The sequence below is a fragment of the Haoranjiania flava genome, from assembly GCF_025631005.1.
Classification (GTDB): domain Bacteria; phylum Bacteroidota; class Bacteroidia; order Chitinophagales; family Chitinophagaceae; genus Haoranjiania; species Haoranjiania flava.
Genome location: NZ_JAOTPL010000001.1, coordinates 288,357 through 346,027 on the forward strand (window position 1 = coordinate 288,357; position 57,671 = coordinate 346,027).

The window sequence follows — 57,671 nt, forward strand, 5'->3', positions numbered from 1 at the left end:
GCAGATGGGCGGCAGCGACCAGTGGGGAAACATTACTACCGGTACGGAATTTATACGCAGGAAAGACGGTGGTGAAGCTTTTGCATTTACCTGCCCGCTGATAAAAAAAGCAGACGGCACCAAATTCGGCAAAACCGAATCCGGCAACGTTTGGCTGGATGCAGGCAGAACCACTCCCTATCAATTCTACCAGTTCTGGCTGAATGCTTCTGATGAGGACGCAGCAAACTGGATTAAGATATTTACTTTTCTGGACAGAGATACTGTAGAACAACTGATTCAGCTACACCAGCAGGATCCGGGGAGGAGGCTTTTACAAAAAAGGCTGGCTGAAGAAATTACCAGGTTCGTGCACAGTGAAGAGGAACTGCAAAACGCCATTGCAACAACAGAAAAATTGTTTGCCAATGCCAGCGCGCCCGTTGAAGGCCTCAGCGTAGACGATTTGGAAAACATGGAAGGCGTACAGAAAGTAAACATACCCAAAAGCGCTATTGACTCCGGAGCTGATGTAGTGAGCTTCCTGGCTGACAGCAAAATTTTACCCAGCAAAGGCGAAGCACGCAAGATGGTACAAAACGGCGGCATCAGCATCAACAGGCATAAAGTTGCTGATGTACAATTTAAAGTAGAGGCTTCACTTTTATTGCACGATCAATATCTTTTGGTACAGAAAGGAAAGAAAAATTATTACCTGGTCAAGGTTAACTGAGTATCAGGCTTAAAACAATTATCAAAAAGATTTCAACAAGCAATGCCCGATATCCGCACTGTTAACGTTACAAGATACGCCGCGCCATTGCGTGAAGGCGGCTCACTGCCTGCAATCGTAGAGGCGGATGACGGCTTTATGTACGTACTGAAATTCCGGGGAGCAGGCCAGGGCATTAAATCGCTGGTGGCAGAATTTATCGGCGGCGAAATTGCGAGGCTCCTGGGGCTGAAAGTTCCGGAACTTGTGTTTGCGCAACTGGATGAAGCCTTCGGCCGCACCGAACCCGACGAAGAGATACAGGACCTGCTGAAAGCCAGCCGTGGCCTTAATATCGGGTTGCATTACCTCAGCGGATCGGTGATGTACGATCCGGCACTGGCACACACAGATGCATTCACTGCCTCTAAAATAGTATGGCTCGATGCTTATTTAGCCAACATGGACCGCACGGCGAGGAATACGAACATGCTTCTCTGGCACAAAGAATTGTGGCTGATAGATCATGGTGCATGCCTGTATTATCACCACAACTGGAGCACATTCCCGGAGCAGGCAGGCAATACATTTGCCATGATCAAAGACCATGTACTTTTACCGGAGGCAACACAATTGGCAGAAGCAGGAGAGTTTGCACGGCAGGCTTTATCTGTGGAAAAAATAGCAGCTATTACAGATGCAATACCCGGCGACTGGCTTGGGGAGTATGATGGTGAAACGGTATCATCCACACGTAAAAAATACTTTGATTTTCTTGCACAGCGTTTTCACAATTCTTCCGGCTTTTTAAATCAGGCAATAAATGGCGGAAAATAAATTATTATACGAATACGCTGTAATCCGCGTGGTGCCACGTGTTGAGCGCGATGAGTTCATCAACGCCGGACTGATATTGTACTGCAAAAAACAAGATGTACTGCTTTGTAAAACTTTTCTTCATCAAACAAAACTGCTTTGTCTTGATGAGCAGGCCGACTGTGAAACCATTGCCCGGTACCTCGAGGCTTTTGAAAGAATAGCCTCAGGCAATTGCCCGGAAAATGTTTTATCCAAAGCAGACAAACCCGCGCGCTTCCGCTGGCTTACGGCGGCTAAGAGCACTATTATTCAATGTTCACCCGTTCATCCGGGATTGGCCGATGATGTGCAGCAGGTTTTTAAAGACCTTTGTAAAAAATTGGTACACTGATTGGCATCACCTTCTTAATTTCAGGTTTTTTTATTTTGTACACAGGACACTTCTATATTTGGCGGCGGCTAACGCATCGGGCACAAAGGTTATTTTTGTGCGCCTACTTTCAATTGTGTATAGTTACGTTTGCATGTGTGCTACCGTAAGTACTTTTCACAAAAAGATAAATAATTATATCAGTCATTAAATTCAATGATCCGGCTGGAATCGGCCGGATCGTTCTAACAACATGGTTGTATTTGTAATTGAATAATAATTTAAAACTCTAAAATAAGTACAATACCGACAACAAGTTAAATCTCATAACAACTTTCACACTCACCTTTGAGGATCATTTCTTTTTCACGAATATGATAGTTGCCGGGAAGTGATATCTGCGGTACAGAGACATCTTCAATACAGGTGGTAGTGCCGCATTTTTCACAGATAAAATGTACATGGTTATCATGATGGTGGCCCTGGCCGCATTCTTTGCATAGTGCATATTTTACAGAATTATCTACCGTAGGAATAGTATGTATAATGCCGCGTTCAACGAAAGCCTGCAAGGTTCTGTAGATCGTGACCCTATCAAGATTATCGGCGCCTTTTTCAATAGCTGCATGGTCCAGCGCCCCATTGGAACCGAGAAAAAGTTCCAGTATTTTTTTCCTTGGTTCAGTAACGCTTAATCCATTGCTTTTTAAAATATTGGTGAGGTGTTGTAACATAACTTTTTATTTAGCAATCAAAATTAATTGATGGGGTTATTGTCAAAAATATGATTTACCAACAGGCCAGTTTTATTCCTCTTTCAGCAGGGTTTCTATTTCTGCAACAATCTTATTCACATCTTTCTTTTTCAGCCCATCGAATATCTGTGACCTTACTTTGCCATTCTTATCTACCAGTGCCCAGAATTGTGTGTGGATGAACTCATCGTTTATACCTTTTACATTGTTTGCCGGATCGTCAAGCAGGTAGCTCGTTCTTGCCATCTGGTAGAGGCTGTCCTTTCTGCCCGTAAGAAAAACCCACTGCCTGGTATCTACACCCAGCGAATCTGCATAGCGCTTAAGCACAGGCACAGAATCGTTTTCAGGCATGCAGGTATGAGAAACAAATTGCACTTCAGGATTGCCTCTAAACCGCTCGTATACTTTTTTCATATTGGTATTGAGTTTGGGGCAAATACCCTGGCAGGTAGTAAAAAAGTATTCCACTACGGTTACTTTGTTTTTCATGTCATTGTCTGTAAATGCCTTTCCATCCTGGTTGGTAAAGCTAAAAGGTTGCACATAACTCAGCACCGGCGACTGTTTCTTCCAATTATCTGTACCCATAAAAGTCAGTAACCAAAAAACCAAGACCACAATGGCAAAAAAGCCAAGATATATCCAAAGTATTTTGTTTCTCATAAAGGATCATTAAGTTGTACAAAGGTAGCTACAATAATTTTAAAAAATTTTTATTCAAATTTCTTGCAACATTGTTGCAAAGGTAATATATTTGCATTGATTCAATAAAAAAAATGATTGTGGATATAGCTCAACTGGAACCAACTAAAAAGATAAACCCCAAAAAAAAGCTGATGAAAATAAATTGGGATGCATTAGGCGTTACTACGTCAGTGGCCTGCGCCATTCACTGCGCCGTGCTACCGTTGCTGATGACCAGCCTGCCGCTTTTCGGCATCAACATAATACACAACCATGCGTTTGAATATACCATGATAGGTCTGGCATTTTTAATTGGGGTGAGAGCTTTAACACATGGCTATAAAACGCATCATGGCAGCATGAAACCCGTGGTTATGTTTTCTGCCGGCATACTGTTGCTGGTGTTGAAAGAAGTGTTTCATGACAATGCTATTTACTTTCTTGTACCTGCTGTAACGCTCATCGTTGCGGCACACTATATCAACTACCGTCTTTGTAAAAAAACAGGCAGTTGTACTGACCATACCTGTGCGCATCAGCATTCATAAAGCCGTATATTTGCGGCGTGAAAAGATTTTTCAGAAAATTATTTAAATATTTTTTTCTACTGCTGCTACTCTCTGTAGCTTATGCATTCCTGTGTAAGTGGATAATGCCGCCGCTGACTATTACACAGATTACACACATTATAGACGGACAAGGGCTAAAAAGAAATTACGTACCGCTTGCAAAAATATCGCCAAATGTACGCCTGGCAGCCATTGCAGGCGAAGACCAGCTTTTTGCGCTGCATAATGGCTTTGACTGGGTATCGCTGGGTAACAGCCTTGAAGGCGCCAACCTTAAAAAAGGGCGAGCTAAGGGAACTGCGGCGAGCACCATATCACAACAAACGGCTAAGAATGTATTTCTCTGGCAGGGCGCAGGCTTTTGGAAATACCTTCGAAAGGCTCCTGAATTTTTCTACACCTGGCTGATAGAAGCCGTTTGGGACAAACGCCGTATCCTGGAAATTTACCTCAATGTGGCAGAGATGGGCAAAGGTGTTTTCGGTATTGAAGCTGCCGCACAAAAATATTTTGACAAACCAGCCAGCCAGCTTTCCAGGAGAGAAGCCGCTATGATCATCGCTTCTTTGCAAAACCCCAGGGTCTTTACTGTAGTACCTTTGAGCAAGCATGTAAGCTGGAAATCAAACTGGATATTGAAGCAAATGAGCAATATACAAAACGACAGGGATATACAGCCTTTATTAAAATAACTTTGGCTGAGATCCTTTACATAAAATACAACCTGCAATTAATAAATATACACATAGAATAACCATAAAGATTAAGAATCTATACCAACCGGGAATGATAATAAAGAATTAAGGTTTTGGTTATTCCGTGTGGCAAACAAAAAAAATTAAATATACACATGAAATAGCCATAACCAAAGTTGCATACCAACCGCGAATGAATAAAGGCTATTCCATGTAACCGTAAAGAAAAATAAATAAATTACACATGAAAAAAATAGCTGTAATCCCTGCAAGGTACGATGCATCAAGATTTCCGGGCAAGCTGATGAAACCTCTTGCCGGGCAGAGTGTCATCCGCAGGGTGTATGAAAACACACTGAACACCGGCTTGTTCGATGATGTTTTTGTAGTTACAGACAGTGCCATTATTTTTAATGAAATAACCGCACACGGCGGCAGAGCCATCTACTCCGTAAAAGAGCATGAATGCGGCAGTGACCGCATTGCAGAAGCAGTGGAGCCTATTGATGCAGATGTGATAATCAATGTGCAGGGCGATTCTCCTTTTGTAAAAAAGGAAGATCTTGCCCGCCTGCTCAATGTATTTGAAGATGAAACAGTACAGGTAGCCAGCCTGATGCACATACTGGATAAAGCGTTTGTAGACAATCCCAGCTTTGTAAAAGTGATTGTAGACAATAACAACAACTCGCTCTATTTTTCACGTTCGCCGATTCCTTATCCGCGCAGCGAAGACAACTTAACTTATTACAAACACATTGGCGTGTATGCATTCAGGAAAGCAACATTGCTGAACTTTACCCAATGGGAACAAACGCCTCTTGAGCTTGCAGAGAAGATAGAATGTATCCGCTACCTGGAACATGGCATTCCGCTAAAGATGGTGCTTACTGAAAACGTAACCATAGAAATAGACACCCCGGAAGACCTGGAAAGCGCAGAGCAGTTTATTTTACAAAACCAACACTAACCTATTGCCTTATGCAATGGAAGTGTAGAAGCAACTTTTTATTTCACGCAAGCCCGCAAATGTTTATATGCAAATATTGCAGCGATGCCAGGTTGCTGTACATTGTGGTTTCCTACTCTCTGCCCGTGGTGAGGTTAGAGTATGATAAGCAAAAACACTCAGGCTGTAAACTTATATCCCATTCCACGTACAGAGTGAAAGAAAATTGGGTTGCGGGTATCCTTTTCAAAATATTTCCTAAAGCTTAAAATGAAATTGTCAATCGTGCGTGTAGAGGGATAAACGCTGTAACCCCAAACTACCTGTAAAATTTTTTCACGGGTTACAACTTCATTCTTATTTTCAAACAACAATTTCAGCAGCATTGCTTCCTTCTTGCTCAGATCTATTTTCTGGCCTTCCCAGGTAATGGCTTCCTGGGAAGCAAAGTTTACTTTGTTATCACCAAACTCAAACTCATCGCCAACAGAAAAATCTCGGTCCTGTAGTTTTTTATTTTTCTCGATCAGCTTTGCCACGCGCAGCAACAGCTCTTCCAGGTCAAATGGCTTGGTAATATAATCGTCAGCGCCTTTTCTCAGTCCTAACACCTTATCTGATGTATGATTCCTTGCGCTCAACATTAAGATAGGCACTTCCGCATTCTGCAAACGGATGCTTTCCGTAACACTGATGCCATCCATTTCAGGCAGCATTATATCCATAATAATAACATCGAAATACTCTGCCTGTGAGGCTTTCAGCGCTGCCATGCCATCATAGGCGGAGGTAACAGAATAGCCTTCCATCTCTAAATTCAGCTTCAAAGCTTCATGCATATTTTCTTCGTCTTCCACCAGCAATACATTTGCTGAATACTCCTTGATCATTGGTTTTGGTTTTTAATCAGTGGAAAGTTAATGATAAAAAAGGAACCTTTGGGCTTATTGTCTTCTATGCGTATGTTTCCGCCAAAGTCTTTGACAATTTTTTTACAGAGATACAAACCAAGCCCGGTGCCTTTTGTTTTACGCACAGCTTCATTTCCAACACGATAAAACTTGTTGAATATCTTATTCTTCTCTTCTTCGCGAATGCCTTCGCCTTCATCAGCAATGCTAAGCACAGCACAGTTTTCTTTTTGTTTTAATCGTACTGATATCAGGGAATCCGCTGGTGAATATTTTATGGCGTTATCGATCAAATTGCTGATGACCAGCTGCAACAATAAATGCTCGCCTGTAATAAAAAGATTTTCTTCCACAACATGTTCAATCTGGCGCTGTATAAATCTTCTCCTGAAATCTTTTACAGCTTCCAGCACAATTTTACTGATGTCTACAGGTTGATATTGTACGCTGTACTGGCCGCTTTCCAGTTGAGAAGAAAACAGCACGTTGTTGGTAAGCGTATTCAGCCGGGAGGTTTCTATCAAAGTGTTTGCTATCAGTTTCTGTTGCATTTCTTCATTAAGCTTTCTTTTCTGCAATGTCTCCAGGTTTAGCTGAGCCACAGCAATGGGCGTTTTTAATTCATGGGTAATGGCCATCATAAAGTTTTGCTGCTGTGTGGCAAAACGAAATTGCTTGCGCGTGGCACGGTACAGGTAGCCGGCGCCAATTATGATCAAAGCCAGTGATACAACGCCTTCTCCTATGTACTGAAAAGATTTCCTGCGCCTGGCATCATCAAGTGCATAAACCTTATCGGTGTACAGCGGATCATCCTTAATGAGTTCTTCTATGCGGTACTGGTACATTTGGTGATTCTGTCTTTCAAGTGAAATAAACCACCACACCAATGCTGCAACAATGTACAACATCCATGTCCAGTAGATAGCAGTGAGAATACTTAATTTATGTTTTTTTACAACGTCAAACATTGGACACAAAATTCAGGATGGTTTCATTGACCTCATCAACCGCCTCAAACATGCCCATATGGCCTGTATCCTGCAATATAACCACTTCAGACCGCCGGGGGATTTTTGTTTGCGGCAGCACATTTTCAAGCCTTGCAGACTGGTCATCCGTACCCAATATAAACAATACCGGCACCTGGCTGTTTTTTAAAACATCTGTCCTGTCTTTGCGGCCGATCATGATCTCCTGAAACCTTATCAAGGCCTGTACATCCATCTTCCCCGCTTCCCGCAAAAGGCTTTCAATCACTCCGGGATGTTCCTGCTTAAACTTTTCACCGAACAAACCCGGCAGCATGGTTTGCAGCAATGGCATGGCGCCATAAGCCTGCATGCTTTTGATATTCTTTTGCCTGTTGGCAATACCTTCTTCACTGTCAGCCGAAGCGTGGGAATGCAACAATCCAAAACCATTGAGTTGAGTGGAATGCTTTTCTGCAAACGCCAGCGTAATGTAGCCGCCCATAGAGTGGCCGATCATGGTGCAGGCTTTCATATTTTCATTTTGTAAAATCTCATACACAGCTTCCGCAAAATCTTCCATTGTTGTAAGTGCATCATTGTAGGGCGATTTGCCTGCTCCGGGCAGATCAGGGATGATTACTGTAAAATGAGCTTCCAGTGCCGGCAACTGGTTGCGGAAGATATCACTGCTTTCGGGGAAGCCGTGCAATAAAACCAGCGTTTTACTACCGTTTCCTGAAAGCCTGTATGCCAGTTCCTGATTTTTGAATGTGATGTATCTATACATGTTTCAAAAGAATTATCTAAATGAATAACCTCAATTCCAAATCTCTGCTGTTTACTCCGGCACGGCCGCAATAGCTGCAACCTCTATGTGCCAGAGATTGCGAAATAGCCTCTTAAAAAACAGTACAGCTTTCTTAGCAGATTGAATTTCGGTTTAAATGTAACCTGTTTATTTTTTTATACAAAATAAAGTAGCGGTAAGACATCAGCAAAACAAACGGTATCAAAGCAAAATTCATTTCCTGCGGAAGAAGAAACCAGCCCGCAAGCAGGCAAAGATTTATAGCGAGCGCTGCAAGAAAATATATGCCAAGCGCCCTGCTTTTTTTGCTGACGATAAATGCAGCAACAACATTGGCAGGCAGCGCCCATAAAAGATTGTAATTGTCTTTACAGCTCTCGTGCTCTGTAGCAAACCACATGAACAAGATGAGAATGCCCAACAAACCTGTAGTAAATAAAAGAAAACTATCGAGCATATTTATCAGGAAAACCTGCCTTCTTTTGAAATGATAAAGCACCAACAACGCTGATGAAAATAAAGCCACCGCCATGAATGGCACGTAGTAATTGGACTGCCTGATATTTTCGCCCTCCACCAGCACATGCCTGGCGCTTACTATGGGCTTGCCGTTATATGTAGTATTTTCAAAGGCATTCATTAAAAACTCCGGCAGGAACATGCCTGTAAATTTATTCATGGCGGTATCAGTACCGCTGCCCAACAAAACATCAATACCCAGTTTCGACCATGCCTGTTTCCTGCCATTATCTAAATAATAATGAAATAAATCCCTGGCAGTAGTGCCTGCTTCCATGTAAGGCTTCTCAACCACATAGCCCGGAAACTGGCGCAGGATCACATCCCTGGCGCGTGTGGCACAATTATCATAAATAAAATCGTATCTGTAGGCACGGTTTTCAGGCAACAGGTTATTTTCCAGAAAACGGACAATATTCTGTTGCTGTTGCGCCGTAAGATTTATATCCTGTTCCCACACAGTGCGTTTAAAAAACTGGTATTCGTATAAAAATTCATCATAAGACTGTACGCCGAGAATATAATCCAGGCTGCCGCGTGTGAACTTTAGATAGAAGTTGGGCTCCTCAAAATTAAACAGTCCGTAATTATACACCTGATCTGTGCGGTTCGCGCTGTCATAAACCCTGATGGCAGTATGGCCAAACGTTGAATACAACTCTTCGCCGGGCGCGCAGGTAAGCAAACTGATCTTAAGACCTGAAGACTGGTGCTGCGCGTAGCCGGCAATGGAGCAAAGGAAAAAAATAATAAAGAAAAACTTCTTCATATGCATATTCATTGATTGGCTGCGGTTAACACAAGACTTGTTGCCATAGATCTTACGGATTACAGATCGGTGTAAACATACAGGCCATCAATCTCAGAATCGTGATTCATCTGGTAAATAGTCTTAATCAGTCCATTGTCCAGGCCATAAACCCAACCATGCAGTTGCGGCATCTGGTGATGTTTCCACGCACGTTGTATAATTGATGTCTTGGCCAGGTGTTTTACCTGTTCTACCACATTGAGTTCTACCAGCCGGTCTGAACGCTGTTTATCATCATCAATTTTATCAAGTTCATCGCTGTGCATCCTGTACACATCTTTGATATTGCGCAACCACATGTTCAATACAATATCAAAGTTGTTGTTTGACATGGCTGCATTCACACCGCCGCAACCGTAGTGGCCGCACACAATCACATGCTCTACTTTTAACTGCCTGACTGCATAGTCCAGCACGCTTAGCAAATTCACATCGGTGTGAATCACCAGGTTGGCTATGTTCCTGTGTACAAATATTTCTCCGGGCTTTGTATTGGTGATCTGGTCTGCAGGCACCCGGCTGTCGCTGCAGCCTATCCACAGAAACTTTGGAGACTGTAATTTTGCAAGCGTAGGGAAAAAATCCGGCTCTTCTTCGCTCACATATTTTGCCCAGTCTTTGTTGGACTGTAGTATTTTATCGATATCGTTCATATTAAATATTTAATCCTCCGCAAATGCTTATAGTTTGTCCGGTTACATAGGCGCTCATGTCAGAAGCCAGGTATAGCGCGGCGTTCGCAATATCTTCGCCCTTGCCAAATCGCCCGAGGGGTATGCTTTTCATATACGCTTCACTGGCGTTGCCTTCTTTAAGATACTGCGTCATATCTGTTTCTACAAAACCCGGTGCAATGGCGTTGCAGCGGATATTGCGGCTGCCCAGTTCCTTGGCTACAGACTTTGTAAAGCCAATGATGCCTGCTTTAGAAGCTGCATAGCTGGCCTGGCCGGCATTCCCGATGATGCCGATAATAGAACTCATGTTGATGATGCTGCCGCTTTTAGCTTTCATCATAGGACGGATTACCTGTTTAGTAATATTAAAAACACCGGTAAGGTTGGTGTTGATCACATCATTCCATTGCTCTGAACTCATCCGCATAAGCAGGTTGTCTTTACTGATTCCTGCATTGTTTACACAAATATCTATTTTGCCAAACTCTTTCAACACATCATTCACAAAGGTTTCTGCAGATGTATAATCGGCAGCGTTGCTTTGGTAAGACTTAGCTTTTACACCCATTTCGGCCAACTTCTTTTCTAAGGCTTCTGCCTTTTCCCTACTGCTGTCGCTCACGTATGTAAATGCAATATTGGCTCCCTGCTCAGCAAACTTTATAGCAATCGCTTCGCCTATACCACGGGCTGCACCGGTGATCACAGCCACTTTATCTTTTAAAAGAGTCATCGTGTCTTTGGTTTTATTTAGTCAAAAATAAATGATTTTGGCTGATAACCTGCATCTGCCTAAACAAATAACTTGGTTTTAATACATGCTCGCAGCATGATGATTAATATGTTTATATCACGGCTGAAAAAAATCAGCTCCACTGCCTGTCTTCCTCTTCCAGTTTTTTGTACACGCGTTTAGATACGATTATACCAAACTCGTACAAAGACATTAAGGGAATAAACACGATCAACTGGCTGATCATATCAGGGCTTGGAGTAATAAAAGCAGCAAGTATAAGTATGATCACAATGGCATACTTCCGGGATCTTTTTAAAAAACCCGGGGTAACAAGGCCTACCCTGGTGAGTACATAAGCCAGCACAGGAAGCTCAAAGGCAATGCCACAGCCCAATACAATGTTGGTAAGATTGTCAATATAGTCATTGAGCGTAGGAATGGTTTTCATCATCTCCTGCCCGCTGATCTGGAAGTTTGCAAGAAAACTGAATACGAACGGCCCTAAAATAAAGTAGCCGAAGGCGGCGCCGGTAAAGAAAAAGAAAGAAACCCAGAATATGGCAAAGCCGGAGCTTTTCAGTTCTTTCTCGTTCAACGCAGGCTTTACAAAACGCCAGAACTCCCAGAAAACATAAGGAAAGGCAACCACAAAAGCGCCGATAAAAGCTATAGAAAAACTTCCGAGGAACTGGCCTGCATAGGTTGTGGTTTGCATAGGCACCGTTACCGGTTCTACACACAAAGCGCTGATGTGCGTTACTTCCGCGAGTTTGCACAGCATGCGGTAGCTTACAAAGTTTTTGTTGATAGGCCCTGCGATTACATAATCGAAAAACCATTGAATATTGATGAAGATTACAACCGCCAGAATAATTACTACGATCAAAGAACGTATCACATGCCAGCGCAATGCCTCAAGGTGATCTATAAACGACATTTCATTATCGTCCTCTCCTGCCCTTCTATCAAATAATTTTTTTATCATCAATCAGAAAAACTTGCGGGCAAAGATAGAAAAAGAATACTATTAAATAATAAAATATCGTATAGTGCTTTAAGCTTTGAACAACTATACCACTCCCTGCGCAAGCATAGCATCGGCAACTTTCACAAAACCTGCTATGTTGGCGCCTTTTACATAATCAACATAGTCTTTGCTTTCATTAGCGCCATACAAAATGCATTCTGCATGCACATTGTTCATGATCTCGTGCAGCTTGCGGTCTACCTTCTCATGCGTCCATTTGTAACGCAAAGAGTTTTGCGACATCTCTAAACCTGAAGTGGCCACACCGCCCGCGTTAGATGCTTTACCCGGTGCATACAATATTTTATGTTTCTGGAAAGTATTGATAGCTTCCAGTGTGGATGGCATGTTAGCGCCTTCGGCTACGCACATTACTTTGCTCTTCACCAATGCCTGCGCATCTCCTACCAGTATCTCGTTTTGTGTGGCACAGGGCAGCGCAATGTCGCACTCAACACTCCAGGGCTTCTTATCCTTGTAAAATTTAGCCGACTTAAAATGGTCTGCATACTCGCTGATGCGGCCGCGGCGTACATTCTTCAGCTGCATTACCCAGTTGAGCTTCTCTTCATCAATGCCATCTTTATCATAAATAAAACCTTCTGAATCTGACAGTGTTACTACCTTCCCGCCGAGTGCGGTTGCTTTCTGCGCCGCATATTGCGATACGTTGCCCGAACCCGATATCACAATGGTTTTCCCGGATACAGACTCATATTTTGCTGCCAGCATATTTTCAACGAAATAGATCAGGCCATAGCCTGTAGCTTCGGGGCGAATGAAAGATCCGCCATAGCTCATGCCCTTGCCGGTAAGTACGCCGGTAAATTTATTGGTCAGTTTTTTATACATGCCAAACAGGTAGCCAACCTCGCGCTCGCCTACGCCAATGTCACCGGCAGGTACATCTGTATCTTCACCAATATAGCGGAAAAGTTCTGACATAAAACTTTGGCAAAAGCGCATCACTTCACCATCTGATTTTCCTTTGGGGTCAAAGTTAGCGCCACCCTTGCCTCCGCCCATAGGCAACGTTGTGAGGCTGTTCTTAAAAGTCTGTTCAAAGGCCAGGAATTTTAAAATGCTCAGGTTTACGGTCGGGTGAAAACGCAATCCGCCTTTGTAAGGCCCGATGGCAGAATTCATCTGCACACGATAACCCCTGTTTACCTGTATTATATTATTATCATCTACCCATGGAACACGAAAAATGATCACACGCTCAGGTTCTACAATCCTGTCCAGCAATTGCTTATCCCTGTACTTGTCATTTGCCCTGATAAAAGGAATAATAGATTCTGCCACTTCCGTCACTGCCTGTAAAAATTCTGTTTCTCCCGGGTTGTTTGCTGTAACTGTCTGCAAAAATTTTTTGATGATATTTTCCATAACTAATATTTAATAGGTAGCAAAAATATATGAGTTTTTACTAACACTCTTTTGTTTTATTAAATAAAATCTACATATTAAAACCAAATCTTAGAATTCATTAAATATAGCATTATAAAAATTCCAAGTATATTCGCTTAAATTTTAAGATAAACATGTTACAGGTAAGTGCACTCAGGCAGGATGCAGGTAAGGTAAGAGAAAAACTTGCAGTAAAAAATTTTAAGAACATGGCGCTGATCGACGAGATCATAGCTTTGGATGATGAAAGGAAAAAAATTCAAACAGATTTTGATAACAATCAATCTAAAATAAACAGCATATCAAAGTCTATCGGGCAACTGATGGCACAGGGCAAAAAACAAGAAGCAGAAGCTGCCAAAGCTGAAGTATCTGCATTGAAGCCTACACTTGAACCCCTGAAACAAAAGATGGCGGAAGCAGAAGAAAACCTTTACCGGATGCTGGTGCAACTGCCCAACCTGCCGCACGATAAAGTTCCCGCAGGCAACAACGCGGAAGACAATGTGGTAGTAAAAGAAGGCGGCAACATACCGGAACTATATGAAGGCGCCGTGCCGCATTGGGAGCTGATAAAAACCTACGATATTGTTGATTTCGAAACCGGAGCAAAGATTACCGGCAGCGGCTTTCCGCTATTCAAAGGCAAGGGTGCAAAGCTGCAACGCTCGCTGGTGCAGTATTTCCTGGACTTCAATACTGCTGCGGGCTACACAGAATACAACCCGCCATTTATGGTCAATGAAGCATCTGCTTATGCCACCGGGCAACTTCCTGATAAAGAAGGCCAGATGTATCATGTAACCGAGGACAACTTATACCTGATACCCACCTCCGAAGTACCCGTAACTAATATTTACCGCGATGAAATATTAAAAGAAGAAAAGCTTCCTCTGAAGATGACCGCCCACTCGCCGTGTTTCAGAAGGGAGGCCGGAAGCTTTGGTAAAGATGTACGCGGGCTCAACAGGGTGCACCAATTTGAAAAAGTAGAGATCGTACAGATAACTCATCCGGATGCCAGCAACCAGGCGCTGGATGATATGGTGGCGCATGTGGAGAGTTTATTGCAATCACTGGAACTGCCCTACCGCATACTGTTGCTTTGCGGCGGAGACATGAGCTTTACCAGCCACATCACTTACGACTTTGAAGTATATAGCGCTGCTCAGGGGCGCTGGCTGGAAGTGAGCAGTGTAAGCAATTTCCACAATTACCAGGCTAACCGCCTGAAGTGCCGTTTTAAAAACAACGAAGGCAAAACGCAACTGGTACATACGCTCAACGGCAGCTCAATGGCATTGCCGCGCATCATCGCAGCTATTTTGGAAAACAATCAACAGGCAGGTAGCATCAGAGTGCCGGAAGTATTGCAGCCTTACTTTGGCGCCGATAAGATTGAAAAATAAATTACTTGAACATTAACGCACTTAAAAAAAATTGACGTTGGAGTGCAAAGAATTTCACATAACATTTTAGTGTATTTTATTATCTTGCGGGCTATCATCAAACAACCTTTATCGCATGTCTGAATCTATAGTATCCGTAAAAAATGCCAATATTTACCAGGGAAATAATCTTATTCTCCAGGATGTAAATTTTGAGATAGGCCCTGAAGAGTTTGTTTACCTCGTGGGAAAAACGGGTACCGGAAAGAGCAGCCTGCTGAAAACATTGTATGGCGAACTGCCCTTGAAAGAAGGCACAGCAACGGTTGTGGGCCATGACATAAAAGGCATGACCTGGAAAACAGTCCCTTTTCTACGAAGAGACATCGGCATTGTGTTCCAGTCTTTCAACTTACTTACAGACAGGAACGTATCTGAAAACCTTAAGTTTGTAATGCGTGCCACCGGCTGGAAAGACAAGAAGCTGATGGATGAAAAGATCAAAGAAGTGCTGGAAAAAGTAGGCCTTTCTCATAAAGAATTCAAGATGCCTTTTGAAATGAGTGGCGGCGAACAGCAGCGGCTCGACATTGCACGCGCCCTGATCAACTCGCCGAAGCTTATACTGGCTGATGAGCCTACCGGCAACCTGGACCCGGAAACCAGCGACGACATTATGCAACTGCTGCGCCTGATCAGCTACGAGACCAAGACATCTATCCTGATGGCTACGCACGATTTTATCGTGATCAACAGGTACCCTTCCCGCATCCTGAAAACAGAGAACGGCCGTGTACTCGACAGCATGTCTGAAGAGTTTGAAGACAAACGTGAAATACAGGTAGATCAGCCTTTGTAAACCTGCCTGATATCTTCCTGCCGGGCTATACTACTGGCTTTCAGTGATTGCTCCATCCATGTGCATGCCGGCAACCGGTACAATGGATTGCGTACTCCATAAGATTTCTGCTGCATTAATTTTATTTATAAAAATATACTGGCAGTATAGATAGATTTTATCCATGCATAGTGCGCATTTCACAAATATTTTTTACTTTACATCCTGTCTTATAAAATACATCTCACTATGAAATTTTTAAAAATTCAGTTGGTTTTTGCTTCCTGCCTGCTGTTTATCAGCCTGTCTGCACAACCCCCGCGCGGCATAGCCTGGAGCAAAAACGGTAACAGCTATTATACCATTGCAGATAAAGGCATTGTAGAAATAACGCTTCCCGGAAGAACTACGCAAACACTGGCTTCCGCAGCGCAGCTTACTCCCAAGGGCGCCAAAGAGCCGGTTACCATACGCAATTTTTTCCTCAGCGATGACAAGCGTAAACTGCTTGTATATACCAACTCAAAACGGGTATGGCGCTACGACACACGCGGAGATTACTGGGTACTGGATTTATCGAACCATACATTGCGCCAGCTTGGGAAAGGCCTTCCCGAATCATCGCTGATGTTTGCCAAATTATCTCCTGATGGAAAAAAAGCAGCCTACGTAAGCAGGCACAATATTTATGCAGAAGATCTTACTACACATAAGATCACACAACTTACAACTGACGGCACAGACAGGATCATCAACGGCACGTTTGACTGGGTATACGAAGAAGAGTTCAGCACGCGCGACGGTTTTCGATGGTCGCCCGACAGTAAAAAGATTGCTTTCTGGAATATTGATGCACGTAAGATCAGGAACTTTTTAATGATCAATAATACAGATTCCATATATGCTTACAATGTGCCTGTAGAATACCCGAAAGTAGGCTACAAGCCATCTCCGGCAAAGATCGGCATAGTGGATGTAGCTTCTAAAAATAAAAAATGGATGAGCATACCGGGCGAGAGCGACAATAATTACCTGCCAAGAATGGAATGGGCAGACAACAACGCCATTGTGGTGCAACAACTTAACCGCAAACAAAACCAAAGCACTCTATACACGGTAAACGCTGCCAACGGCGTGGCCAAAGCATTTTACAAGGAAAAAAACAACGCATGGATAGACATAAAATCCAGGTGGCACGACAGCCCCGTAGGCTGGGACTGGATTGAAAACAACAAAGCTTTTCTATGGATGACGGAAAAAGACGGCTGGCAACATTTATACAGGATAGACCTTGCCGGCAATGAAAAACTGATAACCAAAGGCGCGTATGATGTCATAGATCTTCTGGCAGTAAACGAACAGGAAGGTTATGTGTACTTCCTGGCTTCTCCCGAAAATGCTACGCAACAATATTTATACAGAACCAGGCTTGACGGCAGCAGCGCACCCGAAAAACTTTCCCCGGCAACAGAGAAAGGCACCCACGATTATGATCTTTCACCTGACGGCAAGTTTGCACGGCATACATTTTCGAATGTAAATACATATCCCGTACGCGAATGGGTAACACTGCCAGGCCACACAACCATTGGCGACAAAGCCAATCAGAATGCGCTCCCCGCGGATATCCCCAGGGTAAACATGGTGCAGATCAAAACAGTCAAAGGCGCCACTATGGATGCTTCTGTGCTGCTGCCTAAGAACTTTGACTCTACAAAAAAATACCCGGTATTATTTTATGTGTACACCGAACCCGGCGGCGCCACTGTAAAAGATAAGTTTGGCAGCGGCAGGCCGAACTTATACAATGGTGATTTTTCGGGTGATGGTTACATCTACATCAGCGTAGACAGCCGCGGCACACCCGCACCGAAAGGCGCTGCATGGAGAAAATCTATTTATGAAAAAGTAGGCATCCTGAATATCCATGACCAGGCAGATGCTGCCAGAGAAATTATGAAATGGAGATTTGTAGACACCAGCCGCATAGCTGTGTGGGGCTGGAGCGGTGGCGGTTCCACCACTTTAAATTTACTGTTTCAATATCCGGAGATTTATAAAACAGGCATTGCGATCGCGGCAGTAGCGAACCGGCTTACCTACGACAATATTTATGAAGAAAGATACATGGGCCTGCCACAGGAAAATGCCGCAGCTTACAAGCAGGCGTCTGCCATCACACACGCTGCCGGGCTGAAAGGAAACCTTTTGCTGGTACATGGTACGGGCGACGACAACGTGCATTATCAGAATGCGGAAATGCTGATCAATGAACTGATACGGCATAATAAGCTCTTTAATTTAATGGTGTACCCCAACCGTTCACACAGTATTTCAGAAGGCGAAGGCACGGGCAAACATTTAAGCAACCTGTTCACCAAATTCCTGCGCGAGCATTGCCCGCCGGGCGCACGTTAGGCTGTATTGGTTACCGGAAGACAGAATAAATTTTTTTATCATTTGTAAATGGATTAAATTTATTCTGTCTTTTTTGTTTCGGTAACATTTAAAACTATACACTGATGAAAAAAGTAGCTCTATCCACACTCGCCTTTCTCGGCTCCATACCGGTATTTGCCAGCGAAGCAGATCTTAAAGTACCGGAATCCATCAAACAACATACAGAACTTTATTACGGATTTGCCGTAACGCTGCTGGGCATGCTGTTTGGCTTGTATCAGTATACCCGTGTGCGCAAGCTGCCTGCACATAAATCCATGCTGGAAATAGGCGATGTGATTTATAAAACCTGTAAAGCTTATTTAAAACAGCAGGGCAGGTTCCTGGCTATATTATTTGTTTTCATCGGGGCTGCGGTAGCTGCTTATTACGGCTTCCTGGCTAAAGATGAAGCGGGCAATAATTTATTCGGTACCGGGGGCGTACTGCTGATACTTACGTGGACTGTGGTTGGCATACTTGGTTCTTATGCTGTGGCTGCATTCGGCATCCGCATGAATACACTTGCCAACTCCCGCATGGCGTTTGCTTCATTGAAAAGGAAGCCGCTTGATCTTTTGAACATCCCGTTAAATGCCGGCATGAGCATTGGCGTATTGCTGATATGCGTAGAGTTAATGCTGATGCTGATCATCCTGCTGCTGATGCCCGGAGAGCTGGCAGGCGCCTGTTTTATAGGCTTTGCCATAGGTGAATCGCTGGGAGCATCTGCCCTGCGTATTGCAGGCGGCATTTTTACAAAGATTGCAGATATCGGCTCAGACCTTATGAAAGTTGTATTCAAGATCGGTGAAGATGATCCCCGCAACCCGGGCGTGATTGCAGACTGTACCGGCGACAATGCAGGAGACAGCGTTGGCCCTACGGCGGATGGGTTTGAAACCTACGGCGTTACAGGCGTGGCGCTGATCTCTTTTATTTTGCTGGCCATCACTTCAGGCCCCGAAATGCAGACATTACTGTTAGCCTGGATTTTTGTAATGCGCATATTGATGGTGATAACATCTGTGGTTGCATTCTGGATCAACAAAGCCATCAGCAATGCCATGTACAGCAACAAAGAAGACTTGGATTTTGAAGCGCCGCTCACACATCTTGTGTGGATCACGTCTATACTTTCTATTATTGTTACCTTTATTGTGAGCTACCTGATGCTGCCCAATGTAAACGGAAATTCCGATATGTGGTGGATACTGTCCGTGATCATTAGTTGTGGTACTTTAGGTGCAGCGCTGATACCGGAATTCACCAAAATATTTACTTCACCCAAATCATCGCATGTTCGTGAGATCGTAAATGCAGGCCAAGAAGGCGGTGCATCGCTTGTGATACTTTCAGGATTTGTTGCCGGCAATTTCAGCGCATTCTGGAAAGGACTGGTATTTTTTGTGCTGATGTTTGCGGGCTACTACACCAGCACCCTGGGGCTTGCAGATATTATGATCTATCCTTCCGTATTTGCTTTCGGGCTCATAGCTTTCGGCATGTTGGGCATGGGCCCCGTAACGATTGCAGTGGACAGCTACGGCCCTGTTACAGACAATGCACAGTCGGTGTATGAATTATCGCTGATAGAAGAGCAGCCCGGCATTGATGAAGAGATACAAAGAGATTTCGGTTTCAGGCCGGATTGGGAAAAATCAAAATATTACCTGGAAGCTAATGATGGCGCTGGTAACACATTCAAAGCCACAGCCAAACCGGTGCTGATAGGCACTGCAGTGGTAGGCGCGACCACCATGATCTTTTCACTGATATTGATGATTGAAAAAACACTCGGCGTTGATCCTGAAACTATTTTAAATGTACTGAACCCATACACCATACTCGGCTTCCTGCTGGGCGGATCTGTTATTTACTGGTTCACCGGCGCATCTACACAAGCGGTTACTACCGGCGCTTACAGGGCTGTAGAGTATATTAAACGCCACATTAACTTAGATCCCAACGCTCCCAAGAAGGCAGATCCTAAGGCGTCTGTGGAAGTGGTAAAAATATGTACACAGTATGCACAGAATGGTATGTTCAATATTTTCATAGCCATATTCTTCTTTGCGCTGGCATTTGCCTGCATTTCTTCACCTGCCGGCATCGGCGGAAACGATGCAGTAGCCTTGTTTGTAAGCTATCTTATAGGTATAGCTGTATTCGGTTTGTTCCAGGCGATCTTTATGGCCAATGCAGGCGGTGCGTGGGATAATGCCAAAAAAGTTGTAGAGGTAGATCTGAAAGCCAAAGGCACGCCGCTGCACGATGCTACGGTGGTTGGAGATACGGTTGGCGATCCGTTTAAAGACACTTCATCTGTATCCTTGAACCCCATTATTAAGTTCACAACCCTGTTTGGACTATTGGCCATGGAAATGGCCATCTCGGAATCGTTCAGGAATTCAGCGCCCTGGTTTGGCCTGGTATTCCTGGTGATAGCCCTGGTATTCTCCTGGCGCTCATTCTACAAAATGCGCATTGAGAAGTAAGCATTGCTGATTATGGAATCTGTACACCAGGTGGCATTTTTAGCCAGTAAAGTGTACAGATTTTTTTATGCCAATGAAGGAGCAACGAGGCGTAGCCCTTCCAGCTATACACTTGCCTGCAAAGACTAAACAGCTGATTGCCGGAATCAACTCCGCGGATAACTCCAGGCATGTCAAGCACTGCAATAGCATTTAGCGTTGACGCAAAATTCCGGATAAACGTTAATCAGATAAAATGCAAGCAAAAAAGGCAGCAAAAAGCGCATCATTGCTTAACTTGAGGCTTTTAAACATGGAATATGAAAAATTTTTTGTCTGTATTGTTATTTATAATATCCGTGCCCTCTTTAGCCCAGAAAAATGATGTAGAAATAAGATGTAAAGCTCCTGCCAGGCACTTTACAGAATCCTTGCCCCTGGGCAATGGCAGGCTGGGCGTGATGGTGTTTGGTGATACGGAAAAAGAACGACTGGCATTAAACGAAATATCACTCTGGTCGGGGGGCCCGCAGGAAGGAGACCGTGAAAATGCACATGAATACCTGGAAAACATACAGCAACTTTTGCTGGAAGAAAAGAACCGCGAAGCTCAAAGCCTGCTGATGCAACATTTTATAGCCAAAGGCGCAGGCACCGGACATGGCAATGGCGCTAATGTAAAATTTGGCTGCTACCAGACCATGGGCGATTTTTTTATAGATTGGAAAATAAACGGCGCTACAAAAAATTACCAGCGTGTAATGGACATGGAAACCGCTACAGCCGTTACTTCTTTTACCAGAAACGGCATTGCGGTCAAAGAAGAAGTTTTTACTGACTATGTCAATGATGTTGTTTGGATCAGGCTTAGCGCCGGTAAAAAAGGCGCTTTAAATTTTGACATGTCCTTATCCAGGAAAGAAAATCTTATCAGTAAATACACGGCAGGCAATGCACTAATCATGTACGGGCAGCTACCATCGGGCAATGATAAAGGTATGCAGTACGCAACCGTTGCGGCCCCTATTTTGCATGATGGCAGTATGCACAAAACCGACACTTCTTTACAGATAAGAAATGCTTCTTCCTGTGTAATTGTAATAGCAATGCAGACGAATTATGACTATAAAAACGGCGGGCTCAATGCAGCTAAAAATGTGGTAGCTACTGCACAAAAAGATATTCAAAAAATAAAATCGAATTTTGAAACAGCAAAAGCCGCATCAACAAAAAAGTATAAAACCTATTTCGACAGATGCCGTATATATTTCCCTTATACAACAAGCCATACAGACACTATGTCTACCTGGGAAAGAATGATCGGTTATCACAAAGGAAATACCGACATACAATTGCCTGCCCTGTACTTTAATTTCGGCAGGTACCTGCTGATCAGCTCCTCGCGGCCGGGCTTATTGCCTGCCAACCTGCAAGGTGTATGGGCAGAAGAATACCAGACGCCATGGAACGGTGATTACCACATCAACATTAACCTGCAAATGAATTACTGGCCGGCAGAGGTTACCAATCTTTCCGATCTTGCCCAGCCTTTATTCCAATTCACTAAAAACCTGGTATCCAACGGCAGAAAAACGGCACATCACTATTACCGGGCCAATGGCTGGACCGCGCATGTAGTCAGCAATCCATGGTTCTTTACTTCACCCGGAGAAGGCGCGCAATGGGGCTCTACTCTTACAGGCGGCGCATGGCTTACCACGCACCTGTGGGATCATTACCGCTTCACTAAAGACAAAAATTTCCTGAAAGAATACTACCCCGTGATCAGGGGATCGGCAGATTTCCTGTCTTCTATCCTTATCCAGGAAAAGCAAAACGGCTGGTATGTAACGGCGCCATCCAACTCACCGGAGAACACCTACATCATGCCTGACGGATTTAAAGGCAATACCTGCATGGGCCCGACTATGGACATGCAGATTTGCAGGAATATTTTTGAAGCCAACATCAGCGCTGCTGAAATTTTATCTATCGATAAATCATTTACACACAAACTAAAAAACATTACCAGGCAACTTGCTCCCAACCAGGTGAGTCCCACTGACAGTGGCATACAGGAATGGCTGCACGACTGGCTCGGCGCAGAACCGCAACACAGGCATGTATCGCACTTGTTTGGCTTGTACCCTTATGATGAAATAAACCCCTGGGACACGCCTGAACTTACGAAAGCTGCCAAAAAAACACTGGCTTTGCGCGGCGATGGCGGCACCGGGTGGTCCAAAGCGTGGAAGATCAATTTCCAGGCGCGCCTCGGTGACGGCGACCACGCCCTAAAGATGTTCAAAGGGCTGCTGCAACCGGTAGCGTACGGCGATACTACTTCCTATTACAACGGCGGCTCTTACGCCAACCTGTTTGACGCACACCCCCCCTTCCAGATCGACGGCAATTTCGGCGCTACTGCCGGCATAGCAGAAATGCTTTTGCAAAGCCACGGCAAAGACGAGGTAATACGCATGCTGCCGGCATTACCGGGCGACATGGCTTGGGCAAAAGGAGAGGTAAAAGGCCTGAAGGCAAGGGGCAACTTCACCGTTGATTTTTACTGGGAACATCATGCAGTAACGGAAGCCACGATCACCGCACAAACACCCGGTACCTGCAAAATATTACTGCCGCAGGGAAAACACCTTTTCAGTAAAACCGGCAAAAAATTACACTACACAACTGATGCTTTTAACATCGCTACCATCCGCATGAAAGCAGGTGAAAATATTGTGGTGCGGTGAAAAAGGCTGAAAACAACACCTAAGCAGTCTGAGCAAGATGTGATTTAATCAAAAAAATCTTCAAGAGAATTTTGGCGCTGTGTTGAATATTTCATTTAGCGCCACTGTTGAAAATTGTGGGTGATGAGAGTTGAACGATTGACGGAAGGATCTTATTAAACATTCTGATGAGGGCTATCTTTAATAAATACGCTTATGAATTTTCCCCTGCTAATTCGACCGATATATTTTTCTAACGTTTCTACCAAACCGTTTTTTATAATATAGCACTAATTCATATAAGTTCGGCATAAAAAGCGTATTTTGTCAAAGTTATATTTTGCGATTAGCAAGATTTGTTAATAGTTTTTATTGAAATAAAAAAGGAGATAACCAATAATATGGAATCTCCTTTAGTAGCCCCGCACGGAATCGAACCGCGACCAAGAGAACCGGAATCTCCTATTCTATCCATTAAACTACGGAGCCGCTTATTCAACCAATAAATCGTTGAATGTGTGCAAAGATAAAACTTATTTTGCCACATCCGGCTTAGCGTTGCCAAATATTTGCCAGCCTTACCAGCACTTCTACTGCCTTCTGCATATCGCTGATGCTTACCCACTCATGCTTGCTGTGTATGGCCTGCATGCCGGTGAATATATTCGGGCAGGGCAAGCCCATAAAGCTCAGACGGCTGCCATCGGTACCACCGCGGATGGGCTCGTTAACCAGCGAGAGGCCGGCTTCCACGTAAGCGGCCTGCGCGTACTGCGCTACCTGCGGATGGTTTACCAGCACTTCCTTCATGTTGCGGTATTGCTCCTTCACCTCAAACTCCATAGACGTACCCGGGTATCGGGAAACAACCTGCGCTGCTATCTGCCTCAGCCTTTCTTCGTGCTTTGTAAGATTTTCTGTAGTAAAATCGCGTACAATAAATTCGATGGTTGCTTTTTCTGCAATACCGATAACTCTTGTGGGATGTACAAATCCCTCACGCCCGGAGGTAGTTTCGGGGCTGAAGGAATCTTTAGGTAAAGCAGCCAGGATTTCACCTGCCAGCTTCAGCGCATTGATGAGCTTATCTTTGGCATATCCCGGATGAACGATCACGCCGTTTACCGTGATCTTTGCCGCATCGGCGCTGAAAGTCTCATCTTCAAAAGTTCCCAGTTCGCCACCGTCAAGTGTGTAGCCGAAATCGGCGCCCAGCTTTGCAAGGTCAACTTTCTCCGTACCTCTGCCTGTTTCTTCGTCAGGGGTAAAAAGTATTTTAATATCCCCATGTTTTACTTCGGGATGTGCAAGTAAATAATTAGCCATATCCATGATGATGGCAACGCCGCTTTTATCGTCTGCGCCAAGCAAAGTAGTGCCGCTTGCAGTAATGATGTCATTGCCGATCTGCTCTTTTAAATAAGGATATTTTTCAATGCTGATCACCTGCGTTTCATCATCGGGCAGTACAATATCTTTTCCATTATAATTCCTGTGAACAATAGGCTTTACGCCGGTTCCGGAGCAATCAGGCGCAGTATCCACATGCGCGCAGAAACAAATAACAGGCGCCTGCTTGTCTGTATTTGAAGGAATGGTAGCATACACGTAGCCATGCTCGTCCATATGAGCGTCGGCTAAACCCATTTGCAACAATTCTTCTGCCAGTATTTTGCTAAGGTCTTTTTGTTTTTCTGATGAAGGGAAAGTAGCGCTTTGAGGATCGCTTTGCGTATCTACCTGCACGTATCGCAGGAATCTGTCTGCAACCGTATAGTTATAATCTTTATGGAACATATCTGATAATTTGATGTGCAATTTACAACTATATGCTTAATAATTTTTTAGGGTATGGGAGAATCTGAAGCGCATCGAAGGTTCAGAAGCAAACTTTAATTTCAGATTATGCCGTGGCTAATGTTTTCACCTGACACAAATTGGAGACACCAAGCCACGAAAGATGTCCTTTGTAGTTTAACAGCAATGCAAATAAGGTTCACGCAAAGAGCGCAGAGTTTTAACGCAGAGACCGCAAAGTATGACCAGGCAATTGTTGAAGCATCATCACAGGATCACATCGTAACAACGGCACTTGATAACCTCATCACTAAACAAATCCACACCTGACACAAATTATTCTTTTATGCCATTGCCGCAAAAAGAAACAAAAAAATCTAGCCGCCTGAAGGTAACCCACGCACACAAGAAGCGGCTGCTCCATTCATGGAGCGGCCGTATAACTATACAAACGGAGCTTTCACAATTTTTGCTTTGATATTTTTATCGCGGATATTGATGAAAATCTCTGTGTCTAAAGCAGAATGATCTATAGCCACATAGCCCAGCCCGATAGCCCTGCCCAAGGTAGGAGATTGTGTGCCGCTGGTAACTACGCCTATCTCTTTGCCTGCTGCATCTGTGATCTTATAACCGTGGCGTGGTATGCCGCGGTCAATCATTTCGAAGCTAATAAGCTTGCGTGTAATGCCTGCCTCTTTTTGGGCAATCAATTTCTCCTGCTGGGTAAAAGGCGTTGTTTTCTTTAGTTTGGTTATCCAGCCCAAGCCTGCTTCCAGGGTAGATGTAGTATCGTCAATATCATTACCGTACAGGCAGTAGCCCATCTCCAGCCGAAGCGTATCGCGCGCGCCGAGGCCGCAGGGTTTTATGCCTGCTTCTTTGCCCGCCTCGAAAATGGCATTCCATATTTTTTCTGCATTATCGCCTTTATCTTCAAAGTATATTTCCACGCCACCGGAACCCGTATAGCCCGTTGCACTGATCAGCACATTATCCACGCCGGCGAATGTACTTTTCTGAAAAGTATAATACTTCATAAGCTGCAGGTCAACAGGTGTAAGCCCTTGCAATATTTTACAGGCATCAGGCCCCTGTATAGCAAGCAGGGCAGTCTCATCGCTGATGTTGTGCATCTCTACATGTTTATCATTGAATTGTTGCAGCCAGTTCCAGTCTTTCTCAATATTAGAAGCGTTTACAACCAGCATGTACACTTTGTCTTTTTCTATGCAGTATACAATCAGGTCATCTACAATGCCGTTCTCGTTGTTGGGGAGGCAACTGTATTGCGCCTGCCCGTCAGTGAGCTTGGAGGCGTCGTTGGAAGTGGTACGCTGAATAAGGTCCAGTGCATTTTCTCCTTTAAGAATAAATTCACCCATATGGCTTACATCAAACACGCCTACACTGTTTCTTACTGCAAAATGTTCATCATTAATTCCGGTGTAACTGATAGGCATATTATACCCTGCAAATTCTGCCATTCGTGCGCCCAATGCAATATGTTTCTCTGTAAAAGGAGTATTTTTCATGTGTATATTTTTTATTTTTCTTTATGGTCACATGGAATAGCCTTTATTCATCCGCGGTTGGTATGCAACTTGGCTTATGGCTATTTCATGTGTGTATATTTATTTGTTTTTCAGTTGCCACATGGAATTACCATTTTTTAGATTCAATACTCATTCCCGGTTGGTATAGATTATTAATCTTTATGGTTATTTCATGTATGTTAATATTTAATTTTTTTTATGGTCACATGCAATAGCCTTTATTCATCCGCGGTTGGTATGCACCTTTGCTTATGGCTATTTCATGTGTGTATATTTATTTGTTTTTTCAGTTGCCACACGGAATAACCAGCTTTTTAGATTCAATACTCATTCCCGGTTGGTATAGATTCCTAATCTTTATGGTTATTGCATGTATGTATTTTTATTGTTTTTTCAGTTGCCACATGGAATAACCTTTATTCATTCCCGGTTGGTTTAGATTATTAATCTTTATGGTTATTTCATGTCTATTTATTTTAATTTTTTTGTGAATTTTCATCCCTTCAATTCATCGTATAAAAGTAATCATTCATTTCAACAAAAAGAAGTTTTCTGAATGCAAGGTCAAAGGCAGCGTATGCAACATGGAAAAAAATTACCTATTTTTTATAGATATGGTATTGAAAATCAATTTACAAAGTGCATCACGGCTCGTAAAATAATCTATATTTGCAATATGCACACTCTCTTTAACCACCTGATTCTCAACTGTAAAAAATGGATTCATTCAGCGTAGACCTTACCAATTGTGACAAAGAGCCGATACATATCTTAGGCAAAATACAAGCCTATGGTTGCCTGCTCGGTATTCACACCAAAACCCGCACCGTGACCTATGTAAGCAAAAACTGCTACAAATTGTTTGGCGTACAGGCGGAAGATATGCTGAATAAGACCATCGAGGAATGCCTGGCCGCTGCCGGTGAATATATACAGCAAGAAATCGCCCGTTTTGTCAATGAGTTTTCTGTTGACCGGCATAAAGAAACCTACGAAATAAAACTACAGGATAAGCTGTATTACGCTATTATTTCACAGTCAGGAGAAACACTGGTAGCAGAATTTGAGCCAGCAGATAAAACAGTTATTATTAACGACAGGGTCTACGATGGTGTATCCAAAATCATAGCTTCCAATGCTGCCGATAAATTGCTCGACAGCGCTGTAAAAGAAATCAAAAGCATTATCAGTTATGATCGGGTGATGGTGTACCGGTTCCTGAACGACGGCTCGGGAAAAGTAGTGGCAGAAGTAAAAGAAGAACACCTGGAACCCTTCCTGGGACTACATTACCCGGAATCTGACATACCAAAGCAGGCACGTGAATTATACAAAATAAATAAGATCAGGCTGATTGCCGATGTAGACACGGAAGACGTGCCCGTGTTGCGAACTGAAAAAAGTATAACCCTGGATATGACGCATTGCGTGCAGCGCGCGGTATCTCCCATGCACATCCGGTACCTGAAAAATATGGGTGTGCATTCAAGCTTCAGCATTTCCATTATTATAAACGATAAGCTATGGGGGTTAATAGCCTGCCACAACTACACGCCGAAATTTATTGATTACAAAATAAGAGAAGCAGCCAAACTGCTCAGTGATATTGTCTCTTCTTTTTTATTTAATAAGAAAAGGGAATCTAACAATCTGATTGCTGCTAAATACAATGATATAGTCAGGAAGTTGCAGATAAATCTTTTAAAAGAAAACACACTAGTAAAAGCTTTAGTGCAGGAGAAAACCACACTGCTCAACGCTACGGAAGCGCACGGGGTGGCTTTATGCCTCGAAAATAATATACATACACTCGGCAGCACACCGGATACAGAACAGATAGATGCACTGAAAAGCTGGACAATAGAAAACATCAGCAAACCAATATTCTCTACTAATAAACTGATAGAATATTATGCCGGCACAGACGGCATGCTGCAATCTGCGGCAGGTGTACTAATCGTAAAAATAGGGCTCGATGCGCAGGATATGATCATATGGTTTAAGCCGGAATATATCCATACGGTGCAATGGGCCGGCAAGCCGGAGAAAAACATAGTTGCCCGCAAAGAAGGAAACATTACACTCCAGGATATTTCACCGAGAACATCTTTCGATGCATGGACAGAGGTAGTAAAACATACATCTGAAGCGTGGAGCGAGGAAGAGATAGAGTCTGCCTCCAATATTGTGCAGGTAATACTGGAAACCTCGCATAAGAAATCTAAGGAACTGCTTGAAATAAATCAAAAGCTACAGGCAGCGTATGACGAACTTGACACTTTTGCCTACACCGTTTCACACGACCTGAAAACACCGTTGACAGTGCTGAAAACCTATGCAGAGTTTCTGAAACATTCTCAGAAAGACCTGAAAGAAGATACGAAGCAGATCATCAACAACATTATCAAAGGTGCAGACAACATGAGCTTTATGATGAATGAAATACTGAGCCTGTCGCGTGTGGTAACCAAAAAACCTGATGAGAAGCCGGTGAATGCAGGCGAGATCATACAACAGATTGTGCACGACCTGAAAATTGTAAGCAATAATTACAATACAGATATCCTCATAAAAGATACGCCACCTGTAAAAGGCGACCATATACTCATATACCAGGCTTTTTTAAATATAATCGGCAATGCTATTAAGTACTCATCCAAAGCAGACAAGCCGGTGGTAGATATTACAGGCTATGAACACGAAGGTAAAATTTATTACCGCATCACAGACAATGGTATTGGCATTGACCCGAAAGATCATGGCCAGGTATTTGAATTGTTTAAGCGAATGGATAATGCATCTGCTTTTGAAGGCACCGGCGTTGGCCTTACCATAGTAAAACGCATTATGGATAAACACAAAGGCATCGTGTGGTTTTACAGCGCGCTCAACCAAGGCACTACATTTTATCTTATATTTAATAAATAATGATCACCACTGTTTTAAAAGAAGCTACAAGACCTATGCATGAGGCGCTTGAAGCATGCATGTTTTCTGAAAATATATTGGCAAAATCGCTCACACCTGATCAATACAGGTTGCTGATACAGGCAAACTACACCGTACACGCCTTGCTTGAAAACCGTGTATTTACGGCGCTTTCAGCAGATGTGAAGCATGCGCTGCAGGTAGAGGAAAGAGCCAAGCTCCCCGCACTGGAAGCCAACAGGCATATCTTATCAATACCCGGTGAAATAAATTTACCCGCACACATCTTCGTTCCTGGCATACATGATCAGCAACAGGCATTAGGCGCTATGTATGTAATGGAAGGCGCTACACTCGGAGGCAACATGATTGTAAGGCACCTGAAAAAGACAGCAGCTTTGGCAGCACTCAGCTTTCATTATTATGGTGTTTACGGAGAAACAACGGGAGAAAAATGGAAGCGCTTTCAAAATGTTCTCAACACCTATGTATCACCGGACAGCGAAGCTTGTGTAGCAAAAGCAACAGAAGTTTTTATTTTTATGCAGAGGGTAGCACAACATTTTCAGCAGCCCATTCCTGCTTAAGTATGCTATACACAATAAGATCCAGGAATTGGTTGTTGACCAGTTCAGCGCCACGCAGTATGCCTTCTGTAGTAAAGCCCAACCTTTGCGGCACAGACTGGCTGCGGTGGTTTTCCACTGCTGCTTTAATGGTTATCCTATGCAGGCCTAATTGCCGGAAAGCATAACTGATCAGCTCTTTGCAACATGCTGTCACAATCCCGTTGCCTTGTGCTTCTTCTGTAAGCCAATAGCCTATTTCTGCGTTTTTATGTTGCCGGCTGATGAGGTGCAACCCGATCCTGCCGCATAAAACCTGATCGTTCATGATTACAAAGCTTAACTCTTCACCTGCCTGGTTAAGCGACTGGCAACTTTGAATATATTTAGCCACATCATCAGCAGATTGCATATAATCTACCCAGCTTAAAAACTTGCGGAGATGCTGCCTGTTCCGGTCAATGGCGGCAAACAGCGGTTGAGCATGCGAAGGAGCAGTCTGCTCGAGCTTGATTGTATTGTTGATGATGAACTCCATAAAAAAAAGAATTTCCATAAAGATATATAGAAATTCTTTTCATGTGTATAAATTTTAGTTCGCCGCTTTGCGGCTGTTTTTAATGGTCACATGGAATTAGCTTATTCATCCGCGGTTGGTATGCAGCATTCTTATGGCTATTTCATGTGTATATTTTTAATTTTTCTTTATGGTCACATGGAATAACCATTTTTTAGATTCAATACTCATTCCCGGTTGGTATAGATTCTTAATCTTTATAGTTATTTCATGTATATAATTTTTAGTGCGCCGCTTTGCGGCTGTTTTTAATGGCCACATGGAATAGCCTTTATTCATTCGCGGTTGGTATGCAACTTTGCTTATGGCTATTTCATGTATATAATTTTTAGTGCGTCGTTTTGCGGCTGTTTTTAATGGCCACATGGAATAGCCTTTATTCATTCGCGGTTGGTATGCAGCATTCTTATGGCTATTTCAGTAATATTAAAGCTGTCTGTGCAATTATCCGTTACCTGCCTGCTTGGCGGCGCGCTTCCTGTCTTCTTCATTGAGCAATACTTTGCGTAAACGAATGCTTTTGGGCGTTACCTCAATGCACTCATCTTCCTGGATGTATTCCATGCATTCTTCCAGGCTCATCTGTATTTTAGGAGCAATGTTGGTAGCCGCATCCGAGCCGCTGGCGCGCATATTGGTCAGCTTTTTACCTTCGGTAGCATTAACTATCAGGTCGCCGGGTTTAATGTGCTCAGCAATGATCTGGCCCACATATACGTCTTCGCCGGGATCAACAAAGAACGATCCTCTGTCCTGCAATTTATCAATAGAGTAGCCGGTGGTAGGCGCCTGGTTTTTAGAGATCAGCACGCCGTTATTCCTGCCGGGGATCGGTCCTTTCCAGGGTTTATAATCAATAAAGTTGTGTGCCATGATAGCCTCACCAGCCGTATTGGTAAGCATTTGAGAGCGCAACCCGATTAAGCCGCGGGAAGGAATCTCAAATTCCAGGTGTTGCATATCGCCTTTGCTTTCCATGATCAGCATTTCACCTTTGCGTTGGGTAACCAGGTCAATCACTTTTCCGCTGAACTCTTCGGGCACGTCTACTACCAGGTTTTCGTACGGCTCGCATTTCTGTCCGTCAATTTCTTTCACCAGCACCTGCGGCTGGCCTACAGTAAGTTCATAACCTTCGCGGCGCATAGTTTCTACCAATACGCCTAAATGCAGAATACCTCTTCCATATACCATAAAGCTGTCAGCGCTGTCTGTATCCTCCACTCTCAGCGCTAAGTTTTTTTCTGTCTCTTTCATAAGGCGGTCGCGCAGGTGGCGTGAAGTAACGAACTTGCCGTCTTTACCGAAAAAAGGTGACGTGTTGATGCTGAACGTCATGCTCATGGTAGGTTCATCCACATGAATCACCGGCAAAGCTTCGGGCGTTTCCACATCGCAGATGGTATCGCCGATATTAAAATCTTCCAGGCCTACTACTGCACAAAGATCGCCTGCCAGCACTTCCTGTACTTTTCTTTTCCCCATGCCTTCAAACACGTACAGCTCTTTTACACGCGATCTTTTTATAGAGCCGTCTGCCTGCACCAAAGCTATGGGCTGGTTGTCCCTGATGCTGCCACGCGTAACTTTTCCTACAGCTATTCTGCCAAGGAAGGATGAGTAATCCAGGGAGGTGATCTGCATTTGCAATGCACCCTCTTTCACCTCGGGCTCCGGAACGTATTTTAAAATGCCGTCCATCAACGGAAGAATATCTTCCCGGGGCTCTAATGTGTCATTGAACCAGCCTTGCTTCCCGCTTCCGTAAAAAGTAGGAAAGTTCAATTGCTCTTCAGTCGCATCCAGGTTAAAGAATAATTCAAAAACCGCATCGTGTACCTCATCGGGCCGGCAATTGGGTTTATCCACTTTATTAATGACAACAATGGGTTTTAAGTTTAACTGCAATGCCTTTTGCAATACAAAACGTGTCTGCGGCATCGGGCCTTCAAATGCATCTACTAACAATATTACGCCATCGGCCATCTTCAGAACGCGTTCAACCTCACCGCCAAAATCAGAGTGGCCTGGCGTGTCGATCACGTTGATCTTGGTACCGTTGTAGGTTACCGCAGCGTTTTTACTGAAAATGGTAATGCCCCGTTCTCTTTCAAGGTCGTTGCTATCCATTAGCAACTCTCCGGTTTCCTGGTTGTCGCGAAATATTTTTGCTGTGTGTAAGATTCTGTCTACCAGAGTGGTTTTGCCGTGGTCAACGTGGGCAATAATAGCAATGTTGCGTATATTCATTCTTTTATTTTAGGATGGCAAAAGCAAACTTTTTTTGCTTTTAAGGGCGCAAAGGTAGCATTTTTCAAAGAAAAAAATTAAATTGGCGTAATTAAGCAATTGTTACGGCAAAAAAATAACAGGATTTTATTCCACACATTCCAGCGATATTTTATGCTTTTGAACCGTAAATTTATGCCTTAGTCCGCAACGTAGCGACACATTTTCTTCCGTATGGCCCACCGGGAACCCGAAACAATAGGGAAAAGTATACGGCTTTAAATGTTCTTTGATCACTTCTTCAACCGTTTTGCCGAAAGGATCGGTGGTGTCTTTCATATCAGAGAAGGAACCAACCACAAGCCCTGCTATTTTGTCGAGCCACCCGGCACGTTTTAGCTGTATCAGCATCCTGTCTACATTATAGATATATTCACCGATATCTTCAATAAATAAAATCTTATTTTTCACATCCGGTTCAGATTTACTGCCTACGCTATGCGCCAGCAATGCCAGGTTGCCGCCCACAAGCCGGCCCTCTGCCTTTCCTGCATGGTTAAAAGCATGCGGCGCTGCCTGGTAGTTTGTTTTCTGGCCGAGTAATGTTTTTCTCACAGACTGTATGTACAGTGAGTTTACATCATCATTGAAGGCCGCTGCCATAGGAGCATGTATAGTTGCGGTTTTCAGCGCTTTATTGATGTGTGTATGCAATAAAGTAATGTCGCTGTAGCCGCAGACCCACTTCGGGTTCTTTTTAAATTTTTTAAAATCGATATCGTCAATAATGCGGCTGATGCCATAGCCGCCGCGCCCGAAGAACACAGCTTTGATGTCATCATCATCCAGCATGTTCTGCAGGTCGTGCAGCCGCTCCACATCGGTACCGGAGAAATAGTTTACCTGTTCTTTGCCAAGCGTAGCGCCCACTTTTACCTTAAACCCCCATGCTTCAAAGGTATCAATACAAAGTTGCGCTTTTTCTAATTTCATATAGCCGGCCGGGCAGGTAATGCCTATGGTGTCGCCTTTTTTAAGATAGGGAGGTATTTTCATTTTTATTTTCAGATTGCAGATTGCAGATTACAGGTTACAGGTTACAAATTTTAGGTTACCGGCCATTTCAAATTTCATCCAACATCATCAGTATAAGTTCTCAACACCGCTTTGTTGTCTACTCTCATCTTTCATATCGCACACTTCTCACATTCACTTTCCTCTCTCCTCTCTCCACTTTCCTCTCTCTCCACTTTCCACTAATTTTCCATTATCAACTATCAATTAACCTCTCCTTATTATATCTCATTCAACATGGTTCCGCTGCTATTCACCTGCAGGCGATGTTTTACGCCGCATTTCAATGCAAAATTATCATATTGGTGGCCTACGGGAAAATCAAAACACACGGGATAGCTGTATTCACTTAGTTTTTCCAGCACCACATCGTAAATGGTCTTATTTAATTCATCAGCATAGTTGGCCTGCTGCTTTATTTTCATGCCGCCGATGATGAGCCCTTTCAGGTTTTTTAATTTGCCTGTACGCTTCAGGTTCCACAACATGCGGTCAATATTGTACAGGTATTCACCCGTCTCTTCCAGGAACAGGATTTTTCCATCCGTGATAATTTCAGATGAAGTGCCTGCCAGGTTTTCAATTGTCCGCAGGTTGCCGCCTATGAGTTCGGCTTCGGCCGTACCTGTTTTATTCATTTGATTGAATGGAGCGGAATAGGACATTTTTTTTAAGCCCATCAACGCATCACGAATGGAAAGAATTGTTTCCTGCTGTACGGGCAATGCTGTGAGAAAATTGTCGGGGAAGCTGTTGAGCATTTTGGAATGTATGCTGGCAATGTTGTATTTTGAATTGACGTGGGCATGAAATACAGTGGCATCGCTGAAGCCGATGATCCATTTCGGGTTTTTAATAAATGCAGAAAAGTCCAGCTTATCTATAAACCTTACTGCGCCATAACCGCCGCGGGCGCACATAATAGCTTTCACACCGGGGTTATCCAGCATTGACTGAAAATCCTGTGTACGCTCCTGGTCGGTGCCGCCAAAGGTGCCGTCTTTCTTATCCACAGTTTTACCAAGCATGACCCTGAAGCCCCAATCCTGTATCTGCTGCAAGGCAGGCAGCATTTCTTTCCTGGTCATAAATCCTGAGGGGCAGCTAACACCTATCGTATCGCCGGGACGAAGGCCTTTGGGAACAACAGATACTTTGGTGTGAATATTTTGCCGGGCAAATGAGGGTAAGGACAGGAGCCCGCCACCCAGCAAAACACCTGAAGACCTGATAAATAATTTCCTGTTCACCGGGTGAAATTAAATAAATTTACCAAAAAGTCAGAGGAACGGTTAAAATAATTTATCTTGTGTAGCGGAAAAAACTATGTTGCAGTAAATGCATAACAAAAACATCACAATAAAAGAAATAGCCAAAAAACTGAATGTATCTATTTCTACCGTTTCAAGAGCCTTAAATGATCATCCGGGTATTGGCAAAAAAAACCGTGAACGCATTAAACAGTTTGCACAGGAACACAATTATCAGAAAAATCTTACTGCACTATATTTTAAAACAGGCAAAAGCTTCACCATCGGTGTAATTGTGCCTGAGATTACAGAAACCTTTTTCTCAAGAGCCATCACAGGCATTGAAGATGTGGCCACGGAAAACGGCTACAATGTTTTTTTCAGCCAGAGCCACAACGATATTGAAAAGGAAAAAGAAATTATTTCGTTATACAGAAAAAGCGGCATCGACGGATTGCTGGTATCATTATCAAAATCTACCAGGAATATTGAACATTTCAAGGAGCTGCAGGAATCGGGGGTACCTGTAATATTTTTCGACAGGATACCCAAAGACAGCAGTATGTACACTGTATCCTGCGATCTTTTTAACAGCTCTAAGCTGCTGATAGATTTCCTGTGGGAAAAAGGCCACAAAACTATTGGGCTGATCAAAGGGCCAAGTTCGCTCAACGCCACTATGGAAAGGATGCGCGGCTTTATGGAAGGGCTGAATAAGAAACGGGTAAAGACAGACCCTGCCCTGTTTGCCACCTCTGACCTTACACGGGAGGGCACACGCAAAGCCATGGAGGATATATTGTCTCAAAAGAAAAAACCTACGGCCATAGTAGCTTTCAACGATTACGTAGCGCTGGACGCTATACAATATATACAGGAAAAAACCTCGATGAAAATCAATGAAGACATCTGCTTTGTAAGCTATGCCAACGTGCCGATCACGAACTACATTGATGTGGCCAAGCCCATTGCATCTATAGAACAATTTCCTTACGAGCAGGGCAAGCTTGCCACAGAATTATTACTCAAAATTCTGGGTGACCCACAAACCGAATTAACTGACAGGCATGTTGTACTGGAAGGGAAACTGATAGAGCATTTTTAATATCATTCGTTAAATTCTCCCAACCCCTGCCTGATAATCTCATATTCATCCGTTGTACAGTCTACAATAGTAGAAGGGATCATACCGCCCGTGCCGCCGTCTACCACAATATCTACCATATCTTTAAAATTCTCATACATTAGTTCCGGATTGGTATACTCCTCTACCATTTCACCGGGCAGCGATGTGGAAAGAATCGGTCTGCCCAATGCCTGTACAAGTGTCTGGGAAATTTTATTGTCGGGAACTCTTAAGCCAATGGTGTTTTTTTTGTTCTGTAAAAGCTTAGGCACTTCCTTGCTTGCAGGCAGTATAAAGGTATACGGGCCGGGCAGGTGCTCTTTTAAAATCCGGTATAGAGGCGTAGATATAGATTTCGTGTACTTGCTCAGATCGCTGAGATCGGCGCAGACAAACGACAGGTGTATTTTCTGAAAGTCTACTTTTTTAATGGCAGCCACCCGCTGGGTAGCTTTGTGATTAAAAATATCACAGCCGAGGCCATAGATGGTATCTGTGGGATATATGATCACACCGCCATCAAGCAGGCATTCTACAATTGTTTTTACATTTCTTGGGTTCGGGTTGTCTGGATGTAGTTGCAGGAACATATCAATAGGTTTTAGCTTTGGTTTTTAAAATATCAGCTTTTTGCCTGGGTGTAAGCCGGTAGTTGTAGTCGTAGATAGCGCTTTCCCAGTCGCCATAGTTGGGGTTGGGCAGCACAATGAATTTCCTGCCGAAAAGCGCTGCATTGTTCTTAACCTGCCGGGTTCTTTCTTCCTCGCTTTTTTTATCAAATACAGAGGTAAAGTCAGACAGGTTATCTCCGCAAAGCATGATGATCTCATGGTTTTGAGAGATTGTTTCCCTGCGCGGCTCTTTGCCGGCTGTGGTTGTGCGCAGCAACAGGTGCTGCTCATCGGCATAAGGAAAATTATATTTTTGCAGGTTGTTCAGCGTAGCTGCGCGCTCGTGGTGGTAGCGGTTGGTGACGTAGAAAATTTGCACGCCCCTGGAAGCCGCGTATTTAAAAAATGTGAGCGCCCCGGCAACGGTGTCAGCGCTGGCTTTAGCTGTCCATTCGTTCCAGGCTGCCTGCTCAAAATCTTTACCGAGGTGCGCCTGGTGCACCGAGTTGGGTGTATTGTCTAAAATGGTCTCGTCAATATCGGTAACAATAGCGGGCGGTTTGCCGGAGGTATTATTTTTCAGCGCTTCATCGAGGTAGAGTGCGGCCGAATTATAGGCCTGGAAGCAGAGCGCTTTGTACTCTGCCGCGCGCTGTATGTATAGAGCGGTGTACAATTTTGCATTGGGAAAAAACTGATCGGCGGCGGTCTGCTGCGCATGATAGTTGTAGGTTTTGCAACTGCCCAGCAGTACCAGCACGAAGAGTAAATATTTTTGCTTAAGCATAGGCCGGTTTTTACTTTCAAATGTACAAAGAGTTTTTTAGGCGTAGAAATTAGTATAGCACAGGTTCATAACACCTCAACAACTCAGCGCTCCCTTTCTTAACATAACCTTGCTAATATTTTTTTACAGCTATCATCGTTTGTGCCGATTAAAAAATCTACTTTTGCGCAGCTTAACCACACACCATGGATTTAATCGATTTTATACTGCATATAGATCAGCACCTCAATGATTTTATCATTGCTTACGACAGCTGGATCTACGTGATACTTTTCCTGATTATTTTTGTTGAAACCGGCGTGGTAGTAATGCCTTTTCTGCCCGGCGACTCCCTGCTGTTTGCCGTGGGCATGTTTGCGGCCCAGGGCTCGCTCAACATATGGATATGCCTGGTGCTGCTGCTGGCGGCAGCCATTCTTGGTGATGCGTCCAACTACCTTATCGGAAAATATTTAGGGCCCAAAATGCTGAAGCTACGGTGGAGGGGCAAACAGCTTATCAAGCCGCAATACCTGGACAAAACCCATGAATTTTACGAGAAGCATGGCGCCAAAACTATTGTAATCGCCCGCTTTGTGCCTATTGTGCGCACATTTGCACCGTTTGTGGCAGGCATCGGGAAAATGAATTACTGGCATTTTCTTTCCTACAATGTTATCGGCGGCGTACTGTGGATCGTAGGCCTTACGCTGGCGGGTTATTTCCTGGGAAGCATCCCTTTTATCAAAGATAATTTTGAGATTGTGGTGTTCGTGATCATTTTCCTGTCTCTGCTACCTATGCTTTTTGAATACCTTAAAACTAAAAGGCAGGCTAAGGCCAACAGAGAATTGGAAGCGGGTGATTAAATAAAATTGCAGGCTGCCCATTTCGCACCACTATATCCCTATTACTGCAGAAACCTGGTGTATAACTTCTTTCCAATGCAGCAATTTTTGTCATAGCAATATCCCTGATTGTACTGAATGCTTTCTTTTTGGTTTTTTTAGAATTTCTTTTCTTTAGGTGTAGGCCATCCGCAAAGGCTGCCTAATTACAATAAACGCTTGCTAAGCATTAGAAAACATTCAGCCATTTTGGCAAGAAAATGCATTAGCATTATTTTTGAATGTACATTTGCACATTCATTCAAACAAAACAAATAGCTGTTTTGTTTTAAAATATACATATAAATAATATGGCGAATTTTTTAAGTAGGCTGCTCGGCGGAAATAAATCTCAGAAAGATGTAAAGAAGATTGACCCGGTAGTTGCGAAAATAAATGAATTCTTCAATCAATATGCTTCTCTCTCCAACGATGAATTAAGAGGTAAGACCGAAGAGTTTAAAGGCAGGATAGCCGGCTACCTGCAGGAAATAAATACTGAAATTGATGCGTTGAAAAACGAAGCCGAAGCCCTCACTGAAGGCGATATTGCGGGAAGAGATGCGCTCTATCAGAAAGTGGATGAACGCAAGAAAGACAAGGATAAGAAAATAGAAGAGATACTGGAGCAGTTGCTGCCGGAGGCTTTCGCAGTAGTAAAGGAAACGGCACGCAGGTTTAAATCAAACGAACAGATCGTTGCCAGGGCAACTGATCTCGACAGGGAACTTGCCATCAGGAAAAAACACATAAACATTGATGGCGACAATGCCATTTACAAAAATTCCTGGGAAGCTGCAGGCAATACCATCACCTGGAACATGGTACACTACGACGTGCAGCTGATCGGTGGTATAGTTTTGCACCAGGGAAAAATCGCGGAGATGGCAACGGGTGAAGGTAAAACACTGGTGTCTACCCTGCCCGCTTACCTCAATGCACTTGCCGGAGAAGGCGTACACATTGTAACCGTGAACGATTACCTGGCACGAAGAGACGCTGAATGGAACGGTCCCATCTTTGAATGGCTCGGTTTAAAAGTGGATTGTATTGATAAGCACCAGCCGAACTCGCCTGAAAGAAGAAACGCTTACCTCGCAGATATTACTTACGGTACCAACAACGAATTTGGGTTCGACTACCTGCGCGATAATATGGTGCATAACATTGATGAAATGGTACAGCGCAAGCACCACTACGCCATGGTGGATGAGGTAGACAGCGTATTGATCGACGATGCGCGTACACCGCTGATCATCTCCGGGCCGGTAGGTAAAGACACTTCCACGCAACAATTCTTTGATCTGAAGCCAAGAATTGAAAAACTGGTAGCAGAGCAGAGAAGAATTACCAACCAGTTCCTGATCGAAGCTAAAAAGAAAATAGCCGAAAACAATACAGACCCTACGGACGGCGGCCTTGCCCTCTTCCGGTCACACCGCGGCATGCCCAAGAACACAGCCCTCATCAAATTCCTGAGCGAGCCGGGCATGAAACAGGTATTACAAAAAACAGAGAACTACTACCTGGCAGACCAGCAGAAAGAAATGCCGAAAGCTGATGCCGAATTATACTTTTACATTGAAGAGAAAAATAATTCCGTAGAGCTTACAGACAAAGGCATACAGGCATTGACAGGCGCCAGCGAAGACCCCAACTTCTTTGTGCTGCCGGACATAGCTGTAGACCTGGCAAAAATAGAAAATGATGAGAACCGCACGCCAGAACAGAAATACAACGATAAAGAAGCGCTGATAGATGAATACAGCACCAAGGCAGACCGCATACACACGGTACAGCAGTTGCTGAAAGCCTATACCTTGTTTGTGAAGGACGATGAGTACATTGTGGTTGACGGGCAGGTAAAGATCGTAGATGAACAGACAGGCCGTATCATGGAAGGCCGCCGCTATTCAGACGGCTTGCACCAGGCCATAGAAGCAAAGGAAAATGTAAAGATTGAAGCAACCACCCAAACCTACGCTACCGTTACCTTACAGAACTTTTTCCGCATGTATCACAAGCTGGCCGGTATGACCGGAACGGCAGAAACAGAAGCAGGCGAGTTCTGGGAAATATACAAGCTGGATGTGGTAACCATTCCTACCAACGTGCCCGTGATCCGTATAGACCACAACGATATTGTGTATAAGACCAAGCGCGAAAAATACGGCGCTGTCATCAATATGGTTGAAGACCTGCGTGCCAAAGGACGGCCGGTACTGGTGGGTACTACCTCCGTGGAAGTGAGTGAGCTGCTTTCCCGGATGCTGAAACAAAAACAGATCCCGCACAACGTACTCAACGCAAAGCAGCACGCACGCGAAGCACAGGTAGTAGCAGAAGCAGGCCTTTCAGGCGCTGTGACCATTGCTACCAACATGGCAGGCCGTGGTACGGACATTAAACTTACACCGGAGGTAAAAGCTGCGGGTGGCTTAGCCATCATCGGTACTGAAAGGCACGAATCGCGCCGTGTAGACAGGCAGTTGCGCGGGCGTGCCGGGCGCCAGGGCGACCCCGGGTCTTCCTTGTTCTACGTGTCGCTTGAAGATGACCTGATGCGCATGTTCGGAAGTGAACGTATTGCTAAGGTCATGGACTTTGCCGGCTTCAAAGAAGGTGAGGAGATCCAGAGCCAGATGATCACCAAATCTATTGAACGTGCCCAGAAAAAAGTAGAAGAGAACCACTTCGGCACGCGTAAAAGATTGCTGGAATACGATGATGTAATGAATAAACAGCGCACGGTAATCTATACCAAACGCAACCATGCATTGTTTGGAGAAAGGCTGGCGCTTGATATTGACAATGCATTCTACGATGTGGCATTAAGCGTAGCTTCTAATGCTGCCGACTATGAAACATTTAAACTGGATGCTATACGCAACCTGGGCATAGATACCAAAGTAACCGCTCAGGAACTCGGCAAGCTCGGCCCTGCCGCCATTGCCGAAAAATTATACAACGAAACTACCGAATCGTACCTGAGGCACAGGGAAGAAATTGCACAGAAAGCATTGCCTGTATTCAAAAATATCCGCCAGTTCCAGGGCCAGCACATCCAGAATGTGATTGTACCATTTACTGACGGGAAAAGAGGGCTGCAGGTACTGGCCAACCTGGACAAAACCATTGCCACCAACGGCAAGGACCTGGTAAACAGCCTTGAGAAAACCATTACACTTGCACTGATCGACGATGCATGGAAAGAGCATTTAAGATCAATGGATGATCTGAAACAAAGCGTACAGACCGCTTCTTACGAGCAGAAAGATCCTTTGGTGATCTACAAGCAGGAAGCTTTCGGCCTGTTTGCCCAAATGAATACGCAGGTGAGCAAGGATATCGTTTCATTCCTGTTGAATGCCATCATTCCTGTTGAAGAAGAAAATGCACATCTGCAGGAAGGCCATGAGCAAAAGACAGACATGAGCAACATGCATTCCAATAAAGCGCAGGTAGATGCTGCCGGAGATGATTATGGTGTAAATGGCAATGATCACTACGATCCCTCAGCAGAACAAAAACAAATGCCTGTAGTACGCAGCGAGCCTAAGATCGGCAGAAACGATCCTTGTCCCTGCGGCAGCGGTAAAAAGTTCAAAAACTGTCACGGAAAATAGTCAAACTTAATAATACGGCATCTCCAGTACAGATGCCGTATACTACTCTATTTTGTTTTCCATACAATATATAAAGCCACGTTGTCTGCGCTTCAGGAAATGGAGCCGTAAAGCCTATGCCGTATTCAGCAGCATCGGCAGGCACGTAACCATAGGCAGCTTAAAAAGCGTTGTGGCAGATAAGCTTTTAGGTAAACAACAAAACTCAAGCCTGCAGTTTGCTTCTGAAGAAAAACAGCAGGATAACAATACCGAACCCAGCTCAGCGCAAGACCCGCCTGATGAACTGCTGTTGCCGGCAATATTGCTTGCCGCAACCGTGAACTATACAAACAATTATGGCAGTAATGTAGCATACCATTGCTGTTGCAACAGTGTATTACATTTAGCTGAAAGAAAGTCTTTAACGACTGCTTTCAGCTTTTTTTATTTACAAATTAAACAGAATCAAATTTCATGAAGAAAAGGTGTTTTACAACATTAGCTTTTGCACAACTTCTATTCGCCGCACAGTTGGCGAGTGCACAAACCGTTAGCGAAGAAACCTCGTTAGACCCGGTAACCGTTACTTCGTCGCTTATTGAAAAAAGAAGCTCGGAAACAGGCAGGAACATAACCATTGTAAAAGGAGAGACATTTGCTGAGCTCCCGGTACATTCTGTAGATGAGCTGCTCAAATACGTCCCCGGCATTGAAATACAGGCGCGCGGCCCGCAGGGATTGCAAAGTGATATCACTATGCGCGGCGGCACATTTCAGCAGGTGCTGGTGATCATAGACGGCATAAGGGTCAATGACCCCAACACAGGCCACTTTTCTTCTTACATACCCATTGTGCCCGCCCAGATAGACAGGATAGAAGTGCTGAAAGGCGCATCATCAGCTATTTACGGGTCAGACGCAGTGGGCGGCGTTATCAACATCATTACTAAATCTTTCAGCGCTGCAAAGCAACATAAAAATACGTTGCAGGCACAGGTGAGCGCAGGCGAATACAATTACAAATCATTGCATGCAGGAGGCTTTTTTCAAAAAAACAACTTTAGCGTAGATGCCGGCGTGCTGACCAATCATTCAGACGGTGTAGCGCAGCGCGGTATACGCGGCTATTTCCACAACACCTCTGCTTCTGTTGGTCTGAATTACCTCATACATCCATACTTCCACATAGCCTACCGTGCGGCTTACGATAAAAGGGATTTTGCTGCACAGAATTTCTATACCACGTTTGCATCAGACACTGCGTCTGAAGTAGTAGATTCCTGGTGGCATCAATTGCGAGCAGGCTATGAAAAAGGCAGCTCCAAACTAACAATTGACGCGGGCTACAAATTTCTGCACGATGAATTTTTATTCACGCCCCATGCTACGCCAAACAACAACAAGTCTACATTGCTGCAGTCGCAGCTTACCTACCATCAACAGGTTGCTGACGGGTCTGCAATCGTTACAGGGCTTAGCTTTCAGCAAAAATCAATTAATTCAAATGACAGGGGCATGCATACCATTAACGTAGCGGCGCCTTTTATTTCGCTGGTACAACACATTGGTGCATACATGATGATACAACCTTCTGCACGCCTGGAGCTGATTGGCAAAAACAAACCGGAACTTATTCCCCAGCTCACATTTTCCTACAAACGAAATGGTCTGCAGTTAAGAGCCAGCGGCGGCAAAACCATTCGTGATGCCGACTTTACCGAACGATACAACAATTATAATAAAACACAGGTAAAAAGCGGGCGCATAGGCAACCCCGGCCTGCTACCGGAACATGCCTGGAACTACGAAGCTGGGGCAGACTGGTTTTATAAATCAAAGCTGAAAGTGTCGGGCACCTTCTTCCAGAGGTTTCACACAAAACTCATCGACTGGATCAACACACCGTACACCGACATGCCACGCAAAGACAACCTGGTAACAAACGGCGTTTATGCACTGGCTAAAAATATTTCGGAGGTAACCACTACCGGCATTGAATCTGACATTCAGTACAACAACCGCATCTCCGAAAAACAAAACATGCAGATCAACGCCGGGCTCATATGGCTGTACAGCAAGACCAGCGAGGCACAAACATCTTTTTACATTAATTCACATGCGCGTTTTATCGGCAACTTTATGGCGCTGTACAATTACGGCCCTGTGGCTTTAAGCCTTACCGGCATATACAAAACCCGGCAGCCACAGGAAGCTTCAGCCATCAACGCTTATGTAAGCAAAGATTATTTCCTGTTGAATGCACGCGCATCTTACAGCATATTGCAAAATAAGCTTGCCGCATTTGTACAGGCAGACAATGTGTTTGACCGTGCTTACAGCGACCTGCTGGGTACGCCCATGCCGGGCAGGTGGCTGCAGGGCGGCATTAGTTTTAAAATGTAATAAAGAATTTATAACCGGAAAAAATAATTATGGAGACATATTCCAAAGAACAGATATCAGCGATCTACTACCGCCCGTTACTGGAGCTGGTGTTTGATGCAGCCGCTGTACACAGAAGCAATAACGACCACAGGGAAGTGCAGATCAGCAACCTGATCTCGATAAAAACAGGCGGCTGCAAAGAAGACTGTGCTTACTGTCCCCAGGCTGCCAGGTACAACACCGGCGTAAACGTGCATGGATTAATGCCACTGGAAACAGTAGTAGCCACCGCTGTGAAAGCTAAACAGGCCGGGGCTTCCAGGCTGTGCATGGGCGCTGCCTGGCGCGAAGTGAGGAACAACAGGGACTTCGACAAAGTGCTGGAAATGGTAAAGGAAGTAAACAAGCTGGACATGGAAGTTTGCTGCACACTCGGCATGCTCACTTACGAGCAGGCCATGCGCCTGAAAGAAGCTGGCTTGTATGCCTACAACCACAACCTCGACACATCTGAAGAGCATTATGAAACCATCATCACCACCCGAACATACGAAGACAGGCTAAACACACTGCACAACGTGCGCAAAGCAAACATCACGGTTTGTTCCGGCGGCATTATTGGACTGGGAGAATCTGAGGATGACAGGATAAGCATGCTGCATGTACTGAGCAACCTGCCTCAACAGCCTGAGTCGGTACCGATCAATGCACTGGTGCCGGTAAAAGGAACACCACTGGAAAACCAGCCGCGTGTACCGGTATGGGATATGGTGCGCATGATCGCAACGGCACGCATCATTATGCCGAAGACAGTGATACGCCTCTCAGCAGGCAGGCATGAAATGTCTATGCCGGAACAGGCATTGTGTTTCCTGGCTGGCGCCAACTCTATATTTGCAGGAGATAAATTGTTAACCACACCCAACCCTGAGTTTGACCAGGACAGGATGATGCTGGATATTTTGGGCCTCACACCACGTAAACCTTTCAAAGAAACCAATCAATTAAAACCCGAAGTGTAATAACTGCCCGCTGCAAGGCGGGCCTTTCTATAATGGTGATAAGATGTAGTTGAAAAACCTTATTCCCTGCATTATTGCGACCTACAGCAGCAGGATATTGCAATAAAGTCCAATACGCTGACTGATAATTTTTAAACCCCGTGATTTGTTGTAAATTGTGCTTCTTTTTGAAGTATGATAAAGATTATAGCAATCCCCGTTTTATTATTGTGTACGCTTGTTGGCGTACAAGGCCGCCAGCCATTTGAAGTACGCAACGATACATTATATGTGGACGATGGCATCAGTACACAGGTTTTTTTATGGAAAGAAGGAAAGCTTTCCCTGGTTCAATCCGCATCTAAAAAAACTACACAAATATATAGTTCTTACAAAAACGACATTGGCGTATTGAAAGAAAAACCCGAAACGGTTTCTTATAATATAGTCAGGCTGCCGGCAACATTGCGATCAGCAGCTTCCACAAGAATTGACCTTACAGCAAAATACAAGGCCTTTGAAACGAGAAGAAGCCTTATTATCTACGACAATTCACCCGGTGTTGAATGGAGGCTTGCAGTAAAAGGAAAACATCCATTTAAATACAAAACAAATTATTCCGCAACAGGGTTAATAGAAAATCCTGAATTGCTCAGCGACAATCAACCGCATTATTTCTCACTTCCTGCGGCAGGCAGTTTCTGGACCACCAAAACCGTTCTGTTTAAGGAAGCCACAGATCACCACACCAATCTGCTTCAAAAAAAGCAGGAATTCCCTTACAAAAAAAGCCAATATTATAATGGCTCTGTTTTACAAATGCAGTATCCCGGCTTTGAGCATTTAATTGTAAAACTGTCTCCTTTGCAAAATGCCCAGGCTGTATATGCAGGCTTCGACTTCAGCACTGACCTGGATGGCGTAAAAGTACACTCCCCGGGACTTACAGCAGATTCTTCAAACCTTACAGAGTGGCAGGAAGCCTATCCGCTTTTTGTAGTTATGTATGCCGAAAACGAAGATGTTGCATTAGGTTATTATAAAAATTATGAGCTGAATGTCAATAAATATATTCCTGCTCTGGACAATACATTTACCATGAACACCTGGGGCGACAGGAATCAGGACAGCCGTATAAATGAAAAATTTATTTTGAATGAATTAGATGCTGCTGCAAGATTAGGCATTACGCATTTTCAGATCGATGACGGATGGCAACAGGGCCTCTCCTTAAACTCTGCCAGCAAGCATAAATTGCTTTGGGATGACTGGGGTGATGATGACTGGCAGATCAACAAAAGCCGCTTCCCTAATGGCTTTGAGGCTGTTTTGAAAAAATCCGCATCGCTTAATATGCATATTGGCTTATGGTTCAATCCTTCCAAGCAGCACAATCACCTAAAATGGGAAAGAGATAAAAATATCCTGGTTAACCTATACCAGCAATACGGCATTTCCTGGATCAAGATAGATGGTTTGCAGCTTGCCAACAAGCAAGCAGAACAAAGAGTAACAACCATGTTGGACCAGGCAAAAAAAGAAACCGCCGGTAAATTATCTTTCAACATGGATGTAACGGCAGGATTACGCGGAGGATATTTTTTCTTAAACAGAACAGGGAATATTTTTTTAGAAAACAGGTATACAGACTGGGGCAATTATTACCCGCATCTTACACTTAGAAATGCCTGGATGCTTTCTAAATATATACCTCTGCAACGCTTGCAGATAGAGTTTTTGAATAAATGGCGCAATACAAAGATGTATAAAGACAACGATCCTCTAAGCCCTGTAAACATTCCGTTTGACTATATGTTTGCCACCACTATGATGGCACAACCATTAGCCTGGATGGAAGCTAACGCCTTACCGCGTGAAGCGTTTGCCGTAAACGATCTGGTACAGGTATGGAAAAAACACAGAAGCGATATGCAGTCAGGTATCATCTATCCGATAGGTGATATGCCCAATGGCAGGAACTTTACAGGCTTTGCATCTTATACACGCGATAAAGTTTACGTTTTATTGTTCCGTGAATACACGACAGAAAACACAGGACATTTTAAATTGCCCGATACAAAGGAGCATAAGAGATTAAGAACATTTATGCCACTCGCCGGCAATGGCAAAGTGAGCAATGTAAAGCAGGATTCTTTCTCTGTAAATATGCCGCAACAATTCCAGTTTTTGTTTGGGTATTTTGTGCGATAGATGTTTTACGGTACCGGTTTTATATTAGCCTTATTCAGATCCATTACAGGCACCATGCCTTCGCTAGGCAGGTAAATGATCTGCGGCAGGTCGCCCTTCTCAGCGAGCTTTTCCAGGGTCCTGATAAAAAGGTATTGATTATAGGTAGGGTCTTTCCGAAAATCTGGAATAGTTATTCACAAAGGGTTTGGGAATGTTAGTAAGTGAAAAAGAGCCCCACAATGGCACAAAAAGTGATCAAAGTGAGGCATAGAAAAATTCACTTCAAATGTATTACAATCCTTTGTTTTTACAAACATCCGAGGTTCAGGAGGCTGTTTTTTTATCCACAGACCTGGGAGTTTTATATCAAAGTATTCCCTTTAAGCAGCTAGCCTGCAAAATACCGGCACCTTCATTTTATAAAAGTGGGCGTGGTCGTAAGCCATTTTTAAATGTAGAAGGAGGAATAGCCCTGATGTTTTTAAAGCATTATTTGGGTCTGAGTGATGAGTTGTTGATTGCGCGGTTGAACACAGACTGGAGCATGCAGTACTTTTGTGGTGTGCAATTAGGATTGCGTAAAATAAAAGACAAAAACCTGGTAAGCTGGTGGCGGGTATATCTTGGCGAGCATTTAGATATTGCAGCTTTACAATCTGAGTTTATTTCATACTGGCAGCCGCTGATGCAACAAAGGCATGTAACTATGATAGATGCTACCTGCGTGGAAAGCCACCTGCGTTATCCCACATCAGTAAAACTTTTATGGGAGAGTTGTACGAAGGTATATGAGCTGATGCAGGATATAAGAAAGCGTTTAAAATTGCGAGCCAGCCGTAGTAACTATAGTAAACATGAAGCTGCTTTTCTAAACTATCAGCGCATGCGCAAAAAAACAAATCGCAAGGAAAAGAAACTACGCAAACAACTGCTGAAATACCTGTTACGTTTATTACAAGGCTTTCATGAACTGGTGAGCTGCCGGGGCTGTAAGCTCAAAGTCAGACACCGCAAATTGCTCGCTACTATTGAAAAAGTGTATGAGCAGCAGCACGAACTCACCTACGGCAATGCGCAAAACGTAACGGATCGCATTGTTTCGCTGCACAAGCCTTACATCCGTCCCATTGTCAGAGGTAAGGAAACCAAAAGAGTCGAGTTCGGAGCAAAGCTTCACAAATTACAGGTAGATGGCATCAGCTTTATTGAGCACCTGAGCTATGAAAACTTTAATGAAGGCACGAGGCTGAAAAGCAGTGTGGCCTTTCATCATAAATATTTTGGCAAGCTATCCCAGCTGGGCGCTGACAGGATTTACGCCACCAATGAAAACCGCCGTTATTGCAATAAGCTGCGCATCGCTAACAGTTTTGTTGCCAAAGGCAATGAAGGAAAACTGGCCACTCAAAAACAGCAAATGCGCTCTGCACTCTCAGTTGTAAGAGCCACAGTACTGGAGGGTAGTTTTGGAAACGAAAAGAACCACTATCTTTTAAACAAAGTAAAAGCCCGTACACAAAATACCGAACGGGTGTGGATCTTCTTTGCTATGATGACGGCTAATGCATCCATCATCTCCGGGCGAATGCAGCAACTCTCAAAACGACGGTGCGCCTAAATTGAGCATCCCTTTGGCAGCAAATCTCTTTGCCAGGGATCGTTATGCGCGGTTAAGAAAAAAAAGTCGCAGTTATCCACACTCTCACATCAAACATCAAAAAATAACCCACGCTTATTAACAAAAAATCCATCTTCTGTTATTCGAAAATGGATCTTAAAGAATTATCGGGATGACCCTAGGTAGAATTCAATTGCCCGTTTTCTACACGCATAGCCTCTGCCATACCTTTTGCACGTGCCACTTCGGCCTGCGCGTTCAGCTTCTCTGCTTCCAGCCTGGCCTTAGCTTCTTCTACCAGTATCCTTCTGTTCTGCTCAGCTTTGGCCATTTCCGCCTTACCGGCCATTTCCTGTTGCCATACGTTGTAGACCGGCATGCCCCACATCATGACCACGATAGCACCAAGGATAATGGCAGCAACGATTAAAATAGATTTTGCGCTTATTTGCATAGCTGTAAATATTTACTTAAAGATACAAAAGTTTGTAGTAAGAGCGGGTAAGTTATCCGCAGTCTTTGTTGATGATACCATTGTTGCTGTATTTTTTACAGGCTTCCACAAACTTTACGAAGAGCGGCGCCGGGCTTTCCACCGTGCTCTTGAGCTCTGGGTGAAACTGCACGCCCACATAGAAAGGATGATCGGGGACCTCCACAATTTCTACCAGGCCTGTTTCCTGGTTAAAGCCCGTAGCTTTCATGCCGTGCTGCTCAAAAGTTTCCAGGAAATTACTGTTGAACTCATAGCGGTGCCTGTGCCTTTCAGAAATTTCTGTAGTGCCGTAAACTGAATGAGCGATGGAGCCTTCTACCACTTTACACGGATAAGCGCCCAGGCGCATGGTGCCGCCCATCTGGCTGATGCTTTTCTGCTCTTCCATCATACAGATCACATTATTTTCTCCATGCTGCTCCACTTCCGTAGAGTTGGCATCCTGGATGTTCATTACATTCCTGGCAAATTCTATTACCGACATCTGCATGCCCAGGCAAATACCGAAGAAAGGCATTTTATGCACCCTGGCATATTCTATGGCCAGTATCTTACCATCAATACCCCTGGTGCCAAAACCCGGAGCCACCAGTATACCATCCAGGTTGCACAGCTTGTCCTTTACATTTTCTTCTGTTATAAATTCACTGTGGATATTCTGCACCACTACCTTGCATTCGTTCATGGCGCCGGCATGTATAAAACTTTCCAGGATAGATTTATAAGCATCCTGCAACTCAACGTATTTGCCCACAAGCCCGATGGTGATCTTGCTTTTGGGATATTTTATCTGGTCTAAAAATGCTTTCCACTTGTCAAGTTGCGGCTCTTTGTATTCTGTGATGTTTAATTTCTTCAGGCAGATCACATCCAGCTTTTCACGCAGCATGGTTAATGGCACTTCGTAGATAGATGAGGCGTCCATTACTTCTATCACAGCTTCCTGCTTCACATTGCAGAAGAGTGCAATTTTTCTTTTAATGTCGTTGCTTAATGATTCTTCCGTGCGGCAGGCAATAATATCGGGGTGTACGCCCGCTTCACTCATCATTTTTACCGAATGCTGTGTAGGCTTTGTTTTTAGTTCCTTGGCAGCTTTCAGGTATGGCACTAACGTAAGGTGTACCACGCATACATCCTCGTCGGGAAGCTCCCATTGAAGCTGGCGTATAGACTCCACGAAAGGCAGGCTCTCAATGTCGCCGACCGTACCGCCGATCTCTGTTATTACAATGTCGTACCGTCCGTCCTGTCCAAGCAGCAGCATCCTGCGTTTGATCTCATCTGTGATGTGGGGGATCACCTGTACAGTTTTGCCGAGGTAAGCGCCTTCTCTTTCTTTGTTGATCACCGTTTGATAGATGCGGCCGGTAGTAACGTTGTTGGCCTGAGAAGTATGAATATTCAGGAACCGCTCGTAGTGGCCGAGATCCAGGTCTGTTTCTGCGCCGTCTTCCGTAACGTAGCATTCGCCATGCTCGTAGGGGTTCAGTGTGCCGGGGTCCACATTGATGTACGGATCAAATTTTTGAATAGTAACTCTGAAACCACGTGCCTGTAACAATTTAGCCAGCGATGCGGCTATAACTCCTTTTCCAAGACTGCTTGTTACGCCACCTGTAACAAAAATATACTTTGCCATAAAAATTTTCTTTTTTTGGTAGATGCTATTCAAATAAAAATGACCCGAAAGAAAGGCAAAACTCTATTGCCTTTTTTACAGAGAGGTCGTGCAAAAGTATTTGATTTTTTTTGCTAAAAAAAATTGAAATTCGCGGTGACAGGCATTGTTAATCCACTACTTCGAACTTTGCTATTTCATAAGCTATTCTCCGCAACAGGTATTGCGATTCTTTTTCAGGTAAAATAGCGTCGGCCTGTGCATTGAAATCGCTTGTTAGCACATCATTGGTTTTTTTATTGAGAAATTGCCAGTGCACAATGTTGTGGCTGATAAAATCCGACATAGTTTTATCGGTAAGCTGCACAAAATTGGCAAAATAGCTTGTGCCGTCTACCGGCACCATCTGGTGGGTAAAATCAAACAGCATCTTCTCGTCGTTGTCGAGTGAAATGCCGAATGCCAGGTTCTCATCGGGCATAAAATTTTCCGACATGGATATTACCTGCAAGGCACAGACATTTTCTTTTTTTACGAAGGTGAGCAATATGGCAGTATAGGTGCCACTGTTGTCAATGCCTGCAAGCACTACGCCTTCCATATCTTTTCTGCCGATGGTGCGCACAGCTACCAGGTCGTCTGAGTCTTTGTTTACATATACCTGATCCAGGAAAACTTTTCTTTCAGGGTCAATCCCCGGAATTGCTGTGTTGTTTTCAAATTCATCTAAGGCGTTCTGTAGTGTTGACATGATTGTGTTTTTAATTAGTTATGCTTTTACATGCAGCAAATATTTTTCTGCAAAAAAATCTTCGGGGAAAATAGCATGTATGTTCATAACATGCGGGCGTACATTGCTTTCAGAAATCTCCTGTGCCAGGTCGCCGCCCTTCAGGCACAGCAAGCCATTGGCAACTTCCCCGTTCATACCCTTTTTCAGCAAGGGTTTACTCCATCTCCACAAATCTTTCAGGGGGGCCACCGCCCGGGATACGGCAAAGTCGAATTTTCTGTTTTTGATCTCTTCCGCACGGGTATGCTGCGTAGTAATGTTCTTTAGCCCCGCTGCGGCAGCCACCTCTTTTAATACCGTTAATTTTTTATTGATGCTGTCCACCGCCAGGAACTCCGCTTCAGGAAAATAAACAGCCAGCGGCACGGAGGGAAACCCGCCGCCGCAACCAATATCAATCACCTTTGTGTCGGGCTGAAACTCAACGGCTGCAGCTATTGCCAGTGAATGCAACACATGGTGCTCGTAAAAGTTGTCCATGTCTTTTCGGGAGATCACGTTGATCTTTGCATTCCATTCCTGGTACAATGCTTTCAGCGCCTGCATCTGGCGCAACTGTTCTTCACTAAAATCAGAGAAATATTTCAGGATAATATCCATACGGGGCAAAGCTACTTGTAAAATTTTGTTTTAAAAAAATCAACAGTTTAAAATGGCTAAGATTTTGCAGTCAGGGTTATAAAATGTTTTATGATGAAAAAATTAATGATGGTTTTGGCAATAGCAGTTTCCGGCATTATGCTGTACGGCTGCGCAAACATTCAATCGGCAGGAACAAGCAGCCATCTTATGCAAAAGTGGCGGCTGCAAAGCATACAGGGCTTTTCCGATGCTGAAGTGCTGCAAACAAAAGGTTTTATAGATTTCACCGGCGCTGCCAAAGAACATAAAGCCTTCTCGGGTGTTGGTTGCAACCGGATATTTTTTGAATACAGGCTTTCCGGCAATAATCTCAGCTTCACCAATATCGGCAGGACCAAGATGATGTGTGAGAATATTGCCATGGAAGAAGCTTACATTGCGCTGTTGGAGAAAGTAACATCCTACCAGACGAAAGGCCATTACCTGATGCTGAAAGATGCCGGCGGCAATGTGTTGATCAAAGCAGTAGACCTTAACTGGCAATAATTGCCAGGCAAAAAACAAACAGGCCGCCGCTAAAATGCGACAGCCTGTTTAGTATAGTATTATTTTTTTACAATAAGATTCTCAAGGGCTCTTCCAGCAACTCTTTCAATGTCTGCAGGAAGGCAGCGCCGCTGGCGCCATCTACTACCCTGTGGTCGCAGCTAAGGGTTACTTTCATGATGTTGCCCACCACTATCTGGCCGTTCCTGACAACCGGCTCTTCGCTAATGCCGCCCACTGCCAGGATGCAGGCATCCGGTGAGTTGATAATGCCGGTAAATTGCTCTATACCAAACATGCCCAGGTTGGAAATCGTAAATGTACTTCCTTCCCAATCTGATGGTTGCAATTTTTTATCTTTGGCTTTCTGTGCAAATTCTTTCACTTCTGCTGAGAGCTCTGTGAGTGATTTTGTATCTGCAAATCTCACTACGGGCACCAGCAGCCCGTCAGGCACAGCTACGGCCACGCCGATGTTTACGTGATGGTTTACCCGGATGGTATCGCCTCTCCAGCTGCTGTTTACAGCAGGATGCTTTTTCAAAGCTACTGCCACAGCTTTTAACACAATGTCGTTAAAGCTGATCTTATAGTCTTTTGCTTTTTCGTTGAGTCTTGGGCGTGCAGCTACCACATTGTCCATATTAATAGACATAGTGAGGTAGAAGTGCGGCGCGGTGTATTTGCTTTCAGAAAGCCTGCGTGCAATGGTTTTACGCATCTGGCTTACCTGAACTTCTTCAAAAGATTCCTGCCCGGCAGGCGCTGCGGCAACAGCCGGCTGAGCCTGTGAAGCTGTTGCAGCTTGCTGAGCTGCAGGCTGTGCAGTTGGTGTGTAATTTTCAATATCGCTTTTTACAATACGGCCATTGTCCCCGCTGCCTTTTACATATTTCAGGTCTATGCCTCTTTCTTCTGCAATTTTTTTAGCCAGGGGAGAAGCAAAAATCCTTCCCTCGTTTACCACTTGCGGCTGTTGGGCTTGTTGCGGTTGTGCAGTTTCCGCCGCTGCTGCAGGCTGAGATGCTGACTGTGAAGCCGGTTGTTGGGCTGGCACTTCCGGCTGTGCAGCAGCTTCGCCACCGCCTTTGGATGCAGCTACTATAGCGTCTACATCAGTGCCTTCTTTTCCGATCACACAAAGCAGGTCATTTACTTTTATTGTTCCGCCTTCTTCTGCTCCCTGGTAGAGCAGTTTGCCATCTTTGTAGCTTTCCAGCTCCATAGTGGCCTTGTCTGTTTCTATGTCTGCCAGCACGTCGCCTTTCTTCACGTCTTCGCCAACATTTTTTCTCCATGCAGCAATAACGCCTTCTGTCATAGTATCGCTCAGGCGTGGCATCAGCACCACTTCGTCCATGGCAGCAATATCCAATCCGGATGTTGCCGGCGCTGTTTTTGTTTCGGGTTGTGGCTGTGCTGAAGTTTCCTGTTCAGGCGCTTCTGCCTTTTGCGCCGGAGCTGTTTTTGCGCCGCCTCCGCCTACTAATGCAGAAACATCTTCGCCTTCCTTGCCCACTATTGCCAAGAGATCATCTACCATAATTTTTGTACCGTCAGGGCCAGCCAGGTGAAGTATGGTTCCATCCTGGTAGCTTTCCAGTTCCATGGTAGCTTTATCGGTTTCTATTTCTGCCAAAAGGTCTCCTTTTTTAACCGGGTCTCCTACCTTTTTGTGCCACGCAGCAATAACGCCTTCAGTCATAGTATCACTCAGGCGGGGCATTTTTATCACTTCAGCCATAATAATTTTATTTTAGTTGCAAACCGTTAGTTTAATTCGAGGCGTGAAATTACATCAAAATATAGAAATAAAGAAAACTATGTGTTTAAAATTACGCCAAACGCCGGCAACGCGGCAGTGGTAATTACTTTATTTTACTATGGATATAATCTATCTGTTGCTGTATAGCCGCCGGGTCGGGAGCTGATGCTTTTTTTATCAGCTTCTGCTTTGCCATCTCTTTCAAAAAGTTGTAGACGGCTTCTTTGTAAGAAGGGTAATTGCCAGCTATTGTTTCCGTAAATTTCAATACCTCATCTAAAGCCGATTTGAATTTATCAGCATCTGTAAGGCTGAGCATGTAAGCCATAAAATCAAAAGTGTACTCTGCCTTATCGCTCATATTGCGCATCTCTTTATAGTCATTAAATACCTCATCAAAGTCTGCCTCTGTCCTGTTGAGCATATCTAACCTGTCAATAGCAACTTTAAGTTTTCCTTTGGCATCTTTCTTCAATTCCGGCAATAAGGATATAGCCTTTTCTTTGTTTACCATTGAAAGCGCCTGCAAGGCTGCACCCGAAACGCTGTAGGAAGAATCATTTACATTGGCAAGAAACACAGGTTCGTATTTCGGATTGCGTGTATAACTCAGTATATCAATTGCCGCAGCACGCGTAGGCCGATGCTTATCTGTACGCGCCATATTTTCTATTTTGGCATAGGCTGCTTCGTTGAGCATTTTGGGATCTATGCTGTAAAGAATGTACTTGCGGATCACATAACTTGGATCTGTCATGCCGCTGTTGACCAGAAAGTCCAGCGCTCCTGCCTGCCTGATGTTGTTGAGGGCGTATTCCACCGCCTCCCTCCTGTCCTGGAAATTGCCTGCATTTTTGTACTGGTAAATATACTGTTCCAAAGTTTTCTGATCATTGCTGGTGGCTACCAGTATTTTCTCTGCATCTACATTTACCAGTTGCGGCTTTTGGGTTACAGGAAAAGTAAATGCCTGGCGGGCTTTATCCATCCACACGCGATGCCTTGTTTTTTTACCGGGTTCGTGTATATCTATATCCAACGGGAGCCTGAAAACGGGTGCATTTTTTTGTTTTTGCTCAATAGTTACCGTAACTGTATTCGGCTGGTATGCATAGGAAATATCCAGTTGCGGATGACCGTTGCCATAATACCATTGATTGAAAAACCAGTTCATATCCTTTCCGGTAACTTCTTCTATTGCCAGCCGGAGATCGTGCGCTTCTACGCTGCCGAACTTATGTTTTACCAGCAGCCTGTTGAGCGAAGTAAAGAAGGCATCATCGCCAATGAGGTGGCGCAACATATGCAGGATATTGCCGCCCTTGTTGTAGCTGACGGCATCAAACATATCTTCGTTATTGCTGTAGTGAAAGCGTACAAGATTTTTTCTGAAGTTGCCGCCCATAAGGTAACCCTGGAAGTCTTCGTGCAAGTGAGCATCGGCAGATTCTTTTCCGTATTTGTACTCGCGCCATAGGTACTCGCTGTAATTGGCAAAGCTCTCATTCATGGTCAGGTTGCTCCAGCTCTCTGCAGTAACATAGTTGCCAAACCAATGATGAAATAGCTCATGTGCAATCACATCTTCCCACACGTTGCCATCTACCAGCTCCCGCGCATTCTGCTGTGCCGATTCGCGGTGCAGCGTGGCAGTAGTATTCTCCATGGCGCCGCTCACGAAATCTCTTCCCACCATTTGTGCATATTTTGGCCAGGGATATTCCACGCCTGTTTTTTTAGAGAAGAAAGCCATCATTTCAGGTGTAAGCCCGAAAATTTGTTTAGCGTATGGCGCGTATTCTTTTTCTACGTAGTAGTCTACCGGGATGTTTTTATATTTATCTTTTATCACGGCAAAATCACCCACGCCGATAAAAACAAGATACGGCGCATGTGGCAGGTCCATCTTCCAGGTATCTGTGCGGGTACCGTCTGTATTTTTTTTAGAAGCAGTCATTAACCCGTTGGATAAAGTTACGTATTTACCTGGCACTGTAAGCGTGATCTCCTGGGTTGTTTTCTGGTTAGGCTTATCAATGGTCGGGAACCAGGCGCTGTTGTGCTCGGTTTCGCCCTGCGTCCAGATCTGCGTAGGCTTATTTTTATCTTCCCCTTTGGGGTTGATGAAATACAAACCTTTATCATCTGTGATTGCAGAGCTGCCGCCACCTTTGGGAAGTTCATCCGGCTTGGCAATGTATTTTATGGCAATGGTATATGTCTGGTCGTTTTTATAAGTTCTTCCCAGGCTGATCCTCAGCTGTTTTTTATCGTAAGCATATTTCAAGGGTGTGTCTTTACCATTTGCGAAAAGGCTCACTTCCTGTATATCCATTCCTTTGGCATCCAGTGTAAGGCTGTCTGTAGGGTAGAAATAGGGCTTCAGCGTTAACCATGCTTTACCGATCACGTAT

At 44.2% G+C, this 57,671-nt stretch carries 48 protein-coding genes and 1 tRNA gene (2 of these 49 cut by a window edge); 22 read left to right on the forward strand and 27 right to left on the reverse strand.

The window, feature by feature from the left end; genetic code table 11:
- The 3 genes in view from tyrS to OD355_RS01300 are tightly spaced (at most 42 nt apart) and all read left to right on the forward strand, a layout consistent with a single transcriptional unit that may run on beyond the window.
- On the forward strand, positions 1–712 hold the 3' portion of the coding sequence (gene tyrS, locus OD355_RS01290; RefSeq protein ID WP_263036632.1) for a tyrosine--tRNA ligase. 566 nt of this gene lie to the left of the window's left edge; the window shows 712 of its 1,278 coding nt (coding positions 567–1,278); its start codon lies beyond the left edge, outside the window; it ends in the stop codon at positions 710–712.
- Between the two features lie 42 nt (positions 713–754).
- Entirely contained in the window at positions 755–1,528 is a 774-nt protein-coding gene (locus OD355_RS01295) for a HipA family kinase (protein ID WP_263036633.1), read from the forward strand.
- On the forward strand, positions 1,515–1,901 hold the full coding sequence (locus OD355_RS01300) for a DUF3037 domain-containing protein (protein WP_263036634.1): 387 nt from the start codon (positions 1,515–1,517) through the stop codon (positions 1,899–1,901). Before OD355_RS01295 ends, OD355_RS01300 begins: the two co-directional genes overlap by 14 nt.
- A gap of 296 nt (positions 1,902–2,197) precedes the next feature.
- Here OD355_RS01300 and OD355_RS01305 read toward each other — a convergent pair whose 3' ends face one another.
- Positions 2,198–2,614: a Fur family transcriptional regulator gene (locus OD355_RS01305; RefSeq protein ID WP_263036635.1), complete on the reverse strand. Its 417-nt coding sequence runs from the start codon at positions 2,612–2,614 to the stop codon at positions 2,198–2,200.
- A 72-nt stretch (positions 2,615–2,686) separates the two neighbouring features.
- Positions 2,687–3,301: an SCO family protein gene (locus tag OD355_RS01310; RefSeq protein ID WP_263036636.1), complete on the reverse strand. Its 615-nt coding sequence runs from the start codon at positions 3,299–3,301 to the stop codon at positions 2,687–2,689.
- Positions 3,302–3,474: 173 nt separating this feature from the next.
- On the opposite strand from OD355_RS01310, the gene OD355_RS01315 reads away from it, so the two are divergent.
- From OD355_RS01315 to kdsB, 3 genes are all read left to right on the forward strand, one after another.
- Entirely contained in the window at positions 3,475–3,870 is a 396-nt protein-coding gene (locus OD355_RS01315) for a MerC domain-containing protein (RefSeq protein ID WP_263036637.1), read from the forward strand.
- Between the two features lie 17 nt (positions 3,871–3,887).
- Positions 3,888–4,583 (forward strand): monofunctional biosynthetic peptidoglycan transglycosylase, encoded by a 696-nt coding sequence (gene mtgA, locus OD355_RS01320; protein ID WP_263036638.1) that lies wholly within the window; start codon positions 3,888–3,890, stop codon positions 4,581–4,583.
- A 247-nt stretch (positions 4,584–4,830) separates the two neighbouring features.
- Positions 4,831–5,556, forward strand: coding sequence for a 3-deoxy-manno-octulosonate cytidylyltransferase (gene kdsB, locus OD355_RS01325; RefSeq protein ID WP_263036639.1), 726 nt, complete (start codon positions 4,831–4,833; stop codon positions 5,554–5,556).
- Between the two features lie 158 nt (positions 5,557–5,714).
- Here the strand turns inward: kdsB and OD355_RS01330 are convergent, their stop codons facing one another.
- From OD355_RS01330 to gdhA, 8 genes are all read right to left on the reverse strand, one after another.
- Positions 5,715–6,425, reverse strand: coding sequence for a response regulator transcription factor (locus OD355_RS01330; protein ID WP_263036640.1), 711 nt, complete (start codon positions 6,423–6,425; stop codon positions 5,715–5,717).
- Positions 6,422–7,417: a sensor histidine kinase gene (locus OD355_RS01335; protein ID WP_263036641.1), complete on the reverse strand. Its 996-nt coding sequence runs from the start codon at positions 7,415–7,417 to the stop codon at positions 6,422–6,424. Before OD355_RS01335 ends, OD355_RS01330 begins: the two co-directional genes overlap by 4 nt.
- Positions 7,410–8,207: an alpha/beta fold hydrolase gene (locus OD355_RS01340; RefSeq protein WP_263036642.1), complete on the reverse strand. Its 798-nt coding sequence runs from the start codon at positions 8,205–8,207 to the stop codon at positions 7,410–7,412. Before OD355_RS01340 ends, OD355_RS01335 begins: the two co-directional genes overlap by 8 nt.
- A gap of 133 nt (positions 8,208–8,340) precedes the next feature.
- Positions 8,341–9,516: an Lnb N-terminal periplasmic domain-containing protein gene (locus OD355_RS01345; protein ID WP_263036643.1), complete on the reverse strand. Its 1,176-nt coding sequence runs from the start codon at positions 9,514–9,516 to the stop codon at positions 8,341–8,343.
- Between the two features lie 59 nt (positions 9,517–9,575).
- Complete coding sequence (can, locus tag OD355_RS01350; protein ID WP_263036644.1) at positions 9,576–10,211, reverse strand: carbonate dehydratase; 636 nt, start codon at positions 10,209–10,211, stop codon at positions 9,576–9,578.
- Between the two features lies 1 nt (position 10,212).
- Positions 10,213–10,968 (reverse strand): 3-oxoacyl-[acyl-carrier-protein] reductase, encoded by a 756-nt coding sequence (fabG, locus tag OD355_RS01355; RefSeq protein ID WP_263036645.1) that lies wholly within the window; start codon positions 10,966–10,968, stop codon positions 10,213–10,215.
- A 133-nt stretch (positions 10,969–11,101) separates the two neighbouring features.
- A complete protein-coding gene (tatC, locus tag OD355_RS01360; RefSeq protein ID WP_263036646.1) occupies positions 11,102–11,956 on the reverse strand; it encodes a twin-arginine translocase subunit TatC in 855 nt (284 codons plus the stop codon).
- Positions 11,957–12,040: 84 nt separating this feature from the next.
- On the reverse strand, positions 12,041–13,387 hold the full coding sequence (gene gdhA / locus OD355_RS01365) for an NADP-specific glutamate dehydrogenase (protein ID WP_263036647.1): 1,347 nt from the start codon (positions 13,385–13,387) through the stop codon (positions 12,041–12,043).
- Between the two features lie 155 nt (positions 13,388–13,542).
- Between gdhA and serS the strand changes: the two genes are divergently transcribed.
- Entirely contained in the window at positions 13,543–14,817 is a 1,275-nt protein-coding gene (gene serS, locus OD355_RS01370; RefSeq protein WP_263036648.1) for a serine--tRNA ligase, read from the forward strand.
- Between the two features lie 115 nt (positions 14,818–14,932).
- Positions 14,933–15,655 (forward strand): cell division ATP-binding protein FtsE, encoded by a 723-nt coding sequence (locus tag OD355_RS01375; RefSeq protein ID WP_263036649.1) that lies wholly within the window; start codon positions 14,933–14,935, stop codon positions 15,653–15,655.
- On the opposite strand, the gene OD355_RS01380 is transcribed toward OD355_RS01375, so the two are convergent.
- Positions 15,643–15,771, reverse strand: coding sequence for a hypothetical protein (locus tag OD355_RS01380; protein ID WP_263036650.1), 129 nt, complete (start codon positions 15,769–15,771; stop codon positions 15,643–15,645). The genes OD355_RS01375 and OD355_RS01380 overlap by 13 nt on opposite strands.
- A 112-nt stretch (positions 15,772–15,883) precedes the next feature.
- Here OD355_RS01380 and OD355_RS01385 point away from each other — a divergent pair, with 112 nt between their 5' ends.
- The 3 genes from OD355_RS01385 to OD355_RS01395 all read left to right on the forward strand — a co-directional run bounded on the left by OD355_RS01385 (position 15,884) and on the right by OD355_RS01395 (position 23,303).
- Positions 15,884–18,052 carry a S9 family peptidase gene (locus OD355_RS01385; RefSeq protein WP_263036651.1) on the forward strand — a complete coding sequence of 723 codons (2,169 nt, stop codon included), beginning with the start codon at positions 15,884–15,886 and terminating at the stop codon, positions 18,050–18,052.
- A gap of 104 nt (positions 18,053–18,156) precedes the next feature.
- The gene (locus OD355_RS01390) at positions 18,157–20,571 is read left to right on the forward strand and encodes a sodium-translocating pyrophosphatase (protein ID WP_263036652.1); all 2,415 of its coding nucleotides are present in this window, start codon (positions 18,157–18,159) and stop codon (positions 20,569–20,571) included.
- Between the two features lie 299 nt (positions 20,572–20,870).
- Complete coding sequence (locus OD355_RS01395; protein WP_263036653.1) at positions 20,871–23,303, forward strand: glycoside hydrolase family 95 protein; 2,433 nt, start codon at positions 20,871–20,873, stop codon at positions 23,301–23,303.
- A 396-nt stretch (positions 23,304–23,699) separates the two neighbouring features.
- Here OD355_RS01395 and OD355_RS01400 read toward each other — a convergent pair.
- The 3 genes from OD355_RS01400 to gcvT form a co-directional block, all read right to left on the reverse strand.
- Positions 23,700–23,771, reverse strand: a tRNA-Arg gene (locus OD355_RS01400).
- Positions 23,772–23,834: 63 nt separating this feature from the next.
- Positions 23,835–25,079 carry a peptidase T gene (gene pepT, locus OD355_RS01405; protein WP_263036654.1) on the reverse strand — a complete coding sequence of 415 codons (1,245 nt, stop codon included), beginning with the start codon at positions 25,077–25,079 and terminating at the stop codon, positions 23,835–23,837.
- Positions 25,080–25,522: 443 nt separating this feature from the next.
- The gene (gcvT, locus tag OD355_RS01410; RefSeq protein ID WP_263036655.1) at positions 25,523–26,614 is read right to left on the reverse strand and encodes a glycine cleavage system aminomethyltransferase GcvT; all 1,092 of its coding nucleotides are present in this window, start codon (positions 26,612–26,614) and stop codon (positions 25,523–25,525) included.
- A 738-nt stretch (positions 26,615–27,352) separates the two neighbouring features.
- Here gcvT and OD355_RS01415 point away from each other — a divergent pair.
- Positions 27,353–29,563, forward strand: a complete 2,211-nt coding sequence (locus OD355_RS01415) for an ATP-binding protein (RefSeq protein ID WP_263036656.1) — start codon at positions 27,353–27,355, stop codon at positions 29,561–29,563.
- Positions 29,563–30,150 carry a biliverdin-producing heme oxygenase gene (locus OD355_RS01420; RefSeq protein ID WP_263036657.1) on the forward strand — a complete coding sequence of 196 codons (588 nt, stop codon included), beginning with the start codon at positions 29,563–29,565 and terminating at the stop codon, positions 30,148–30,150. Before OD355_RS01415 ends, OD355_RS01420 begins: the two co-directional genes overlap by 1 nt.
- Here the strand turns inward: OD355_RS01420 and OD355_RS01425 are convergent.
- The 5 genes from OD355_RS01425 to OD355_RS01445 all read right to left on the reverse strand — a co-directional run bounded on the left by OD355_RS01425 (position 30,104) and on the right by OD355_RS01445 (position 35,259).
- Positions 30,104–30,685, reverse strand: coding sequence for a GNAT family N-acetyltransferase (locus OD355_RS01425; protein WP_263036658.1), 582 nt, complete (start codon positions 30,683–30,685; stop codon positions 30,104–30,106). The two genes, OD355_RS01420 and OD355_RS01425, sit on opposite strands and share 47 nt — an antisense overlap.
- A gap of 138 nt (positions 30,686–30,823) precedes the next feature.
- Positions 30,824–31,090 (reverse strand): hypothetical protein, encoded by a 267-nt coding sequence (locus tag OD355_RS01430; protein WP_263036659.1) that lies wholly within the window; start codon positions 31,088–31,090, stop codon positions 30,824–30,826.
- A 60-nt stretch (positions 31,091–31,150) separates the two neighbouring features.
- Positions 31,151–32,956: a translational GTPase TypA gene (gene typA, locus OD355_RS01435; protein WP_263036660.1), complete on the reverse strand. Its 1,806-nt coding sequence runs from the start codon at positions 32,954–32,956 to the stop codon at positions 31,151–31,153.
- A 126-nt stretch (positions 32,957–33,082) separates the two neighbouring features.
- A complete protein-coding gene (locus tag OD355_RS01440; RefSeq protein WP_263036661.1) occupies positions 33,083–33,991 on the reverse strand; it encodes a S66 peptidase family protein in 909 nt (302 codons plus the stop codon).
- A 239-nt stretch (positions 33,992–34,230) separates the two neighbouring features.
- Positions 34,231–35,259 carry a S66 peptidase family protein gene (locus OD355_RS01445; RefSeq protein WP_263036662.1) on the reverse strand — a complete coding sequence of 343 codons (1,029 nt, stop codon included), beginning with the start codon at positions 35,257–35,259 and terminating at the stop codon, positions 34,231–34,233.
- A gap of 88 nt (positions 35,260–35,347) precedes the next feature.
- On the opposite strand from OD355_RS01445, the gene OD355_RS01450 reads away from it, so the two are divergent.
- A complete protein-coding gene (locus OD355_RS01450; RefSeq protein ID WP_263036663.1) occupies positions 35,348–36,364 on the forward strand; it encodes a LacI family DNA-binding transcriptional regulator in 1,017 nt (338 codons plus the stop codon).
- 2 nt (positions 36,365–36,366) lie between these two features.
- Here the strand turns inward: OD355_RS01450 and OD355_RS01455 are convergent, their stop codons facing one another.
- The gene (locus OD355_RS01455; RefSeq protein ID WP_263036664.1) at positions 36,367–36,975 is read right to left on the reverse strand and encodes an L-threonylcarbamoyladenylate synthase; all 609 of its coding nucleotides are present in this window, start codon (positions 36,973–36,975) and stop codon (positions 36,367–36,369) included.
- A 1-nt stretch (position 36,976) separates the two neighbouring features.
- Entirely contained in the window at positions 36,977–37,783 is an 807-nt protein-coding gene (locus tag OD355_RS01460; RefSeq protein ID WP_263036665.1) for a 5'-nucleotidase, lipoprotein e(P4) family, read from the reverse strand.
- Between the two features lie 185 nt (positions 37,784–37,968).
- Here OD355_RS01460 and OD355_RS01465 point away from each other — a divergent pair, with 185 nt between their 5' ends.
- The 7 genes from OD355_RS01465 to OD355_RS01495 all read left to right on the forward strand — a co-directional run bounded on the left by OD355_RS01465 (position 37,969) and on the right by OD355_RS01495 (position 49,454).
- On the forward strand, positions 37,969–38,631 hold the full coding sequence (locus OD355_RS01465) for a DedA family protein (protein WP_263036666.1): 663 nt from the start codon (positions 37,969–37,971) through the stop codon (positions 38,629–38,631).
- Positions 38,632–38,960: 329 nt separating this feature from the next.
- On the forward strand, positions 38,961–42,275 hold the full coding sequence (gene secA / locus OD355_RS01470; protein WP_263036667.1) for a preprotein translocase subunit SecA: 3,315 nt from the start codon (positions 38,961–38,963) through the stop codon (positions 42,273–42,275).
- Between the two features lie 52 nt (positions 42,276–42,327).
- The gene (locus tag OD355_RS01475; protein ID WP_263036668.1) at positions 42,328–42,735 is read left to right on the forward strand and encodes a hypothetical protein; all 408 of its coding nucleotides are present in this window, start codon (positions 42,328–42,330) and stop codon (positions 42,733–42,735) included.
- The gene (locus OD355_RS01480; RefSeq protein ID WP_263036669.1) at positions 42,732–44,660 is read left to right on the forward strand and encodes a TonB-dependent receptor plug domain-containing protein; all 1,929 of its coding nucleotides are present in this window, start codon (positions 42,732–42,734) and stop codon (positions 44,658–44,660) included. The genes OD355_RS01475 and OD355_RS01480 overlap by 4 nt, the downstream gene beginning before the upstream one ends.
- Before the next feature lie 29 nt (positions 44,661–44,689).
- Positions 44,690–45,664, forward strand: coding sequence for a biotin synthase BioB (bioB, locus tag OD355_RS01485; RefSeq protein WP_263036670.1), 975 nt, complete (start codon positions 44,690–44,692; stop codon positions 45,662–45,664).
- Positions 45,665–45,838: 174 nt separating this feature from the next.
- A complete protein-coding gene (locus OD355_RS01490; RefSeq protein WP_263036671.1) occupies positions 45,839–47,854 on the forward strand; it encodes an alpha-galactosidase in 2,016 nt (671 codons plus the stop codon).
- Positions 47,855–48,122: 268 nt separating this feature from the next.
- Complete coding sequence (locus OD355_RS01495) at positions 48,123–49,454, forward strand: transposase (RefSeq protein WP_263036672.1); 1,332 nt, start codon at positions 48,123–48,125, stop codon at positions 49,452–49,454.
- A 178-nt stretch (positions 49,455–49,632) separates the two neighbouring features.
- Here OD355_RS01495 and OD355_RS01500 read toward each other — a convergent pair whose 3' ends face one another.
- From OD355_RS01500 to rsmG, 4 genes are all read right to left on the reverse strand, one after another.
- Positions 49,633–49,908: a hypothetical protein gene (locus tag OD355_RS01500; RefSeq protein ID WP_263036673.1), complete on the reverse strand. Its 276-nt coding sequence runs from the start codon at positions 49,906–49,908 to the stop codon at positions 49,633–49,635.
- 52 nt (positions 49,909–49,960) lie between these two features.
- Complete coding sequence (locus OD355_RS01505) at positions 49,961–51,592, reverse strand: CTP synthase (protein WP_263036674.1); 1,632 nt, start codon at positions 51,590–51,592, stop codon at positions 49,961–49,963.
- Between the two features lie 148 nt (positions 51,593–51,740).
- A complete protein-coding gene (locus OD355_RS01510) occupies positions 51,741–52,322 on the reverse strand; it encodes a hypothetical protein (RefSeq protein WP_263036675.1) in 582 nt (193 codons plus the stop codon).
- Between the two features lie 18 nt (positions 52,323–52,340).
- Complete coding sequence (gene rsmG / locus OD355_RS01515) at positions 52,341–52,964, reverse strand: 16S rRNA (guanine(527)-N(7))-methyltransferase RsmG (RefSeq protein ID WP_263036676.1); 624 nt, start codon at positions 52,962–52,964, stop codon at positions 52,341–52,343.
- Between the two features lie 90 nt (positions 52,965–53,054).
- On the opposite strand from rsmG, the gene OD355_RS01520 reads away from it, so the two are divergent.
- The gene (locus OD355_RS01520) at positions 53,055–53,492 is read left to right on the forward strand and encodes an META domain-containing protein (RefSeq protein ID WP_263036677.1); all 438 of its coding nucleotides are present in this window, start codon (positions 53,055–53,057) and stop codon (positions 53,490–53,492) included.
- 67 nt (positions 53,493–53,559) lie between these two features.
- Here the strand turns inward: OD355_RS01520 and OD355_RS01525 are convergent, their stop codons facing one another.
- Complete coding sequence (locus tag OD355_RS01525) at positions 53,560–55,236, reverse strand: pyruvate dehydrogenase complex dihydrolipoamide acetyltransferase (protein ID WP_263036678.1); 1,677 nt, start codon at positions 55,234–55,236, stop codon at positions 53,560–53,562.
- A gap of 124 nt (positions 55,237–55,360) precedes the next feature.
- Positions 55,361–57,671 carry the 3' portion of a M1 family metallopeptidase gene (locus OD355_RS01530; protein ID WP_263036679.1) on the reverse strand. The gene runs 194 nt beyond the window's last position, so 2,311 of the gene's 2,505 nt are visible here — the last part of the coding sequence; its start codon lies beyond the right edge, outside the window; its stop codon occupies positions 55,361–55,363.

What these genes read in the sequence shown, in the direction of transcription:
- OD355_RS01340 (WP_263036642.1), bottom strand. Translation starts at nt 8,207, where the DNA reads ATGTATAGATACATCACATTCAAAAATCAGGAACTGGCATACAGGCTT.
- OD355_RS01465 (WP_263036666.1), top strand. Translation starts at nt 37,969, where the DNA reads ATGGATTTAATCGATTTTATACTGCATATAGATCAGCACCTCAATGAT.
- OD355_RS01430 (WP_263036659.1), bottom strand. Translation starts at nt 31,090, where the DNA reads ATGAATAAAGGCTATTCCATGTGGCCATTAAAAACAGCCGCAAAACGA.
- OD355_RS01520 (WP_263036677.1), top strand. Translation starts at nt 53,055, where the DNA reads ATGATGAAAAAATTAATGATGGTTTTGGCAATAGCAGTTTCCGGCATT.
- gdhA (WP_263036647.1), bottom strand. Translation starts at nt 13,387, where the DNA reads ATGGAAAATATCATCAAAAAATTTTTGCAGACAGTTACAGCAAACAAC.
- OD355_RS01495 (WP_263036672.1), top strand. Translation starts at nt 48,123, where the DNA reads ATGTATTACAATCCTTTGTTTTTACAAACATCCGAGGTTCAGGAGGCT.
- rsmG (WP_263036676.1), bottom strand. Translation starts at nt 52,964, where the DNA reads ATGGATATTATCCTGAAATATTTCTCTGATTTTAGTGAAGAACAGTTG.
- OD355_RS01480 (WP_263036669.1), top strand. Translation starts at nt 42,732, where the DNA reads ATGAAGAAAAGGTGTTTTACAACATTAGCTTTTGCACAACTTCTATTC.
- OD355_RS01310 (WP_263036636.1), bottom strand. Translation starts at nt 3,301, where the DNA reads ATGAGAAACAAAATACTTTGGATATATCTTGGCTTTTTTGCCATTGTG.
- OD355_RS01375 (WP_263036649.1), top strand. Translation starts at nt 14,933, where the DNA reads ATGTCTGAATCTATAGTATCCGTAAAAAATGCCAATATTTACCAGGGA.
- serS (WP_263036648.1), top strand. Translation starts at nt 13,543, where the DNA reads ATGTTACAGGTAAGTGCACTCAGGCAGGATGCAGGTAAGGTAAGAGAA.
- OD355_RS01525 (WP_263036678.1), bottom strand. Translation starts at nt 55,236, where the DNA reads ATGGCTGAAGTGATAAAAATGCCCCGCCTGAGTGATACTATGACTGAA.
- OD355_RS01305 (WP_263036635.1), bottom strand. Translation starts at nt 2,614, where the DNA reads ATGTTACAACACCTCACCAATATTTTAAAAAGCAATGGATTAAGCGTT.
- OD355_RS01295 (WP_263036633.1), top strand. Translation starts at nt 755, where the DNA reads ATGCCCGATATCCGCACTGTTAACGTTACAAGATACGCCGCGCCATTG.
- OD355_RS01460 (WP_263036665.1), bottom strand. Translation starts at nt 37,783, where the DNA reads ATGCTTAAGCAAAAATATTTACTCTTCGTGCTGGTACTGCTGGGCAGT.
- OD355_RS01335 (WP_263036641.1), bottom strand. Translation starts at nt 7,417, where the DNA reads ATGTTTGACGTTGTAAAAAAACATAAATTAAGTATTCTCACTGCTATC.
- OD355_RS01300 (WP_263036634.1), top strand. Translation starts at nt 1,515, where the DNA reads ATGGCGGAAAATAAATTATTATACGAATACGCTGTAATCCGCGTGGTG.
- OD355_RS01380 (WP_263036650.1), bottom strand. Translation starts at nt 15,771, where the DNA reads ATGCAGCAGAAATCTTATGGAGTACGCAATCCATTGTACCGGTTGCCG.
- OD355_RS01315 (WP_263036637.1), top strand. Translation starts at nt 3,475, where the DNA reads ATGAAAATAAATTGGGATGCATTAGGCGTTACTACGTCAGTGGCCTGC.
- tatC (WP_263036646.1), bottom strand. Translation starts at nt 11,956, where the DNA reads ATGATAAAAAAATTATTTGATAGAAGGGCAGGAGAGGACGATAATGAA.
- OD355_RS01395 (WP_263036653.1), top strand. Translation starts at nt 20,871, where the DNA reads ATGAAAAATTTTTTGTCTGTATTGTTATTTATAATATCCGTGCCCTCT.
- secA (WP_263036667.1), top strand. Translation starts at nt 38,961, where the DNA reads ATGGCGAATTTTTTAAGTAGGCTGCTCGGCGGAAATAAATCTCAGAAA.
- OD355_RS01450 (WP_263036663.1), top strand. Translation starts at nt 35,348, where the DNA reads ATGCATAACAAAAACATCACAATAAAAGAAATAGCCAAAAAACTGAAT.
- OD355_RS01420 (WP_263036657.1), top strand. Translation starts at nt 29,563, where the DNA reads ATGATCACCACTGTTTTAAAAGAAGCTACAAGACCTATGCATGAGGCG.
- OD355_RS01510 (WP_263036675.1), bottom strand. Translation starts at nt 52,322, where the DNA reads ATGTCAACACTACAGAACGCCTTAGATGAATTTGAAAACAACACAGCA.
- can (WP_263036644.1), bottom strand. Translation starts at nt 10,211, where the DNA reads ATGAACGATATCGATAAAATACTACAGTCCAACAAAGACTGGGCAAAA.
- fabG (WP_263036645.1), bottom strand. Translation starts at nt 10,968, where the DNA reads ATGACTCTTTTAAAAGATAAAGTGGCTGTGATCACCGGTGCAGCCCGT.
- typA (WP_263036660.1), bottom strand. Translation starts at nt 32,956, where the DNA reads ATGAATATACGCAACATTGCTATTATTGCCCACGTTGACCACGGCAAA.
- OD355_RS01345 (WP_263036643.1), bottom strand. Translation starts at nt 9,516, where the DNA reads ATGAAGAAGTTTTTCTTTATTATTTTTTTCCTTTGCTCCATTGCCGGC.
- OD355_RS01385 (WP_263036651.1), top strand. Translation starts at nt 15,884, where the DNA reads ATGAAATTTTTAAAAATTCAGTTGGTTTTTGCTTCCTGCCTGCTGTTT.
- OD355_RS01455 (WP_263036664.1), bottom strand. Translation starts at nt 36,975, where the DNA reads ATGTTCCTGCAACTACATCCAGACAACCCGAACCCAAGAAATGTAAAA.
- OD355_RS01425 (WP_263036658.1), bottom strand. Translation starts at nt 30,685, where the DNA reads ATGGAAATTCTTTTTTTTATGGAGTTCATCATCAACAATACAATCAAG.
- OD355_RS01390 (WP_263036652.1), top strand. Translation starts at nt 18,157, where the DNA reads ATGAAAAAAGTAGCTCTATCCACACTCGCCTTTCTCGGCTCCATACCG.
- gcvT (WP_263036655.1), bottom strand. Translation starts at nt 26,614, where the DNA reads ATGAAAAATACTCCTTTTACAGAGAAACATATTGCATTGGGCGCACGA.
- kdsB (WP_263036639.1), top strand. Translation starts at nt 4,831, where the DNA reads ATGAAAAAAATAGCTGTAATCCCTGCAAGGTACGATGCATCAAGATTT.
- OD355_RS01490 (WP_263036671.1), top strand. Translation starts at nt 45,839, where the DNA reads ATGATAAAGATTATAGCAATCCCCGTTTTATTATTGTGTACGCTTGTT.
- OD355_RS01415 (WP_263036656.1), top strand. Translation starts at nt 27,353, where the DNA reads ATGGATTCATTCAGCGTAGACCTTACCAATTGTGACAAAGAGCCGATA.
- bioB (WP_263036670.1), top strand. Translation starts at nt 44,690, where the DNA reads ATGGAGACATATTCCAAAGAACAGATATCAGCGATCTACTACCGCCCG.
- OD355_RS01330 (WP_263036640.1), bottom strand. Translation starts at nt 6,425, where the DNA reads ATGATCAAGGAGTATTCAGCAAATGTATTGCTGGTGGAAGACGAAGAA.
- OD355_RS01440 (WP_263036661.1), bottom strand. Translation starts at nt 33,991, where the DNA reads ATGAAAATACCTCCCTATCTTAAAAAAGGCGACACCATAGGCATTACC.
- OD355_RS01505 (WP_263036674.1), bottom strand. Translation starts at nt 51,592, where the DNA reads ATGGCAAAGTATATTTTTGTTACAGGTGGCGTAACAAGCAGTCTTGGA.
- OD355_RS01500 (WP_263036673.1), bottom strand. Translation starts at nt 49,908, where the DNA reads ATGCAAATAAGCGCAAAATCTATTTTAATCGTTGCTGCCATTATCCTT.
- pepT (WP_263036654.1), bottom strand. Translation starts at nt 25,079, where the DNA reads ATGTTCCATAAAGATTATAACTATACGGTTGCAGACAGATTCCTGCGA.